The sequence below is a fragment of the Mesorhizobium sp. M0048 genome, from assembly GCF_040323405.1.
GTDB lineage: Bacteria > Pseudomonadota > Alphaproteobacteria > Rhizobiales > Rhizobiaceae > Mesorhizobium.
This window is the reverse complement of the sequence record NZ_JAMYUV010000021.1, coordinates 1-55,793: the sequence shown is the minus strand read 5'-3', so window position 1 is coordinate 55,793 and position 55,793 is coordinate 1. Positions and strand designations below refer to the sequence as shown.

Sequence of the window (55,793 nt, the reverse complement as noted above, 5' to 3'; positions counted from 1 at the left end):
GCATATTTCCACAGTACTCGCCGGCATTCGCCGCAAGCACGCCAAGCCGCCGCGGCAGAAGGAGGCCGTCCTCGGCGACGACCTCATCGCCATGATCGCAACGCTCGGTCATGATCTGCGCGGCTTGCGCGACCGCGCTATTTTGCTGCTGGGCTTCGCGGGCGGGCTGCGGCGCTCCGAAATCGTCGGCCTCGACGTAACGCGCGACGACAACAGCGACGGCGCCGGCTGGATCGAGATTTTTGCCGACAAGGGGGTGCTGGTGACGCTGCGCGGCAAGACCGGCTGGCGCGAGGTCGAGGTCGGCCGCGGCTCCAGCGACCTCTCCTGCCCGTCGTGGCGCTCGAAACCTGGATCAGGCTCAGGCGCATCGCGCGAGGCCCCTCTTCCGCCGCATCTTCAAGGACAACAAGACCGTCAACGTCGAGCGGCTCTCCGACAAGGATGTCGCCCGCCTCGTCAAGCAGACCGCACTGGCCGCCGGCATACGCGCCGATCTGCCGAAAGCGATCGTGAACTGCTGTTTGCTGGGCATTCGCTGCGCGCCGGACTCGCCTCTTCGGCGGAGATCGAGGAGCGTTACGTGCAGAAGCAGCTCGGCCATACCTCGGCCGAAATGACCCGCAAATACCAGCGGCGGCGCGATCGGTTCCGGGCCAACCTCACCAAGGCGTCCGGGCTCTAAAAGGTCCGCTCGAAGCCGGCTGCCAGCGTTGTCAGGATGATGTCGCTGGCGACAGCACCTCTTTGAGCAGGGCTGTTGCAATGGCAAGGCTATCAGCAGCCATCTCCTCGTAGTCTGGCATGATCATGAGCTGTGCGATCGTCCGTCTGACGAACTCCGGATTCAGCTCTGCAAGCCGCTCCCTTGTTCGAGCGACACGATCCGGAAATGCCCGGAGGGCGCCGACAACGCCGGCTCGATGCGATCGCGCGGCCGCTGCGATATCGAAGATGTCCCGCGGTCTGGCCTCCGCGCCTCGGTAATAAACCTTCTTGGCAATGATCTCGGGAATGGTCTCAAGCGATACCGGACGGCCTTCTACCTCTCGCTTTTCGAAAGGTGTCCCGGTCAAGGCCCCGGCCACGATGAAGTCAATCTCGCCCAAGCCCTCGAACGCGAATTTCTGAAACCTCGTCCCGTCGCCGTCATATGCGGCAGGACCCGTGCTGAAGCTCAGTTGGCTCTTGGATGGGTCAATGAAGCCGAGTAGCTGAGGGTCGTCGAGGAAGATATCGACATCGTGGCTTTCGCGATGGTTGATCTGGATCATCATCGCCGTGCCGCCGCCAAACGACCATTCGAACTCAAAACCTCCGGCCTTCTCCCGGAGCTGGTCGATCAGATCGGCAGCAATGGCGAAAAGCCGCCGCCATTCGGACGGGCGACGGCTATGGACCTCGATCATCAGGCAGCGAGTTGATAGCTCTCGCCGGACCAGGCAGAGAAATGGGCCGCGAAAGCCTTCAGATCATCAACCGCTATCTGGTGCGCGGCGGCGAACTCCATCTGCTGCTCGACCGGCACTTCTCCAAGGAAGGCACTGACCTGCCCAGGATACTGCTTCGCCAGATCTAGATCCGAAAGACAATGAGCCAGCGCCACCCCGTCGAGCTGTTCGCTGTAGGGCGCATTCACTGTCGTCAGAACCAAGGCCAGATGCTCACTCATAGTCACGCAAAATAGTCAATTCGTGGATGGGGCACAAGCTGCGGGACTCGGGCAATTGCAAATGGCTCGGGAGACTCACAATCGAGCTACAGAAGCGCGGGCTCGAACAACATTCGAGCCGACTGCGAACCTATCGTCGGAAGCATCACTCCGGCACGTCCCGCCCTTACGAAGCTGCAGGGCACGATCGGCTCCGCGTCGACCTCACCAAGGGCTCTGAAAGTCCCCTCCCCGCGCTTGAAGTCGTAAGGTGTAAACGGCGGTTCTGAATTTCAGCTTACGGCTTCAATTGAAATCGTAAACCCATGACCATCACCGTCAAGGTCGGAGAGGCCAAGACACACCTGTCCGACCTGCTGGCCAGGGTCGAAGCCGGCGAGGAGGTCATCATTTCGCGCGGCAACGATCCGATCGCCAAACTGAGCCGAATCCCCAAGACCAATGACCTCGGCGCCCTGATTGAAGAAGTCCGCGCCGCGCGGGCCAGGGCCAAGCCGGTCACCACCGAGGAGATTGTGGCCTGGAAGCATGAAGGCCATCGCTTCTGATGGTGTTCGTCCTTGACGCGTCCGTCGCCGCCGCCTGGCTGCTTCCGGAGGAGCACAGCGAGGCGGCCGAAGGGCTGATTGGCGCGGACTTGTCGGGAACTTCAACGCGCCCGGCTTGCAGAGTGCGATAAAACTGGCGGTGCGCGCCAGCGCCCGTCCCCGCGGCCGCAAGAGCAAGAAGCCGGTGACCGCCGATGTTTTGTCCGCCCTGATCAAGGCCTGCGCCGACGATCGCCTCGTCGACGTGCGCGACCGCGCCCTTCTCATGATCGCCTTCGCCTCCGGCGGCCGCCGCCGCAGCGAAATTTCTGCTCTCCGCGTCGAACAGCTGGTCGAGGAGGACCCCGTTCCGGCCGATCCAAAGAATCCCGATGGCGACAAACTGCCGTGCCTGTCGATCCAACTCGGTCGGACCAAGACGACACAGGCCGACAGCGACGCTTTCGTGCTGCTCGTCGGCCGGCCGGTGACGGTGCTGCAATCGTGGCTCGCGCGCGCCGAAATATCTGAACCCGCCGTGTTTCGCGGCATCGACCGGTGGGGCAATCTCGAAAAACGGGCGCTCACGCCGCAGGCGGTGAACCTGATCCCGAAGCGCCGCGTCGCAGAGGCCGGGCTCGATCAAAAACCTTCTCGGCCCACGGCCTGCGCTCCGGCTATCTCACCGAAACCGCCCATCGCGGCATTCCGCTGCCCGAAGCCATGCAGCAGTCGCAGCATCGCTCGGTGCAACAGGCGTCCAACTACTACAATGACGCGGAACGGACGCTCGGGCGGGCAGCGCGGGTTCTTGCCTGACCAGATTGGCAGAAGGCTGAGATGCTCTTGGTCCCAGGGCGTTCACTCCCACGGCTGCGGCACTCGGCATCTTCCCTCACCTCAACGGTCGTTCGCTCGTCTGAGTTCGTCTCTGCGAGTGCGCCGTCGCCGATAACGACCAAGACGCAACGCTCAAATCACCTCCACTCGCCGTTGGGCACCCGCAACTGGAAACGATGGTGGGCGTTTCTGTGACTGAACGGCTACTGTGGCAGCAAGCCTGATTGAGGAAAAGTCCCACCGTCATGAAGCCAATGAACGAAGAGCACCTCGCGGTCCTACGCAGGCACATGGTCGAGATGATTGCAATCCATGCCGACCTTGCAAGCGAAGAACTCGGCAAGGCGGCGCTCGATGAGCGGGTGATGGCAGCGATGCGGCGAGTGCCGCGGCATCTCTTCGTGCCAGCCTCGGTTGCACCTTATGCCTACCAGGACATGCCGCTGCCGATCGGCTTCGATAAAACCGTCTCGCAGCCTTTCATCGTCGCTCTCATGACCGATCTCCTCGCGCTGCAACCGCACGAGGCGGTGCTCGAGATTGGCACCGGCCTGGGCTATCAAACCGCGATCCTCGCGGAACTCGCCGGGCAAGTTTGGAGCGTCGAAATCATCGAGGAATTCGCAAGCCATGCCGAGGCTCTGCTGCAGGGCCTCGGCTTATCCAATGTCGGCATTCGTGTCGGAGACGGGTCGCGCGGCTGGCCTGAGCACGCCCCATTCGACAAGATCCTGGTCACCGTCGCGGCTGGACGGGCGCCGCCGACTTTGCTTGAGCAGCTCAAGCCGGGGGGCCGCCTGGTTCTGCCTGTGGGACCGGAACAAGTGCAGTTTCTGACTGTCATCGGCAAGGATGCGGCAGGGCAACTCAAGACCCGGAAACTCATCCCGGTTCGGTTCAGCCGGCTCGAAACCGCCTAATGAGAGTGCGTACAACTGGCGCGACCGCGCTTTCCGACCGTCAACCAGATGCCAGCCTTCCGCGCTTCTTCCCCTTGGCGAACGCGAAGAATCGTTCGACCGCCTCACCTCAGCGACGCGATTTGACCCGTTGCGGAAGTTGAACATCAACCGCGAACAATCGCTCTAGGTGTTGTCCATTGTATGGCTTAGACTCGCCGCATGGGACTATTGACCTTCAGCATCAACGTCACCCTGGACGGCTGCGTCGACCACCAGGAGGGAATTGCCGACGAAGAGACGCACGCCTTCTTCACCAGCCTTATGGACGAGGGCGGGGCGATACTGTGGGGTCGCGTCACCTACGAGATGATGGAAAGCTACTGGCCGGCAGTCGCCCGCGGCGACGAGGAGGCGCCGCCGGCGATACGCGACTGGGCCGTCAAACTGGACACCAAGCCGAAGTACGTAGTGTCATCGACGCGAAAGGCCTTCCCGTGGACCAACAGCCACCACATCGCCGGCGACCTGCGCACGGGCGTGCAGAGGCTCAAGGACGCGACCCCGGCCGGCGTGCTCCTCGGTAGCGGCAAGCTCGCGACCGAGCTGGACCGGCTGGATCTAATCGACGAGTACAAGCTCCTCGTGCACCCCAGGATCGCGGGCCACGGCCCGACCCTCTACCAGAGCGGGCTGCCCAGCACGCGACGGCTCGAGCTGATCTCGGCCAAGCCGCTCCGCAGCGGCGCGGTCGCCATGCATTACCGGCGCGCGCGCTGACCCAGCGCAGCCTCTTCGCGCCCAACTCGCGGGCCTGCGGGTCACATGGGAAGCCTTCTCCCCGCGCAACCGGCATACCCGCTGCTTCTGCCAAGGGAGCTCGGTTGATCAGGCCGAGGCCTTGTGGGCAATGGCGGCTTCCCACCGATTGTGTTGAAGAAGTCGACTGACGATAGCGTGTTCGTTGGTCGCCATTGAGGATGTTCGAAGGCCAGGGCCTCTCACGCCGGTTTCGGCATCGGCACCGGGATCAGCTTGGCCAGTTTCCGGAGGTTCTGGGCGGCGGCTGCCAGATGGAACTCGTCTCGGGCGCCATTCGGTCCCCGTAGTCGCAGGCGATCGAGTTTCAGGATGCGTTTGAGGTGCGCAAACAGCATCTCGACCTTCTTTCGCTCGCGGCGCGAGGTCACATAGGCGTCGGTGGTGGCGATATCACGGGCCATGTCGCGCGCACCCTCGTGGAATTCTGGTCAACGATTTCTTCAACTACGGGCTGAACAAAACGCCGCTACCTTGCCCTGCGGCGCATCGCTCGGCCGATGAATGGAGCAAGATGCTCAACGGGCGCGGACGCGTGATCTTCACCGACCGACGCGACTCGATGCCAGGCATCCTCCTCAGCCATCACCTCTGGTTGCTGAGGTCAGTCGCTGATGACGCGCGCAACCTTCGCTTAGCCAATAAGTCGCCGCGACACGGCGAGATTTAGGAGTTTTCCGGAAATGCTAAGACAAACGCAGGACGGTCCCCTCGACTGTCTGACTGAAGCGCTACGCGTCTACGATCTGGACGGCGCCGAAAACGACCCCGCCCGCTCGCTCGACCAATGGCAGTGGCAGGCGGATCGGCTGCGTGCGGCGATGCTTAACAACGCCGTGAATATCGCCGAGCCTGTCGAGGATATGGACGCCTTTTGGACTCTGGCGACCCAGACCGATGCCGGAATCACAAATCTGACTAATTGGGACACGTTCGAAAACGGCCGGCGCCTTCAGTTGGAGCGCGTCCTGGCCGAGATCTATGGCTCGGAGCAGAGCGTTCTCGTGAATTGCGGCATGTCGGCGATTGCCGTTGCGCTCGGCGCCTGCAAGGTGAAGGCTGGCACGCGCCTGCTTGTCGGCAAGTCTCGGTACTTCGAGACATCGGGATTGATCGAGCGGCATCTCCTGCCGCTTGGCGTCGAGATTCGTGCGGTCGATGTGGCGCGGCCGAACGCCTTGCGAGATGCGCTCGCGGCCTTCGGTCCTGAGGTCGTTCTACTAGAAACGATAGCCAATATGCCAAGCGTCGATCCGGTGCGCGATATCGCTGCGTGGTCAGCGTGCCCGTCGGCACCGATCTTCATTCTCGACAATTCGGTGCAGAGTGGGCTTACACGGTGGTTCGATCTGCTCGACTTTTCAGACCGTCTTCTCGTCGTGGAAAGCGGCACAAAATACATCACAAACGATGCTATGTGCGGTGTTATTTACGGTGCAGGGGATCTCATCGCATCGACACGCAATTATGCGCGCGACACTGGGCAATCCCTACAGGCCCGGGCCCTATCATATCTCGACGCTTCGCACATCCGATTGCTGCCGCTGAGAATGGCGACACACAGCCGAAACGTCAGGACTTTCGCGGCGGAGCTGTGTCGTTCCGGCATGACTGATCTTAAGCTTACAGTGCTCGACAGTTTCGCCGACGAGGGCAATGCCGAGGTCTTCGCAAAAGGGGTCGGTTCGCTCATATACCTCGTTTTCGGAGACTGCGAGGGGTCGCATTACAAACAGCTACTGACGCGGTGGCGGCAGAAGGCGCGCGCCCATGACCATGCGGTTGTGCCCGATGTCCGAGCAGGATTTGGTTGGCTGAAATCCAGCGCGCGGGTTTACCAGACGACGCGGCTGAACCGCGCTGACGGGCCCTCATATTTCCGGATTTCCCTCGGATTAGAAGACACTAAGGCGGTTGGAGCTAGCGCCAATGCTTGTCTGACGCCGCGAAGGAGATCCTAGCTGGCCGACAGCCGGCGCTGGAACCCGCAGAGTTTGGGAGGAACTAAGGTGACACTGACCAAAGGAACCACTTCGACCGCAAGGACACGTCTTGATGAGCAAGGTGCGGCCCCCCAAACCATGCAGGGGGAATTGCGCTATCTCCTCGATATGTCGCGGCCGCCGCGGGAAACCTTCGACAGGTTTCCAAACTGGCTTCAGCCGTTGGCGCATGGCTCCGATCTCGAGCATCGGAACGATCTAGGTTGGACGCCGCTCATCTCGGCGAGCGCCAATGGCAATCTTGAAGCCGTTAATGCCTTTGCGAAGCTAGGCGCCAGCCTCGAAGCCCGAGCGGTTCTCGGCTGGACTCCTCTTATCGTCGCTGCCCAAAGCGACGAGGCGGACGTTGTTTCCCGACTTCTCGAACTCGGGGCCAGACGCGATGCCGTGGACAACTTCGGGCGCACGGCGCTCTCCGCCTTACAAGGGGGCGAGGCTACAGCCATCGGCCGACACCAGGCTGGCACGAGATGCAGAATGCCCGCCGCTGCATTTGCGAAGCGACGGGCCTCCACCCCATTCCCCCATACCTGACCACGCAATTGCGGTGCCAGACGTCTTGACCCATTGCGAGGCACCTTATGGCTCAACACAGCGCCATCTTTGACGGCGAGCGGCGGCTGATTGGCGCAGGCAGCACGACATCACCCCAACATGATGCCTGCCACCTGTGCCGAGTCCCCGCCAGGACATTGCAAGCATCTACGCACTGGGCCGATTTGTCGTTAGCTTTGCATCCTAATTATTCTAGCGTACATATCTTGCTCGGCGCGGCGCTCTTGCACCTTTCCAGACCGGCATATTGCTGTCCACGCCTCGGACCCTGAGCGTGTTCTTGCAGCCGCCGAGGATGAGCTGGTAGGCGCATCCCATGGCTAAATCAAAGATAGGACGGGAACCGACGACTCCAGTTCCCGTTCCATCGAACGATTTGCAGGACATCATTACTCGAACGATCTGGCCAGTGGACCAGGTCATCCATCGCAGTCATTTGAATCTGTATGCCGGCTCGCAGTTCAATCCAGGCTTCAAAGGCAATGCCCGCTTCAGCCCGATCAAGAATGCAAATGGGGCAAGTATCCCAGCTCTGTCGGTGGCACGACCTTTCACTGTGCGGCGATGGAACCTGTCTTTCATGATGTGCCATTCGCAGCAGGCCTGAAGACCTACGACAAGGTGAAACTGGCAGGTCAAGTCTATTCGCGAGTGTTGCCCCGGCACGATTTGGTGCTGGCTGATTTGAGCGTCATGGCGCTTAGAAAACTCGGCATCAAACGCAACCAGATCATAGACACCTAGACACCGAGAAGGCCCTCTATCCCGCAACACGCCTATGGGCCGAAGCTATTCACGCCCAGTGCCAGGATATCCAAGGGCTTTTCTGGATTTCTCGGCAGGACGACCGGGCTCTCGCCGTGATGCTATTTGGCGATCGAATCCCGGCAAAGATGTTGGTACAGTCAGGCGTGTCACTCGACTTGACAGGGGATTCCGAGGTCTATTCCGATTTGATCGAGCTCGCCGATCGTATCGGCGTAAAGATCGTGGGCGTCGGCTTCTGATGCGGCAACACACGTGCCCTCAACACCGGACTGGTGATGGCCGCCGCGTCGCTTGCCCTGCTGCCATCGGTGCACATCATTCCTGAAACGCTTCTTCGTGGATTCGTTCGTTGGCTCGACTATCTAAGAGCATCGTCAGGGCGGACCTGCGGTTTTCCACTATTATGATCGGCTCGTGCCCCAATTTTCTACCAACCTCGCCGCGACTCAAGTATTAGATTTTGCTTATGGAGCGTCGGCACGCCATCCGGAGGATCAAGGACGGGCTTTGGGAGGTCTATGACATAGACAATGAAGAGGTTGTCTTCGTGGACAGCGTAGCTCTGACCAATCTGCGGGACGAAGACGCACTCGATGCATTGGAGTTGCTAATGGGTGGATTTCTTGTTCCGAGCAGGCTTCCAAGGCTCGGTTGATGGTTTCTCCGGGAACCATGTTCGCGCGCACTTCGCGCGAAGGTGACCCCAGGCTTGTCATTGTGGGTTCCATCAGAACCGCAGGACACGAGTTCCCAGCGCCGGTTGGGGGTGGCACCAAGCAGGCGGGAAGGATGATCGCAACTACGCACCGATCTACGCGGCAAATCTTGGCTCCGGAACTCCCGTTACACCGAGGCCCGTGACGGCAAAAAGGCTGCCGCGTAAAACTCCGTCGCCCGGAAAGCGCGGCAGCGGCGGCTTGGCCATCGACGTGACGTACAGGGTGTCGAGCTTCGGCCCGCCGAACATGACGCTGGTGATCTTCTTGACGGGCATGTCGATGATGCGATCAACACTGCCGTCGGGCGCGTAACGCACCAGCCTGCCGTCATAGACCAGCGCGTTCCAGAGGAATCCTTCCGCATCGACGGTCGAGCCGTCGGCCGCCCCTCCCCGGCTGGTATCGACGCGCGTGAAAGTGCGCCGGTTGGTGGCGGCACCGGTTTCGATATCATAGTCGTAGGCCCAGATCTCGCCGGTCCAGGTGTCGGCGAAATAGAAAGTGCGGTCGTCGGGGCTCCAGCACGGGCCGTTCGAGCAGATGATGCCGGAATCTATTTTGGTGACGGAGAAATCGGGATCGAGCCGGTAGAGCCCACCGGACGGCCCCTCTTCCATGGTATCCATCGAGCCGGCGAAGAAGCGGCCGCGCCGGTCGACCTTGCCGTCATTGAGTCTGTTCATCGGCCTGTCCGGCTCCGGATCATGGATCGGCGTCACCTCGCCGGTGGCGAAATCGAGCAGATGGAAACCGCGCTGCAGCGACACCACCGCGCCACCGCCGTCCTTGCGCAATGCCATCGAGCCGATCTTCATCGGCACGTCCCAGCAACGGATCTCGCGGCCGTCGGCGGTCGCTCGAAAAACGCGCCCATCGAAACTGTCGATCCAGTAGAGGCGCTCCTGCTCGACGTCCCACAGTGGTCCCTCGCCCAGCGTGGTCTTCACGTCCACTACGACTTCGATCTTCATGCGGTCCTCCTCTGTTTCGGCGCTCTCGGCAACGAGTCAGAACGCGACCTTGTCGCCGCCTTTCAATGACAGGATTTCGCGGGCCTCGTCGGGCGTCGCCACTTCCATGCCGAGACCTTCGATGATCTTGCGGGCGAGCACCACCTGCTCAGCGTTCGACTTGGCAAGCTTGCCCTTGCCGGCCCAAAGACTGTCTTCAAGCCCGACGCGGATGTTGCCGCCAAGCGCTGCCGATTGTGCCGCGATGCGCAACTGGCTGGCGCCCGCCCCCAGCACCGACCAGCGGAACTGATCACCGAACAGGCGATCGGCGGTGCGCTTCATATGGGCGACGTCTTCGGGGTGCGTACCGATGCCGCCGAGCAGGCCGAACACGGACTGCACGAAGAACGGTGGTTTCACCAGCCCGCGATCTGCGAAATGGGAGAGGTTATAGAGATGGGCAATGTCGTAGCACTCGAACTCGAAGCGCGTGCCGTTGTCGTAACAGGTCTCCAGTATGTACTCGATGTCTTTGAACGAGTTGCGGAAGACCAGGTCACGCGTCGCTTCCAGGTGCGGCCTTTCCCAGTCGAACTTGAATGTTTCGTATTTGGCTACGAGGTGATAGAGCCCGAAATTGATCGATCCCATGTTGAGCGAGGCGACTTCCGGCTTGAACTGCGCAGCGGGGCGTACACGTTCCTCGACCTTCATGTAGGGACTGCCGCCGGTGGTGATGTTGATGGCGGCATTGGTGCCTTGCTTGACGCGCGGCAGGAAACGCGCGAACGCCTCCGGCGTCTGGTCGGGCTTGCCGGTCTCAGGGTCGCGGGCATGCAGATGCAGGATCGCCGCACCGGCCTCGGCCGCCGCAATCGCCTCCGAGGCGATCTGGTCTGGCGTGATTGGCAGATAAGGCGACATGGTCGGTGTATGGATTGCCCCCGTCACCGCACAGGTGATGATGACCTTGCCCTTGGCTTGCTGGGCGCCGGGCTTGCGGCTTGTTTCCGTCATCGTCCAAACTCCTGATCCGATTTTTTCTTGTGCGCAGCCAGCGCCATCAGTCGGCGGTCGCGCCAGACCTGCCGCTCGCCGAGTTCTTCCCGCGGCAGCCGGTTGCGGCGCTCGGCCTCGACCGTCTCCATGACCTCGCCGGCCCAGTCGACCCGACGCAGCGTCTGCGGGAAGATGTTGGAATAGATCGTCTGGTAGCGCTCTACATAGTCGCGCACGCCACCAGGCGCGTTGAGGTCGATCGTTTCGAACGGACCCATGAACGACCAGCGCAGCGCCAGCCCCTCGCGCAGGCCCGTGTCGACGTCCTCGACGCTGGCATAGCCGTCGGCGACGAGCCGGAACGCCTCCTCCAACAGCGCACCCTGCAAGCGGTTCATGATGAAGCCGTCGAGTTCGCGCTTCATCACCAGCGGCGCATGGCCCGCCTCGACAAGAAAGGCGCGGGTCCTTTCCACCGTTTCGGCGGAGGTCCATGGCGCCGGCACGACTTCCGCTGCCGGGATGAGATAGGGCGGATTGATCGGGTGCACGACGAGGCAGCGATGGCGCCCCTGAAGATGATCGCTGAATTTCGACGGCAACAGCGCCGAGGTGGAACTGGCGAGCACCGCCTGCGGACCGGCAAGGGCGTCGATCCGGGAGAACACTTCCCGCTTCACCTCGAGGTTTTCCGGCGTGTTCTCCTGGACGTGGACGGCATCGGCCAAGGCCACGCCAAGCTCCGCCACGATGGTGATGCGGCCAAGCACGGCATCGACCGCCTGTCCCCGCAGCAAATCGTTGGCGGCAAGGTCGCCGAGCACGCCGGCGATATAGTCGCGCGCACCGCTGGCCGCGGCGGGCGCCTGGTCCCACATGCGCACATCATGGCCTGCACGAGCGAAGCTGATCGCCCACGCTCGCCCGATGAAGCCGCTTCCGACAATTGCTACCTTCGCCATGATCTCCCCCTCAGAGTGTCTCGACGTTGCCGTCGACGCCGAGCGACTGGCCGGAAATGTTGATGCCCGCATCGGAAAGCAGGAAGGCCACCATCGCCGCGACATCGTATGGGCTGGTCATGCGGCGCAGCGAGATGTTCTGCAGATAGCGTTGTGTCATCTCCTCGTTTGAAACGCCGAGCTGCTTTGCCCGGTCGGCAATGACCTTGTCGATGCGCGGCCCTTCGATGATGCCGGGCAAGATGGCATTGACCCTGATCCCATGCGGTCCGAGTTCCTTTGCAAGACTCTGGGTCAGGCCGACAACGCCGAACTTGGCAGCCGAGTACGGGGTTCGGAACGCGTAGCCATGGCGGCCGGCGGCCGAAGACATCGAGACTATCGAGCCGCCGCCCGCCGCCCTGATCAGCGGCACGGCACGGCGCGCGCACAGGAACTGGCCGGTCAGGCAGATATTTATGCAGCGCCGCCAGTCTGCCGGATCGATCTCATCCACGCCGCCGGTCGGCCCGGCAATACCGGCATTGTTGATCAGCGCATCGAGCCCGCCGAGCTTCTCCTTGACCGTCTCGAACAGCCCGTCGACATCGTCGTCGCGCGAAACGTCGGCCTTGACCGCGGCGGCAAGGGCAATCCTTTTCTGAGCGGACGCCAGTGCCTCGTCCGAAATATCGCAGATCACGACACGCGCGCCTAGCCGCGACAGTGTCTCTGCAATGGCAAAGCCGATGCCGCCGGCGCCCGCCGTGACCAGCACGCGCTGGCCTTTGAGCCCGGTCAGGAATTCGTCCGCCGATGCCGGTGCGCTTGAGCTCATTGTTCCATCCCTTTCACTAAATCCGCCTTTCACGCAGCGCCATGACGGCACCGAGCACCACCAGCCCGAACAGGATCGCCCGCGTCGCATATGGCAGCGTCGTGCCGGCGAGCAGCATCTGCAACGCGGTCAGGAGCAGCACCCCGCCCAGCATGCCGAGATAATGGCCGCGCCCGCCGGTGATCAGCGCACCGCCGACCACGACTACGGCGATGGAGGGCAGCAGATAATCGTCGCCCATGCCGAGGCTGGCCTGGCCGGAAAAGCCGGTCAGCATGATGCCGACCAGCGCCGCGCAGACTGCCGACAGCACATAGACGAGGATGAGCGTGCGACCGACCGCTATGCCGGAGAGCTGGGCTGCGCGCAGGCTGTTGCCGATGCCGTAGACGCGGCGGCCGAAAGCGGTGCGGCCGAGCAGCAGCACCGCAAAGACGACGAAGGCGATCATGAACAGCACCACCGGCGTAATGGCGAATACCTTGCCGGTCATGAACCAGCGCAGCATCGGCGAGGAGAAGCCGGCCGGCGTGCCTTGCGAGTAGAGCAAAGCGAAACCTTGCAGAATGCCGTTGGTGGCCAGCGTCATAACAATTGGCGAGATGCCGAGAAAAACGATACCGATGCCGTTGGCGAGACCGATCAGGCAAGCGACAGCGAGCACCGCCGGCAGCGCATAGGCAAGTGCAGCGTCGGATCCGTTGACCATACCGGCAAGCAGGATGCCCGACAGGCCGATCATCCACGGCACTGACAGGTCAAGTCCGCCGGTAAGAATCACGCTGCCTTGCCCGAGCGCCAGGATGGCAAGGAAGCTCGACAGCACGAACAGCGAATTCCAGTAGCCAAAATTGACGATGGCGCGTCCGAGCCAGATCTGGGTGACGATCACGACAATGGCAAGACAGACATAGGCCGGCAGCGCATAGCGCAGCGTCTCGGCGTTACGGGCATGGAAGGCCGGCTGCGGCGCCTGCTGCCCGCCGGCGCTGCCCCGCGCAATTCGCAGTCGCCGGTCGGTGCGATCGATCTGTGAGGGCAGCATTCCGGCCCGCCACGCGGCGAGCCGCGCCCGCAGCGCACGCAGTTGACGGGCAAGCACGGAGCCATGCGACAGCGAGCCGGCAAGCACGGCAAGGATCAGGATCGTGCCTTCGGCAATCGTCGAATAGTAGGCCGAGACGTTGAGCACGAGCAGGATATTGACGACCATCATCAGGATGTAGGCGCCGAAGACAGTGCCGACGGGCCCACCTTGACCGCCGCCCAGCCTTGTACCGCCGACGACGACCGCCGCGAACATCGACAGCAACAACGGGTTGCCGACCAGCGGATCGCCGCTGCCGGTCTGGGCGCTGATGAAAACGCCGGCAAGCCCATAGCAGCCGCCGGCAATGACATAGACCAGGAAGCGTACGAGAACGACCCGCACGCCGACCGAGGCGGCTGCGTCCGGATCGCTGCCGACGGCATAAAGCGCCGTCCCGAAGCGTGTGCCTTTGAGCCAGAACCAGCCGAGCAGGACCACGCCGATGACCACCAGCGGCATCGGTAGCCAGCCGGCGATAGCATCACCGAGATAGAAGGCGCCAAGATCGGGCGAGACGAAGCCGCCGGGCTTGTCCATGACCAGCAGCGTTACCCCCTGCAGGATGAACATGGTCGACAGCGTGACGACGATAGGCTGCATGCGCAGGACGGCAATGAAGAAGCCGTTGAAGGCGCCGACCAGCATGCCGACCCCAATTCCGGCCAAAGTCCACAGCGCAACACTGGTGCCGGTCGCCATCGGATCCATGCCGTTTGCCAGGACGACATTGACCAGCGAGATCACCGCGCCGGCGGACAGGTCGAAACCGCCGGACAGGATGACGAGGGTCTGGCCGATCGCCGCCAATGCGGAAGTGGCGCCGCCGCTCGACAGGAACGAAATGTCGAAATAGGTGAGCCGCCCGGCACTGACCAGATCGACGATCAGCAGGAGCAGGGCAAAGACGATCGCGGCGATGATGGCGCCGTGATGCCGCGCGAGGAGCCGCGCCAATGTCGCGGTCGGTGCCGCGGCGGCCGAGCTCGTCACACTCATTGCGCCGCCTCCCGGACCACGTCCCGGTGGCCAAGCGCCGGCCGCATGATCGCGCCTTCGGTGATCTCGTCGCCGGCAAGCTCAGCCACCAGATGGCCGTCATAGAGGACGAGCACCCGGTCGCATTGATGGACCAGCTCGGGAATTTCGGTTGAATGCAGAAGGATCGAGCCGCCGGCCGCCACATAGTCGCGCATCATCACGTAGAGCTCGTGCTTGGTCCCCACGTCAATGCCCCGGGTCGGATCGAAAAGCAGCAGGATCCGGCTTTCGGCGACGAGCCATTTGGCAATGGCTATCTTTTGCTGGTTGCCGCCCGAGAAGGCCCCTGCCCTCGTCCACAAGGCACTGCGGTCGACCTCCACGGTCGAGAAGGCGGACTGTACGGCCTTTGCCTCCTCGTCTGTTCTGATCAGGCCATAACGGGTGAAGCGCGCGACGACCGGCAGCGATGCATTCTGCCGGCCCGAGAGTTTCAGGAACAGGCCTTCGGTTTTGCGGTCCTCCGGCACCAGCCCGATTGCCATATTGGGCTTGAGCGCATCCGCGGGCGAGCCGAGCCACACTTGGCGCCCGTCGACTAGGATGTGGCCGCGCTCGATCTCGGCCATGCCGAAACAGGCGAGGAACAGGTCGAGCTGACCCATGCCCTGCAATCCGGCAACGCCGAGGATCTCGCCCTTGCGCAGGTCGAAATCGATGCCGTCGAGCTTCCTCCCGGCTTTGAGATCGCGCACGCCGAGCACCGGCGGACCAAAGGCGGCCTCGCTTTCTGGTTTCGGCGGGAAGGTCTGGGCGATGCTGCGGCCGATGATCTTTTCGATCACCTCACCATCCGACACGTCGGCAACCGGCGCGGTCAAGATGTGGTGGCCGTTCCTGAGAATGGTCAGCGTGTCGCAGAAAGCCCGCACCTCGCGCATGCGATGGGTGATGAATACGACCGTGGTACCGGCCGCTTTCAACCGCGCGATGATCCCGCCAAGCCACTCGACATCGCCACCCGACAGCGTCGAGGTCGGCTCGTCGAGCAGAAGGATGCGCGGCTTGCGATAGAGCGCGCGCGCGATTTCGATCTTCTGGCGGATGGCGAGATCGAGAGTCGCTACCTCGGCATCGAGATCGACCGTAAACCCCAGATCGGAGATGTGCTTGCGGACTGCCCTACGCGCGCTCAACCGCCTTATCAGGCCGACTGGGCCAACGGGCGCGTAAGGCAGCAACATGTTGTCGAGAACGCTGAGATCGCGTACCAGGGTCATTTCCTGGAAGGCTGTCTGGACGCCTTTGGCATGCGCGGCCCGCGGCGAACCGAGTGGCGCCGGTTCGCCTGACAGGGTGATTTGCCCGTCGTCGGGCCGCACCAGCCCCGACAGCAGCTTGACGAGCGTGGACTTGCCCGCACCGTTCTCGCCAAGCAAGGCATGCACGCTGCCGGAAGCGATCTCGAAGGAAACGCCATCAAGGGCGACTGTTGCGCCAAACGCCTTGCGGACGCCCTCTATGCCGACAGCTGTCGAATGCGCTGACATCATGATCCCAGTCCCGGCCTGCATGAAAGGTGCGTGGAGTGCCTCGAAAGCACTCCACGCCCACTTTCGGAGTGCCTACTCCTCGGGCTGACCTACAAGGGCGGCTGCGAGACCGATTTCAGGTGTCTGATCGGAGAAGATCGAGGCGAACCAGCCTGGGTTCGAGACCAGCGACGGTTTGAACGCGTTGCAACCAGCCTTCATCTCCGCCCAGGTGCCCTCGTCGCAAAGCTTTATCGTCTCGTTGGTGACGACCGGCAGCGGCAGGATCGTCTTCTTGGCAACGTCCTTGCCTTCAAGTGCTTCGACCGCAAGCTTGAGAGCGAGCGCCCCGGAATAAGGCGGCGAGGCGTAGGAAATGCGCGACGCGCCGAGCGGCGCATAGGGAGACGTCGCGCCCTCGACCTCCGTGCCCTCCGGCAGCATCTGGATACGCCCGCCATTGGAACCCTCGCCGGCGCAAGGCAGGAGTTCGCTGCTCTTCTTGCCGGCCTCGAGCTGCATTGAATTGGCGGTGAAGCAGCCGACCTGCATCCATAGGCCGTTGATGTCGTCCCAGCTGCGCGTCGCCAATATCTTGGAAAGTTCGGTACGCGCCACCGCCTGGCTCCACATGCCGACAGCCTCGCCGACGATCTTGATGTCGGGGTGCTTGGCAAACACCTCCTTCGCGGCCTTGGTGCGCAGATCATCGACCGAGGTGCCGGGAACGCCGGTCACCGCGATGATGTTGCCCTTGCCATTGAGCTTCTTGACCAGCCACTCCGCCGTTACGCGGCCAGCCTCCTCCTGGTCGATATGGACATTGTAGGCGCAAGGCTCCGTGATCTCGGCATCATAAGCAAACACCTTCACGCCCTTATCGCAGGCGTTCTTCACCACCTGGTTGAGGGCTGTTGGCGAAATCGGGAAGATCACGATGGCTTCGGCGCCGGCCTGAACCATGGCATTGATCTGCTGGATCTGGCGCTGTGCGTTCGGCCCCGCCACCTGGACCTGAAGGTCTACCTTGTCGACCATGCTCTTGTGCGATGCCATTGCCTTGACCATGTTGGCGGCCTCGGCCTGCCAATCATTGCCGATGAAGCTCATGCTGAGAAATATCTTGTGCTTTCCGGCCGCTTCGGCGCCGGACATCCCAAAAGCGCAAACAGCCATGCCGGCAAGCAGCGCAAGCCGCCGGGCTTTCGATCCGATACCCATTCGAAACTCCTCCCAGTTCAGACGACCGAATGCCTCCCAAGGGCACGAAACGTACGCCTTGTCATTCGATGCGGCTGACCGTATCATGATTTGATCAAAGATCAATGATGAAATGGCTGAGAGGCAAAGCTGGAGACGCGGGCGCTTGACGCGGCAATTCGAACCTTGCATTCCCAGCAAAAGCGCCGGGTATGACGAGAGCGTCGCCCGAATGGGGGAAGGTTGGCAGAAATGGCTGGGGCGGCATTCAGGAAGCCGGGCGTTGAAATCACCCCACTGTCCAGGGAAACTCTGCAGGACAGGGTCTACCGGCACGTTACCGAGTTGATCCTCGATGGCAGTATCGTTCCAGGTGAAATGGTGACGGTGCAGAGCCTTGCCGACGCTTTTGGCGTCAGCCCGATGCCGGTTCGGGAGGCACTGCGGCGTCTGAGCGCTGCCAACGCATTGATGGTGGTGTCGGGCCGTTCGATCGGTATCCCGGCATTAAGCCGCGCGCGACTCATCGATCTCAGGAACGTCAGGTTTGAGATCGAGGCGATCGCCGCCGCATGGGCCGCAGAACGCATTGACGATCACGGCGTGATGCTGCTGGGCCAGCATCTGGAGGCACTCGAGCAGGCCAATGCCGCCGGAGACGTAAAATCCTATCTCAGGGCCAATTACGCTTTTCACTTTTCCATCTACCGGGCCGCGGGCTCGGAAAACATGCTCAGCATCGTCGAGAACCTGTGGCTGCAGATCAGCCCCTATTTCAACATGCTGCACGATTCTGGAAACTATTCGACCGCCAACCAGCACCATCAGCAGATGTTTGCAGCTCTGCGAGACCGCAATGCGGAAGCGGTTCGGGCGGCGGTTCGCGCCGACATTGACGCGGCTTTCGCAGTGCTGATCAAACTGCTGAAGTAACATTCCTCGAAGTCGCGCCGGTTGCGGCGGCGAGCCGCCGCTAGGCACGAATATGTCTATCTGCATGTAGCGCCCGCCCGTCTGCTTCCCTGAGATCAGGAAGATGAAGACTCCGGCTCCATTTCAGAGGCTTCGAGCGCGGCGACCTCGTCCGCGCCGAGCTCTGCTGTCAGCTCGACCCGCCGGTCGCGCTTCAACAGCCGGACAAAATCCTCGTAGGCCAGCAGCACGGTGTGCGGGCGACCGTTCTTGGTGACCGGGTCGTGCACCGCGGCATCCTGATAGGCGCCGAAATTTTTCAAGACGGCGGCGGTGGTGACGGTGGTGGTCATCCGCGAGACTCCTTTGTTCCGGAATATACGGGCTTTCCGCTAGTGTCGGGCGCCCGCCAGAGGGAAACGAGGCAGTAACAGGGCAACCTCCAAAAACCCCAGAATGCTAAATCGTCGCTACACAGGCCCAACCCTCGACGCGCGCGATTCCGTGCTGCCCTTCGACCGCCGCCATTTTCTGGCCCTCGGACAGGGTGACGATCGTCACCCCTGCGAAACTCAGGCGCCGGAAGACACCTGCCACGTCCTGATCGCGACTGATGCGATCCAGCGCCTCCGACAGAACCAGGTCGAAACGGCCCGCCTGAGCATCGGCAAGAACCGACTGAATACCGGAGCGGATAAGGATGTTCCCGAGATGGCCCGGTCGGATTAGTTCTCTACTCGGCCCCCTCGCGCGGTGCGCTCACAACACTGGCGCAACTGGTCCTCGATGGAGGACGTCGCGCTGGTTGTCGGAGGAATAACGGGCGTAAAAGGCAATACGGGTCATGGGGCTGGCTCTCTCGTCACGGGCCGGGGGCGCGTTCGCTACAGGGTGTATGGTTCGCGTATCCCCGGATCGTCAGGTGGAAAGTCTTTGGTATTGCGGGTCACAAGCAAGCGTCCGGCGGTCTGCGATGTAGCCCAGATCACGGCGTCGGGCAGCTTGATGCGATGTGCTCGCCGCAGCGCTACTGCACGGTTGGCGATCTCGTCGTCCAGAGCGATGACTTTGAAGCCTTCGAGGAAAAGCCGGGTCGGCTCGACGAGATCGGCGTTTGCGCCCACCATCACTTCCATCCAGGTGATGATACTGACGGCACGGCTTTCGAAGCGCTCGATTTCCTCGCGGGCCTGGGGGACGGCGTTCAGATAGTCGATGAGGATATTGGTATCGAAAAGCGCGCCTACCATTCGCGGCGCACTTTCTCCTGATAAACCAGCCCATCAACCTTGCGCTTACCCCACAGGCCGAAGCCATCCTCGACCTGTTCGCGATGATGGCGGTCGAGATAATCGTCTATTGCCGCCCGGATCAGGGCCGCGCGGGATTGGCGCGCCCGTTTGGCAAGACTGTCGAGGGCTTCAACCTGGGCATCGTTCATGTCGATAAGGGCTCGCATCGCACACTCCAGTGATATGCCTTATACATATCATATGCTGCGATGCAGCGGAAGGGAAAAGATCGTCTCGAGCATGTCTCGAGGCTGTCTCTTTACTCCCTGGCGGCCTCGTCTTCCATGGTCGGGGTGTTCAGAGGTTTGTTGTCGTTCGTTGCCGTGCGCGCGGCAAAATCCTCACGCGCCATGCGGCGGCCGATGATGTGCGCAAGCTGGAGGCCACGTCGTTGACCTTTCGCAGCGCCTCGGGATCCGGGGCCGTCGCGTCGCCATGACCATTGGCCCGCTCTTTCTCTACCGGTGCGTTTCCGCTCACCGGTCACAGCCGGCTTCTCCCTCTGGCCCCACCTGACCGGATCGGCAACCCACCCGTTGATATCGGATTCCCGCCATCCTGCGCCGTTGACGCTGATCCTGAACTGGGCCGGGAACGTCCCCTCGGCGATCTTTGCGGTAGATTGTGGATCGTGACAGGCGGTGCGAGCAAGGACGGTGTTCAGGCGGCAACGCCAACCCTATCTCAGGGCCAATTAACTTCTCGATATAGGGCCGCCGGCTCGGAATACATGCTCAACATTATCGAGAACCTGTGGCTGCAGATCAGCTCCTATTCCAACAGGCTGCACGGTTCTGGAAACTATTCGAGCGCTAACCAGCACGATCAGCAGAGGTTTGCGCTCCGACACCGCGAAGCGAAGGCGGTCAGGGCTGCGGTTCGCGTTGGCATCGACACGGCTTTCACAGTTTTGATCATATTGCTGTCGGTGTTCGGGATGGACGCCCCACCTAGAACCACCAGCTCGGTGTAGGTCTGGGCCTAGCGAGCTGCTGACTACCAGGCGCGGCCGGCTCTACACGCACATGGCTGGCGCGCTCGATCTCGGCAGCCCGGATAAGACGGTTCGCGATTTCACCGATGTTCAAGGCGCGCCTTTTCCTGGCTGTTCTGTTCCTCACCACCGTCCGTGCGGTTGATTGTCACCATGCACGTGATCAGGGTATTCCGGGCCGTGTTCAATGACGTTATGAAGCTCGGAAATCTCTTCTAGAAAATGCTCGATCGCAACGGGGCCGTTCTGGTGGGCGGAGACTAGAGCCGCTTTCCAGCGCTTGTCACCATGAAGCGTTACGACGTTACTCATGCCGAGTGTCTCCTGGGTCACCAACAAATCCCGCTGGATGCCGCGGGCCAAATGCCTTGACCACCGCTCATATGGTACGCGTCGAGTGCAAACCTCAGTGGGACGACGCCGCGAAGACTCTTGGCAATCGTTCGGGCAGCCACCCCATATATCGCCGGTCGCCCGCGCTCAATTTTCGCCGAGCAAGCTCGCACCAGCCTCAGGCGGCGGATCGCGGCCGACAACGGGACGTAGAAGGAAACGCCAAGGTCAAGCCGCAGATCGCCATTGCCGCGCGATGATGCGCCCAGCTGATCTCTTCAACAATCGATCCGGTGGCAGCACGGGGGCCAACTCGTGGGACGGGCAATCGAACTCGCCTCCTGAGGATGCGTTCACTTGTTCTATGGACCCACGGGTGCATGAAGGCGAGGCGTTTGCAAAGGCGATGATCGAAACTGTGGAGCGGCTGACCCGGACTATTGACGATTGCCACCGCTATCCGGGCCAGCGCTCCCAAGATCAGCTCAGTCGTAGACCTTGATGATCTTGCGCGTGCTCGGATCCACCAGAACGGTCCGGTTGTCGACGATCACATAACGGTATTTGACGTTTGGCACTTCATGAAGCTCGACTGTATCGGGCAGAGGCGAGCCGATGTTGAGCTCCACCCCAGGAATTTTCACCGAAGCGAGCGGCTGCTTCTTGACGTATTCCTTGATGACGGTTTCCTGCTGCGGTTCGATGATCACGTCCTGGGCGGCAGCGGCACCAATGCCGGCCAACAACAGAAATCCCGCCGCTGCGGTGGAAAGATGCATTCTCATAGCCGTCTCCTTGTTGAGATTTTGCCGGGACGCAGCTTCATCGCGCCAAGCTCACCTCAACGCGAGCCAACCAACGAACGTTCCTCGAACGGGCTTAAACCACTAGACCGTAGGACTTAAGTCTGGCCTGGCCGCGCAATGGTCCGGTGCGCAGGACGCGGCGGGAACCAGCCCTCGCCATTGCCTGTTGGTAGCGTCATCTCCGGGAGGAGATTTGGCGCATAAAAAGTCCCTTCATGCGCTGACGGGGTCCGCCGGCCATTGCTGGATTTGGCAAGCGGACCCTTAGTTCCCAAGAGGCCCCGGATCATCTCTGAGCCTAGCAGCGAAACGTTTCGCCGCGAAGAAACGCGAAAAACCGCCACCTGTAGGGAACTACCCCAGAAGCATTGCAGCGCCGATTCCATAGCGAACCAGAACTGCGGCCCGCGCGACCCAAATCCCGGATCCGCCAACAACGCCATTTCACTGCGAAGCTGCTCCATCGCGTGGTTCCAAGTGGTTTCAGCCCTCAGCCGCTGCTCCCGGAGCCGAGCGGTCTTTGCGTCTCGTGCCGTGCGCTCGTCGTCGACCAGCGCCCGTGCGGCATCTGACGTACGCTCTGTCGTGTCTTTGCTTCTCGATGGCCAAGCGGCGCTCTCCTATGCGGGGCCCGATCGGGGGGATAGTGCTACTTATCGAACCATCGCCGCAGGCGGATGTTCACCAACGCAACAAAAAGTCCGCCGACCGAAGCCGACAGGCCAGGTGTGACCGACAGCCGATCACGATTGCTATGTAGCTGGAGGACAAAGTTCCAACACGCGAAAAGCCCGAAAGTCTCCGCAGATGTTAATATACAGCAGGTTCGGGGCTAGCCCGGAATTCCCGGTGGGAGGCCGAACCGTGGAACCTTTCAAAAGCGCATGGCTTTTGCTTTCTTGTGGAAGGAGATGCGAAATGAGCCTTGACATAGGAAAGGTCGCCATAGCGTTGCTGGGCCTGCTTGCCTACAAGAACAGGGACAAGATCGGCGAGTTGATCGCTGGCAGGAAATCGACCGATCCCAACGCTAGCGCTGGTCCCCCAGGCGGCCTCGGCGACATCCTGGACCGCCTCAGAAATGTGGGTGCGGGCGACGAAGTTGATTCGTGGGTAAGCAAAGGATCAAACCGGCCCGTTCAGCGCGAACAGGTTGAGAAGGCAATCGACCCGCAAACATTGGACGATCTTGCCGAGCAAACAGGATTGTCCCACGACGAGCTTATCGACCGGCTCACAAGAGAACTCCCCGACGCAGTGGACAAGCTTACGCCCGAGGGTCAGTTGCCAGCGAGCAAAGGTCCAAATCTCCTGGACGAGGTCCCAAGGACTGGTCGTACTTAGCGCCACCTCGCCACCGACAACTACGTCATCCCGGGTCGCTTTTCGATCGCAACCACGCCGTGCGGAAATTGTTGCGAATTTGGTCCTTAAATGGCGGCCCCTTGGCGAAGGAGAAAGTGGTCATCCGACCAGCCAGTCGCAGGATACCACCCCTTACCGGGCGGAAGAGGGCACCGCGACGGAAATGACAAACCCGCCGAGCGCGAGGCGCGGCGGGCGGTCACGCGTCGCACCAAGCTGGGCGGGGGGCTTGGGGTACGCCTGGTGCGAGCAGACGATAGGCTATTAGCAAGCCGACAGATCGTAGTCTACCACCGTCGATGGAGAAGTCGGTCGCCCACGTTCGATGACCGCCTTTGTCGATTATCAACGACGCGGCTCACCCATCCGCCTTTTTGGAGGGGTCTTGGTGATCTTTCCACCAGATGACGTACATTGATCCGATCCTGACCACCGGCACGCGACGCTCCCGCTCGCGGACGCGCAGCTCGCGATAGCTCTTCACCTTCAGCGTGCCCCCAGGCAGCCTGATGCGTAACGCCATGACCAATATCCTTAATGGCGGCAATCTACGCGCCTTTTGTGACGGAAGAGCAACCCAAGTTTGCTAATTGGCCGATTCTGCATTCGTGGACGCTATGATGCAGCCGCGAGATCGTGCCGTTGCTGACATTGTAGCGGCTGGCGACCTGCTCCTCACCTCCCTGTGGTGGAACGAAGGGCAGCCCTCGCGCGAGCCGAAATCCAGCCACTGCCGCGCATCAGGCTGTTCGCAACCTCGTTGCCGCACCGCCCGCCTCTGGAAATGCGGTATTTCGAGGTGTCCAAGCGATACGATGCGGTTGCCACTCAGGCGCAACCATCGAAACAGTTTCTTGAGGCTGCCTCAAAGCGAGAAACTGGTAAGATTGTAGACGCGACTGTAGGTTGCCTTCTTGGGGTTCGTCAGCCAGCCATACCCTTGCGGCGCGTTCAAGCCCATCTGCGTTTTACGATCTTCCTGACCGACGTGCGAGCAGCAAAGCTCTTCTTGAGGCTCGGCCTGCGCATTGTTCATGGGGGATGGTTGTTCGATGGTGCAATATCTGCAAGCTCTGCTCATACGCGCTCGCCGTCAGCGTCACAGCCTGTCGTCAGTGGCGGACCGCGAAGACCTTCGGGCCGATCGAGGTTGACGACACGACCTATCCAATGCGATGCGAAAAATGCCCGCGACAAGATACGGTCGTCATCAGCTGCGAACATCCTTCGGCCGAGCAACGGCAGGTAATGACGGTGCGCCGGCTGAAACGAATTTACTATGTCCGCAGCGTCGAATAGTACGCCGCCCCGCCGCCGTAGCGACCAAGCATTGAAAAAAGCTACACAATAGCGTGATGATGGATACGCTATTGGGCTACACATATGACCTTGAACATCCGAAACGATGAAGCTGACAAATTGGCGCGGGAGCTTGCCCGCCTCGACCGCACCAATATCACCGAAGCGGTGATATCCGCTCTCCGTGAGACAATCCGAAACCGGATGCAAAAGGAGCGGCCGCGCGAGACTGCACAGAAGATTCTGGCAAAACATGGCCTGTCATTCCAACCTGATCGAAAGCCGGTCCCACAAGAAGCCTATCACGACCTGGATCATGATCTGCAGGGCGACGAATAGTGTTCGTGGATGCCTGTGCCATCGTGTCGATGATAGCTGGCGAGGACACGGCCGATAGCTATGAAGCCGCCTTGCTGGGAGCGCCTCCCCCTTCACATCGACGCTCGCCGCGTGGGAGGCGATTATTGGTCTATCCCGGCCGGACCAGCTGAATTGCCCGTATAGGGCCGCCGAGGCCGTCGTGGTCGAATGGCTGGAAGCCAGAAGAATCGCGCTTCGCGAGCCAGGATCGCCGCTGCGGGTACTGTCCTATGCCGTCGCGATTGCCGAAAAACACGAAATTGGCAAACGCTACCTCAGCAATTTCGATTGCTTTGACTATCCTATGCCAAGACGATGCGTACGCCGCTGCTGACGCTCGACGGGCTCTTGCGCGAACCGACGCGAAGACCTTGCCACAAAGCACAACGGCCCTTTCCGCGGATAGCCGGAACGCGCCCCCATAGAGCGCTGTGTGTATGCCATTGCGATGAAGTCGGGCGAGCCGTTCGCCTTGGCGGCGCTCTGGGAGAATTGGCGCGACCCCGCTATCGGCGACAACATCCGCTTCACGGTGCTGACCTGCGAGCCGAATTCGCCCATGGCGACGTTCCACAACCGTGTGCCGGTCATACTGGAGCCCGAAGACTACATGATCTGGCAGACGGCCCCCAAACGGACCAGTCATGGGACTGAACGCCTTCCGATATCCGCGCCCAAAGCAGCTGCTTGCGGCGGTGGCCGAGGCGCCGGTTACCGCAGCTTTCGGTAAAAAGCGACGTTGCGCTCTCTGCTTTCGCATCCGGGTATGCCGAAAAGTCCGTCGGTCAAAAGTCGACCAGCGGCGTGTCAACGATCTGGTGCTCGAATAGCAGCCAGAACGGCGATCCCCGGGATTCGGAGAACCAGTGCTCAAAAATCGCAAGGGCCTCGCCGATATTGGTGGCGGGTTCGACGTCGGGCAACTTCCCGGCCTGGAACAACGCAAGCGCAACGGGGCCAAAATGCGTGATCGCTTCCGTGCGCGCCTCGCTGTCCGCATTCCAGCCGAGCCGCAAGCGCAGGACGGCCAAAGCGCTGGCCACGGCGATCTCCTCACTTTCGGCCGAGGCCACGGCGTCGGAGATATCCTGCATGAGGTTGAGCCGCCTGAAGGCGAAAGCGCGCTCCTGCTCCAGAACCGCGATCTGATTGGCCGCTTGTCGCCTGAAGCTTGCCTCGGTTGTCCTGGCGGTCTCAGCCGCCGTTTTCAGGTCATTCAGAAAGGAAGCCGTCGGGTTCATCTTGGCTCACTAGGATGGCGGAAGAGAGTGGGAGTCGAACCCACCAGAGACCGACTCGCGGCCCCTCCCGGATTTGAAGTCCGGACGCCCCACCGGGGACGATGCTCCTCCAGAAATTTGCGCCATCGGCGGCTCACCCTCGCCTGTCAGGCGGAACAGGTCCAGCCTGCGCCTGTTCAGACGGCGCAAGTCTCCCCGCCGCAGCGTCACGCCGTGCCGATCGAGAAATTCGAGGATATGGATGGCGACCTTGCGTCCGCTGCCCACGCGATCGCGAAATTGAGCAGCGGTGAACTGCCCTGTAGGCATCGACGCAGCAAGGTCGCGCGCGATCTCGACGATCTGCGCCAATGCCTCGAGCTGGAAGAAATGGTCATGAGCGACCTCGTGGACCTTCCCCATGCGGCCGGCAAGCTTCAGAAGCCGCCGGATTTCGGTCTCCGGCGAGCCCAGCACCTTGGCAATATCCCACACCCTCGGCGGATGGAATCGTTCGGGTCCGCCAATGAGAGGCTGGATCTGCAGCCAGAGATTTTCATCCTTTGCCGTCAGGTGCGCCTCATGACCGGGTAGTCGCACCCAAGCGCCGTCCAAGGCAACTTCTCCAGCGTGCGAAAGGCTCCGCAGAACTGCTATGAAAGAGGAGGCCGGCAGACGTGGATCAAGCCCGATACGCAGTCTCTCCATTCCTACGCCGGGCAAATCCGGATTGTCGGCATGGAAGGTCACCAGGGTCGCGGCCAAGTCGCGCTTAAATCGCAACCAGCGCTCCGGCGACAGCACGAGAAGCATTTCTCCGACGGTAAAACGGACAAGCCCGAGTTGATCGATCAGGCCTTTCGTCTCGCAGTCACTAAGCGCCCTGTCGCGCGCAAAAGCCTTCAGGTCGAAATAGTGGGGCGGCGCATCAAGGAGTGCGGCGGCGGCCAGTTCGGGCGCCAATAGCGCGTGGGCATCGAGTTGGATCAGCCGTTCCGGCGCGCGGCGTTTGCGGCTGGGCGCCCGCAGATCGAGAAAATGTCCGCCGCCGATGGTTCGCTGCGCCGAGGTGTCGCGCACCACGTAAACGTCGCCGGCAGCGGCCGCGATCGGACTATCCAGCACCAATTGAACATTGGCCGTGCCGCCAGGCCCGATCGGTTCGTCTCCGAGGAGTACGATGCGTGCCCCGACCTCCGTCGCGGCATGGTGGAGCCGCACCGGAAACCATTGGCCGATCGGCTTGCGTTCACCCGGCAGAACGCGAAGGCTTGCATCGATCCGGTCCGACGGCGCGTGAAGCTCCGGATCGACAATAACGTCGCCGCGCCGGATCGCGTCCTTGAAAACCCTTTCGCCGGTCAGATTGAGCGCGCAGCGGTCTCCCGCCCGACCACGTTCGGCCGGCCGGTTCTGGGCGTGGATCGATCGAACCCGCGCAAGCAATCCTGACGGGCTTACGACCACGTTGTCCCCAACACCGAGAGAACCCGAAAGCACGGTGCCCGTCACGACGGTGCCCACGCCGCGCAGCGTGAACGAGCGGTCCACCGCTAATCGAAAACGGCCCGAAACTGCACGCCGGGCAAGATGCGACGCCTCCTCGAACAAAAGATACCTGAGTTCATCGATACCTTCGCCGGTAACGACCGAGACGGGAATCAGGTGGGCCTCGGCAAGCATCGTCCCGGCAAGCACCGAGCGGATATCGTTCGTCACCGCAGTGCGGCGCTCGGGACCGGCCAGATCGCATTTCGTGAGCAGGACGGCGCCGCGCTTGACACCGAGCAGATCGACGATGGCGAGATGCTCCCGAGTTTGCGGCATGACGCCGTCATCGGCGGCCACCACCAGCAACACGAAGTCGATGCCGCTGGCGCCGGCGAGCATCGTGTGTACGAAACGCTCGTGCCCGGGAACATCGACGAAACCGATGCTATCCCCACCCGGCACCGGCAAATAGGCGAAGCCGAGATCGATCGTCATGCCGCGTGTCTTTTCCTCCTGCAAACGATCGGTGTCGATACCGGTCAGCGCATACACCAGCGCAGTTTTGCCATGGTCGACATGTCCCGCCGTGCCAACGATCATGATGATGCGGCCTCCGGCCACGGCGCGGCGGCGCGACGCTCGGCCTCGGCGGCATCGCCCGCGCTCAATTCGGCCCGCACCGCAGCCAGATAGCGGCCGGCAAGGGCGCTGCCGCCTGCCTGGGCACGCAGGAGCCAAACCAGCGCCTCGACCGCGTCAGCCGGCACGCCCGTGCCAAGATGGCAGGCGGCACCGAGCATTGCCTGCCCTTCCGCGTCTCCTCGCATGGCAGCACGGCGCCACCAGCGGACAGCCTCGTGGGGATCGCGCGGCACGCCGAGCGCATTGTGATAAAGCATGCCGATCCGGGTCATCGCGGATGCGATGCCTTGATCGGCCGCGGCAAGCGCCCAGCGTCGCGCCTCGCCGACATCGGGAAGCATCACTTCGCCCTCCAGCAGCATCCAGCTCAGCATATCCTGCGCCGGTCCGTCGCCAGTTTCCGCTGCGGCCCGATAGAGCTCGGCCGCCCGGCGAAAGTCCTGCTCGACGCCTTCGCCGCGGAAATAAAGCGACGCCAGATTCCTTTGCCCGACAGGATCCCCTGCCTCGACGGCAAGCGCCAGCCAGCGAAAGGCCATTTCCGCATCACGCTCGACGCCGAGCCCTTCGGCGAAGCAGGCGCCGATATTGTTCTGAGCGCGGGCAACGCCCCGGTGAGCCAGCGGCTCCCATATGGAGAGAGCCACGGCATGATCGCCTCGCCGCGCGGCTTGGAGAGCCTCGGTCATTCGTGCGGCCACAGGCGTCTCGGCTGGGCGGCGCGCAAGGCGATCAAGCCAGCGCATCGGTTCCTCCCGGATTTAAGCCGGCAAGATTGGCGATGAAGTTCGCCTCGTCTTCCAGACAGCGCAAATCGAGCACGAGCGCCTGGTTTTCGATGCGCCCGATCACGGGGACGCCCAGCCCACGCAGCGCAGCCGCAAGCGCTTCGAGCGCCCGGCCGCTCCCTGAGCGCGGCTTGAGTGCAAGCCCGGCGCTTGGCACAGTTTCGAGCGGCAGCGCGCCGGATCCGACTTGGCTCCGGCACTCCACCGTGTCGACCGCAAAGGCTTCGCCCACGGCGTCAGCAACCAGGGGAGCAAGGCGCTTTGCCTGCGCTGCAATCTCCCTCACCGAGCGCGAGAGCAGCCTTAGCGTCGGCAGGCGCTCGGCCAGGCGGTCTGGGTCGCGGTAGAGCTTCAACGTCGCTTCGAGCGCGGCCAAACGAAGCTTGTCGACCCTGAGCGCCCGCTTCATCGGGTTGCGGCGGATCGCTGCGAGCAGGTCCCTGCAGCCGACGATGAAACCCGCCTGCGGACCGCCGAGCAGCTTGTCGCCGGAGAATGTGACGAGATCGGCGCCGTCGGCGACCGCCTCGCGCACGGTCGGCTCGCGCCGAAGGCCGTAGCGGGCTAGATCGACCAGCGTGCCCGAACCGAGATCATGGACCAGCGGTATTCCATGCACCTTGGCGATTGAAGCGAGCTCGGGTGCCCGGATCTCGGCCGTGAATCCTTCGACCCGGTAGTTCGATGTGTGCACCTTGAGGATGAGCCCGGTCTCCGGGCCGATCGCCGCGACATAGTCTTTGCGATGCGTGCGGTTGGTGGTGCCGACCTCGACAAGCCTGGCGCCGGCGCGCGTCATGATCTCGGGCATCCGGAAAGAGCCGCCGATCTCGATCAACTCGCCCCGCGAAACGATCGCTTCGCGACCGAGCGCCAGCGTGTTGAGGACGAGAAGGACGGCAGCCGCGTTGTTGTTGACGACGGTTGCATCCTCGGCTCCGGTCAGCTCGCAAACGAGCGATCGAAGATGATCGTCCCGTTCGCCGCGCCCGCCGTTCTCGACATCGAATTCGAGAGCCACCGCTTCGCGCATCGCCAGCCGAACAGCCTCGACCGCCTCCTTCGCAAGGAGGGCACGGCCGAGATTGGTATGCAGCACCGTTCCGGTCAGGTTGAAAACGGGGCGCAGGGAAGGGCGTTCGCCATCCCTGAGCTGCAAGAGTGCGTCGCCGGCAAGATCGTTTGCCGCCGGCACGATCGCTCCGGCATTGCGGGAGGCCATTCGCGCATCGGCGACGGCTCGGCGAATGGCCTCCGTCGCGGCCTGCCGTCCGAAGCGCTCGATTGCGGCCGCCGCCAGCGGGGTCCTCAGCACTTGGTCGACCGACGGAAGATTGCGCAAAGGGTTTGCGGATGAAGCGGTCATCGTATCCTCAGTAGCCAACAAGGAACGGATTGAACGATCCGCGGCGATGGCCACCCTCGCGGACGAGCAGGTCGAGGCCGAGCGTCGCCACGTCGTCGGCGAGCGGATCGAGAGCCGGGTCCTTGTGCTGGGATAGGATCTTTACATAGCAGCCGCATGCATCGCAGGTCTCGGCTTTGACCGTGCCAGAGCCTCCCTCGATTTCCTGATAGCCTATCCCCTTGGTCGAGCCGCACAGCGTACATTTGATACGGACGTGGTTCCACAATGTTCCACACAGCGCGCAGGCGCAGAACCGCGCCCCGTGTGCGCCGTGCCAACCGACGATGATCGAGGATGCCGGCGGCCCACCGCAGGCCGGACAGGCGCCGTCGGCAACCGGAACCAGCTTCGAGCTGTCGAGACATGCCGCGAGGCGGGCGAAGTGAACCTGCAGCGCGGCCGCGACATAGACATGCTCGGCAAGCGCGTTCATTGGGATCGCATCGGTGAGCACATTGCGCACCATGGATTCGACCCCGAACGCATCGATATCCGCCAGCCTGTCCAAGGCGGCTGCGGCCGCCTCGGGTTTTTCGATCGTGGCTGCCACTTCGAACAGGCGGCCGAGCGTCATTCCAGCGGCGGCATCCGAAGTGAATTGGTTGCGATCGAGCGGCGGCATACCGAAGGTTCGTGCACGCTCGCGCGCCTCCGCGGTCGGCAATTCGACATCCGGCAAGCCGTCCTGGATGCGGTGCTGCGCATCCGTCAGTGCAGCGAGGAAGCGGAGATAGGGGCCGAGCTGGTGGTCATCCGCCAACACATTCAATCGCTCGGAGCGGCGAATGAACAAGGTCCGCGGATCAGGCAGGCGCGCAAAGGGTGGGGCCGAGACCTCGCCGATTACAGTCGGGTCAGGGCGTGACGGATCTTGTTGCTTTGGCATTTCAACCTCACGAACCTCACGGGCCACGTGGTCGGCTTGATACTGCTCCAGAGCAATTCCACGAAAAGTATAACACCTTTCCGTCCGGAATTGCGTAAAAATAATGCCCGCTCATTCGGCGGGATTCGATCCCGAACGTCCGTCCGGTTTGCGTGCGATCAGTTCACGCAGCCATTTGCGATGATGCCGCCAAGCCCAGCCGCCGGTCACCCGTCCGCGCGTCATGGCTGGAATGGTGCCGCGTACCCAGATGGCCGAATAGAAATGGATAATCCACACGCCGATGATCGCCACGGCAGCGATCGAATGAACAAGCAGCGCCACCCGCTGCTGACTGATCGTGGTGTAAGCGGCGAAATATTGTTGCCAGATGACAATGCCGCTCGAAATCAGGATGATGATGAGGATCGACATTGACCAGAAGACGAGCTTCTGGCCGGCATTGTACTTGCCGACTTCGGGGACGTTGTCCTCGTGATTGGACAATACGTCACGGAAACGTGCGAGCCACGTTCCGTCCTCGGGCCTCCACAAATTGGCCTTCCAGAACCTAAGGAAAAGCCCAAGGAAGCTGAAGAAGAGCAAGACGCCGATCCACGGGTGAATGAAGCGGGTGAACTGGCCGCCGCCAAACAGCCCCGACAGGAAGAACAGGCTCGGGTGAAACATGGCAAGGCCGGACAAGGCGAGCAGGATCAGGCTGGCCGCCGTGATCCAATGGTTGATCCGCGCGCCAACCGTGTAGCGGTCCACGATCACTGGCTTGCCGGGATGTACCTGCTCATTCGGCTTCACGTCATACGCGGCCATCGTAGTCGCCTTCCGTCAGCTCTTCGGCATGCTCCTCATCCGTCTCGGAGACCCTGTTCGGTCCCATGACCAGATGGTGAAGCAGGCCGACGCCGGCCGCCACGCCGAGAATGGTGAGGCCGGCATATTTGGTGACGCCCTTCCACGCCTCCACGAGCGGGCTGATCTTCGGCTCCTTCGGCAGACCAGAATAGAGTTCCGGCTGGTCGGCATGGTGCAGCACATACATCACATGCGTCCCTCCGACGCCGGGCGGATCGTAGAGGCCGGCATTCGAGTAGCCGCGCGATTTCAGGTCCTTGATGCGGCCGTCGGCGTGCTGTTTCATCTCGTCTTTCGTGCCGAACACGATCGCCTGGGTCGGGCAGGCCTTGGCGCAGGCTGGTCCCTGGCCGACAGCCACGCGGTCGGAGCAGAGCGTGCATTTGTAGGCTGTGTGATCGACTTTGGAGATGCGCGGAATGTTGAACGGGCAACCCTTGATGCAATAGCCGCAGCCGATGCAGTTCTCATGGACGAAATCGACGATGCCGTTCGAATACTGCACTATGGCGCCCGGCGCCGGACAAGCCTTGAGGCAGCCCGGGTCAGCGCAGTGCATACAGCCATCCTTGCGGATCAGCCATTCGAGTTCGTTCGTCTCGGGATTGTCCCATTCGCTGTAGCGCATCAGCGTGAACATGTCCGGCGTGAGATCGGCAGGATTCTCATAGACGCCGGCATTGAAGCCGATCTCCGGATGCGTGTCGTTCCACTCGATGCAGGCCGTCTGACACGCCTTGCAGCCGATGCATTTCGAAACATCGATGAGCTTGGCGACCTCCGTCAAGTGCTGCTCGGGCGCGGGAACCCTCGAGGCAGAGCGGCGGATGAGGTCCTTGTCGGAAAAACGCGGTGCGGTATTCGTCGTCGAAGGATTTGGAAGTGGAGGAAACATCGCTTACGCCTCTTACGCTACCGGCCCGGCGATGGGCTCGATGTTGACAAGGAACGCCTTGTATTCCGGCGTCTCGATGTTGGCGTCGCCGACAAAGGGGGTGAGCATGTTCGGGCCAAAGCCTTTCTTCGCCACTCCCGTGAAGCCCCAGTGCAGCGGTATCCCGACGATGTGGACGGTCTTGCCATCGCAGGTGAGCGGCCTGATCCGCTTGGTCACCATGGCCTTCGCCACAACGGAACCGCGCTTCGACCAGACGCGCACCCAGCCGCCTTTGGTGATGCCCTTCTCGGCTGCAAGCTGTTCCGAAATTTCCACGAAAAACTCCGGCTGCATCACCGCATTGGCGATGACGTGCTTGGTCCAGAAGTGGAAATGCTCGGTCAGTCGGTAGGAGGTCGCCGCGTAGGGGAACTCCTGCGAAGCCGATTCGGCGAACTGGGCCATATCGCCTTCGAACACCCGCGCTGCGGGGTTGCCGCGGACTTTGGGAGCTATCGGGTTTGCGATGGGCGACTCGAATGGCTCGTAATGCGCCGGGAATGGTCCGTCGCGCATCATGCCCCGGGTAAAGAGGCGCGAGACGCCTTCCGGATTCATGATGAACGGGCCTACTTGATCGGGCTTTGCCGTTGGCAAGATGTCGGGGACATCGTAGCCCGACCATTTCGTACCGTCCCATTCGATCACCTTGCGGCTTGGATCCCAAGCCTTTCCGGCGAGGTCAGCCGACGCCCTGTTGTAGAGAATGCGGCGGTTGGCGGGCCATGAGAACGCCCATTTGGAATAGGCGCCGGTTTCGTCAGGATCGGTGGTGTCCCGCCTGGCCATGTTGTTGCCGTTTTCGTTGAAGCAGCCGGAATAGATCCAGCAGCCGCAGGAGGTGGAGCCGTCGTCGCGCAGCGCGGCGAAGCCCGGCAAGAGCTTTCCGGCCTCGGCCAGCACCTTTGTCGGGTCGGCCGTATCGGTTACCCTGGCGAGCGCCCTGCCATTGATCTCCTGAGCGAGCTCCTCGGCCTTCGGATCGCCGGGATCGGCATAAGGCCAGTTGAGCTTGACGATCGGATCGGCGAAGGCACCACCTTCCTTGGTGTAGAGCTCCTTCAGGCGCAAATAGAGCTGCGCCATGATCCAGGTATCGCGTTTGGCCTCGCCGGGGGGCGTGCCGCCGGCCCAATGCCACTGCAGCCAGCGCCCCGAATTGACCAGCGACCCGTCATCCTCGGCGAAGCAGGTGGAGGGAAGCTGGTAGACTTCCGTCTGAATCTGCGACGGATCGACATCGTTGTACGGCCCGTGATTCTCCCAGAACCGGCCCGTCTCCGTGTCCAACGGATCCATGATGACGAGGTATTTGAGCTTCGAAAGGGACTCGATCACCTTCTTCTTGTTCGGAGCTGCCTGTAGTGGGTTGAAGCCCTGGCAGAAATAGCCGTTCATCTTGCCCTGGTGCATAAGCTCGAAAGCCCGCAGCAGATCGTAGCCCGGCAGGTCGAGCTTCGGCAGGAAGTCATAGGCGAAATCGTTCTCCGGTGTTGCCGCGTTGCCCCACATCGACTTTTGGAAGCTTACGAAGAACTTCCTGTAGTTCTGCCAGTAGCTCATCTGGTTCGGCCGGAGCGGCTTGAAGCCCCGGGTCGACATGTAGGCTGCCAGATCGACCTCCTTCTCAGTCGGCAGCGTCAGATAGCCGGGCAGCAGGTTCGACATCAGCCCGAGGTCGGTCAGCCCCTGGATGTTGGAGTGACCGCGAAGCGCGTTCATGCCGCCACCGCGTATACCGATGTTGCCGAGAACAAGCTGCAGCATCGCCATGGCGCGGATGTTCTGCGACCCCTTCGAGTGCTGGGTCCAGCCGAGAGCGTACATCGAGGTCATCGCCTTGGTCGGAGACGACGTCTCGGCGACCATCGCGGCCACCTTCAGGAACCGGTCCTTCGGTGTGCCGCAGATGCGCTCGACCATCTCCGGCGTGTAGACCGCGACATGCTTCTTGAGCAGATTCCAGACGCAGCGGGGATTGGCCAATGTCGCGTCGACAACGGCAAAGCCGTCCGAGCCTATGTCATAGTCCCAACTGGACTTGTCATAGTCTCGCTTTGCCTCGTTATAGCCGGAGAAGAGGCCGTCCTGATAGGTGAAGCCCTCCTTGACAACATATGTCGCGTTGGTGAAGGCCTTCAGATAGTCCCATTGCACCTTATCGTTCTGGATGCAGTAGTTGATCAGCCCGAGCAGGAAGGCGATGTCCGTTCCCTGGCGGATCGGCGCGTAAAGATCCGATACCGAAGCCGAGCGCGTGAAGCGCGGGTCGATGACGATGAGCTTGGCGCCGCGGTTGGCCTTCGCCTCCGTGACCCATTTGAAGCCGCAAGGATGCGCTTCGGCGGCATTGCCGCCCATGATGACGACGAGATCCGTGTTCCTGATGTCGGTCCAGGAATTCGTCATTGCGCCGCGGCCGAATGTTGGGGCGAGACTCGCCACCGTCGGGCCGTGTCAGACACGTGCCTGGTTGTCGAACACCAGCATGCCCGCGCTGCGGACCACCTTGTAGGTCGCGAACGCGGTTTCATTGGTCGAAGCCGAGGCGGCGAGGAAGCCGGTGGTGATCCACCGGTTGACCGTCACGCCGTCATTGTTCGTCGCGACGAAGTTCTTGTCGCGATCGTCCTTCATCAGGCGGGCGATGCGGCCGAGTGCGTCTTCCCAGCTTATCGGCTCGAACTTGTCCGAGCCCGGTTTGCGGATCATCGGATGTTGCAGACGGGTCGGCGACTTGACAAATCCGAGCAGGGCCGACCCTTTGGGGCACAAGGTGCCGCGATTGGTCGGATGATCAGTGTCACCCTCGATGTGGGTGATATCGGCTGGCTCGCCCTTTCTGAGATCGCCCTTCGAATACAAGATTATGCCGCAAGCCACCGAGCAGTATGGACAGGTATTGCGTGTTTCGGTGGTGTTCGCGAGCTTGAAGGGCCGTATGGCCGCCGCGTGTGCGGCCTCGCTATCGCCGAAGCCGAGGGCTCCGAGCGTAGTACCGGCGAGACCCGCGCCTGCTGTTTGCAGGAACGCGCGTCGAGAAAGATCGATGTTCATGGGTTCCTCCCGAAGCCGATGCCCCACAAGGCAACTCGAACCAACGGTTCAATCCGGGTAACTAGTCTCGGACCAAATAAAATCAATGCCAAAGAACGAGGTGCGTACGGTGCAGCAAAAGTGCCCTCCGAACGGCCTTCCCGCAGCAGGTTTGTGCCCGCAAATCGGCACTGTGTATTATTGTTGAATTTCTTGTCTTGTTTTCGTGACCGCGACTGCGATTGACGAAAACGAAGGTATTACCATACAGTAAGGCGTGGCGATGAAACAGCTCCCGAGGGTCGGGGCGCCTTTCGATCTATACCCAATGACGGCGGTGCCTCGCACGCCGGGTACGGTCCTTGCCTTTCCTAACTCAACGAAACCCGCTGAGAGCAAGCGTGCTCCAAACGTGCCGTGCGTCGGGCGATCGTATTTTCCATTCCGGTTGACTTTGATCCCTACTAAAGCGTGCCAGCAGAGGAGGCTCGACGACCATGGCAATCGCCCTCTCGCCTGAAGTCACGGAAGCGCCCGTTGTGCGCCTGACCAGCCTCGCCCATGGCGGCGGTTGCGGCTGCAAGCTGGCGCCGTCAGTGCTGCAGCAGCTTCTCGCCGATCCGGCGGCTGCCAGTCCCTATCATCAGCTTCTCGTCGGCACGGAGACCGGCGACGATGCGGCAGTCTGGCAGCTCGACGGCGCGACTTGCGTCATTGCAACGACCGACTTCTTCATGCCCATGGTAGATAACCCCTACGATTTCGGCCGGATTGCCGCAACCAACGCCCTGTCCGATATCTATGCGATGGGTGGCCGGCCGATCATGGCGTTGGCTATACTCGGCATGCCTCTCGACAAGATCCCGACGCTCACGGTCCGCGAAATCCTGAAAGGTGGCGAAGCTGTCTGCGCCAACGCCGGAATCCCGGTTGCCGGCGGCCATTCAATCGACTCGCCGGAGCCGATTTACGGCCTTGCAGTCATCGGCACGTGCCGACCCGAGGATATCCGACGCAATTCTGACACCAGGCCGGGTGACACCTTGATCCTGACGAAAAGCCTCGGTGTCGGCATCTATTCCGCCGCCATCAAGATGCAGGCGCTTTCCGAGAGCGGCTATCGCGAAATGATCGCCTCCACCACCCTTCTTAACCGGATCGGATCGGAGCTGGCGCAGGACGCGAGCGTCCACGCGGTCACCGACGTGACCGGATTTGGCTTGCTCGGACATGCTCTCGAGATGGCACGCGGTTCCGGGTGCACGCTGATAATTTGCAGCCGCGACGTGCCGCTGTTTTCCGAGGCTGCCTCGCTCGCGGTCGACGGCCACGTCACCGGCGCATCGTGGCGCAACTGGGCGAGTTATGGCGACGCGGTAAGCTTACCTCCCGGCATGCCCGAGTGGCGACGCCACCTTCTCACGGACCCACAGACTTCGGGCGGGTTGCTGGTTGCTTGCGAGACCGACAGCGCAGCGGCGCTCGTCGAGAGGATCGTCGCGGACGGCTACCCTTCGGCTCGCATCATCGGCCATGCCAGGCCCGGCGCGCCGACAATAGTAGTAGAGGCCTGAACGGTTCGGCGAACCTCGGGCGAACCATCCTATAAAGCATTGATAAATAATGGTAATGGTGGGTCCGGAGGACGTTTGGGGCTTCGCGGCATTCACATGAATTCCAATGTTTTTCGATGTTTTTGTCCCACCTACGGCGCTAGATTCCACCCGATCAAAGGCCTCGCTCACCGCTAACGGAAAAGAGAGGGCCATGATGTGTTTCAGTCTAAAGTTGGAAGGTCGCGTGGCGCATTGACGATACTTTGCGACGAGCAAGGAGGGTCTCGATTTGGGGCCGGAGGCGGATTGGCAGCTTCGAGGCTCGGATTATCAGAAGCGGGCCTTCAGTAATCACGTGTCTTCCTGTTATATGGAGACGAGGAGATGCCCCCCTGTGAGCGAGACTCGCAAGTTAGCCGCGATCCTGGCCGCCGACGTGGTCGGGTACAGCCGGCTGGCGAGCGCGGATGAGGACCGTACTTTGGCCAGGTTGCGGGCACTGCGCAGCGACCTGATCGACCCGACCATCGCTGTCCACAACGGACGCGTGATCAAGCGCACAGGCGATGGGGCACTGGTCGAGTTCCGCAGCGTGGTAGACGCCGTACGCTGCGCCCTCGAAGTGCAGAACGGCATGGTCGAGCGCAATGCCGGCGTGCCGGAGGACCGCCGCATCGAGTTCCGGATCGGCATTCATTTGGGCGACGTGGTCGAGGAAAGCGACGGCGATCTGATGGGCGACGGCGTCAACATCGCCTCGCGTCTGGAGGGCGTCGCTGCGCCAGGAGCGATCTGCCTGTCCGAGGACGTCTATCGTCAAGTCAAGGCGAGGCTTGACCTCTCCGTCAGCGATCTCGGCAACACGCAGCTGAAGAACATCGCCGAACCGATCCGGGTTTATTCGCTCCGAATTGGAACCACGGCTGACGCCAAGACAGTGACTACACAATTTCCAGCGGCTCTAGTTTCGACAGCGCCACCACCGAAATTATCGATAGCCGTGCTGCCTTTCGCCAACATGAGCGGTGATGCCGAGCAGGGATATTTCGCCGACGGAATTTCCGAAGACATCATCACGTCTCTCTCAAAGCTGTCGCAGCTGTTCGTGATCGCCCGCAATTCGTCCTTCACTTTCAAGGACAGGAACGTGAACGTTCGGGAGGTGGGCCGAAACCTCGGCGTGCAATACGTTCTGGAGGGCAGCGTCCGCAAATCCGGCAATAGGGTACGGATCACAGCGCAGCTTATCGACGCGACCACGGGGGGACATCTGTGGGCGGAGCGTTTCGATCGCGACCTGACCGACATCTTCGCCGTGCAGGACGACGTGACGCAGCAGATCGTCGGCGCGCTGGCGCTCAACCTGACGGAGCGCGACCAGCAGCGACTGGCGACCGAACAAACCAACAACCTGGAAGCCTATGACTGCTTTCTGCATGGCCGAGAGCGGCTGTGGCGGTTCACGAGAGGGCAAAACAGCCAGGGTCGGGACCTTTTGCAACGCGCCATCGAACTGGACCCGAAGTTCGCTCCCGCCTACGCGTTCCTCGCCTTCGCACACGGGCTCGACTACATAAACCGGTGGAGCCCCTCGCCGTCGAAGTCTCTGGAGCAGGCGGAAGAGGCGGCGACCAGGGCCGTGGCGCTCGACGACCGATATCCTCACGGGCACTGGGCGCTGGGCATTATCAGTCTGTATTTGCGACGGCACGACGTGGCCATCCGCGAAGCCGAGCGTGCGATCTCCCTCGCACCAAACCTTGCTGAGGGGCACGAAAGCCTCGGCAATGCGCTGCACTATTCGGGGAGGTCCGAGGAGGCGCTTGCGTGTTTCGATCGGGGAATTGCCTTGAACCCGTATTATCCGGATATATTCCTCCACTTCCAGGCACAAGCGACGTTCCAATTGGGCAGGTACGAACAGGCAATCAGGATCCTTAAGCGGCGACTTGTTCGTAACCCTGACACCGACATCTCACGCGTGCTCCTGGCGGCAAGCTACGGCCATCTGGGGCGCTACGACGAAGCTCGACATGAGTGGCAGGAATTATTCCGCGTCAACCCTGATTATTCTCTGGAACACCGCCGCAAAGTGTTGCCCTACAAGAACCCAGACGATTTCGAGCTAGTGGTAGACGGGCTTCACAAGGCCGGCCTGGTGTAATTACTGAAGCGGGCGAGTGTCCCGTCTCAACCTTCTGCAGCTACTCGCACAAAAGGAGAAATCAACGACGGTGTTGTGAAAACGCGACCTGCAGAAAGGCGCCAACAATGCCTGCTTTCAGGCAGTGGCAACAGTCACCTCAATGGCCGATATAGGCGCATTGGTGCGCTAGCAACCGCTCCGGATGAGGACGGACAAGCAGTGCGCTGGAAGGCGTCAGGCCTCTGTTCACTTGCCAAGCACAGCTCGCACATTCCACGGTGGTTTTAGGCTTTGTCGATAGCCTTGAGGAGCCGCGCACGCCTTATATCTCGCCGAAGCACCTGTCGCAGGCACTGGGTGTGAAGGTGGCCAACCTGGCCCAGTTGACCGGTGTCCACCGCAACACGCTCCGTAACCCGTCATCGGAGCGCCTGCAGGGTCGGATGCGCGAGATGGTGAAAGTGATCTCGGCCGCGACGGAACTCACTGGCGACGTCGACTCGCGCTAGGGAAGCTGGTTTATAATCCGTACACTTTTAGACGATTGACCGAAGTACACCGCCGTCGACGCGCAGACCGGCACCACTCGTCGCTGACGCTTGCTCCGAACAAACGTAAACAACCATGTTGGCTACTTCTTCGGTCGTCGCAAATCGATTGATCAGTGTTGTCGGGCGCATCGTCGTCAAGAACACTTGCTCCGCTTCCTCTTGGCTGATGCCTTGCGAGTGCGCCAGCTCATTCATCATATTCGACAGGATTTCGGACCTCGTTGGGCCAGGGAGGACCGCGTTAACTGTCACTCCCGTTCCGGCGACCGCTTCGGCAAGCCCCCTCGAAATAGCGAGTTGCGCCGTCTTGGTCATGCCATAGTCGATCATCTCTTTCGGGACATTGAGGGCGGATTCGCTGCTGATGAATACGACCCGTCCCCAACCCCGCGCTGTCATCTTCGGCACATAGTGGCGTGCGGCGCGAACGCCACTCATGACGTTGAGCTGGAATAGGCTTAGCCAGTCGTCATCGGCGAGATCGAAGAAAGTCTTCGGGCGCGCTGTGCCCACATTGTTGACGAGAATATCCGCATCGGGCGCCTGTGCGAACAGAGCTCCGGCCCCTTCGGCTGTCTCCAGGTCAGCCGCAACGCCCGTCAGATCAGCCTGTGGGAAAGCTCGCGAATCTCGCGAAGCGCTGTGGCGACGCGTTCCTCGCCACGGCCGTTGATCACAACCGGAGCGCCCGCGCGCGCCAGTCCTTCGGCGATGGCGCGACCGATGCCCGCCGTGGAACCCGTTACAACGGCCTTGCGGCCCTTAAGGTCGATGTTCATGAGTCTATTCCTTCACTTTCGGACTGCGACAGCGACGGCTGTTTACTTGATGGGTGAGGCAGTGCATTCGGTTGCGACCTTGGCGAGATCCTCAAGGAGCTTCTCGTGCGTGCGCCACAAAACATCGGGGGCTTTTTTGCCCAATTCGATCCAGAACGGGCCCTGCATCGTCTCCTCGGTCCAGAGGTGGCATCCATTCGCCGTGGGCGTGATAATCCATGCGTGATAGGCCTTCGAAGTCACCGCGCCTTCGGGTAGCCGCCCCACGCAATGCGCGTCATGGGCTCGAACTCCTGCACTGACGCGAAGACGTCCTGGCCGGCCAGGTTGGTTTCGAACCGTGTGCCAAGGCGAAGCGATTCGTGCCCATCAAGCAACTGAACGTGCTCGACGCCCGGGTAGAAACCAGGCCAAGCTGCGGGATCCACGAGCAACGACCAGATCGTTTCAGCAGAGGCCGCGACCTCAAGTTCGTTGGTGAAATGGATCGGGGATCGGCTGGGCGTCAGGTCTGCCGGCCATTTGATTGCCTCGAACATGTTGTTCTCCGTGTTGGGACAAAACGAAAAAAGTGCCGTACCTGCCTGCGCGAAGTGGTCGACCGATGCCGACATTAGCGGCGGCCCCTCAGCGCCATCGGCCCGGGCTCACACCTGCGCGAAGCCCCCGTCGACGGTCAGCTCGATGCCGGTCACGAACGAACTGTCGTCGGACGCGAGGTAGAGCGCGGCCCCAGCGATATCGTTGGCTTGACCGTTCCTGCCCAGCGGCGTGTCGAGGGCAGTGTGCGCGAAAAAGGCATCGCTCTGCTCCTGGGACAGCCCGGCATTTACGCCGATGGGCGTTTCGGTGTTCCCGGGGGCGAGAGCGTTTACGCGGATATGGCGGGCCTTCAGATCCGAGGTGAGGGTCCGCGCGAGGGAGCGGACCGCAGCCTTGGTGGCCGAGTAGACGCTGAAAGCCGGAGCGCCCTTCGAGCCCGACACGGACGACGCGAGAATGATTGAGGCGCCGTCGCGGAGCACCGGCAACAGCGTTTGCACGGTGAAGAATGTGCCCTTCAAATTGGTCGTGACGGTTCGATCGAACGCTTCTTCGCTCACTTCGCCGACCGGCGCGAACGTAGCGACGCCGGCATTGGCAAACAGGACGTCGGCGAAGCCGTAGGTCTTGGCGACGTGGTCGCGAAGAGCAGCGAGATCCGCCGCCGTCTTCGTGATGTTGGCGAGGACCGGATCCATGCCCCGCCCCAACGCCTGCGCGGCACGTCGAACCTTCTCGCCGTGCTGGTCCACCATCACGACTACTGCGCCCTCGGCCGCAAACCGCTTCGCGGTGGCAAGGCCGATGCCGCTTGCCGCACCGGTGACAACGGCTGTCCGACCATCAAGTCTTCCCATGTCGGCTTCTCCTTTTCGTTCGTCCAGGGCCGACGATCATCTCGCCCCCTTGCAAGCAAATGGGATCGAACGCGCTCAGGCGGGATTGACGATTTCTCGACAGCGGCTGTGCGTTGGCGCACCGCCTGTTCCCAGGGGATGGTGTTCGCACTGGCTGCGAATGCCGCAGAATAGCCGATTGCCGAGGTATGGGAGCTGCAGCGAAACTAGAATTGTGGGGTCGACGAAGAGATTCGCACCATTCATGCTATTCAATGCGTGTTTCAACACCGCAGCTTGCGGTGCAAGGTTGCACCACATGATCGGCTGGGACGACGTTCGCTACTTTCTTGTCATCTCGCGCGAAGGCTCGGTTCGGGCCGCCGCCGAGCGCCTCAAGGTAAACCACTCGACTGTGCTGCGACGCATTGCCCAACTGGAACAGCGCCTCGGCGCGTACCTGTTCGAGAAACTGCCCTCAGGCTATCGTCTCACGGATGCGGGTGAGGGAGTCCTCGAGTTCGCTGTCCCTGGCCACGGATGTCGACCTCCACTGGGACGCCGAGGCGCGATCAATCCGCGAATGGTGCGCCGATGCATAACCGCTGTCGAGAAATCGCCAATCCCGGTTGAGGCTCCACGACCTTAGCTAAGCTCCAGAACGTACCGGCAATTCGCCGATCTGGAGATATGAAATGACTTACGCAATCATAGGCGCCGGGGCCGTCGGTCAGGCGCTCGCGAAAATGTTCGGCCGCAAGGGTATCGAAGTGGCCATAGCAAGCACACGTGCGCCCAAGGCGCTCGCGCCGCTCGCAACGGTCATCGGAACCACGGTCATCCCCAGTTCCCTGAACGAAGCGATCAAGGCCGATATTATCCTGCTGGCTCCGTTCTGGGCGCACGGGGAGGTTGCGAACACTGCCAAGGACTGGCGGGGCAAGATCATTATCGATGTGACGAACGCCTACGGCGTCTCACCAAGCGATTTGGGCAGCCTCCCGTCTTCGGCCGTGGTCGCCAAGGCGTTTGGCGCTGCCGCGCTTGTCAAGGCGTTCAACCACCTGCCTGCAGGCGTCCTTGCTCAGGAGCCCTCCATCGACGGCTGGCGGCGAGTGGTTTTTCTCTCCAGCGACAAGGACAGCGCCCTTCGGGTGGTGTCCACGCTGGTCGAGCAACTCGGCTATGCACCGGTCAACCTTGGAAGGCTCGCAGAGGGTGGGCTGCTCATTCAGGCGCGAGGAAACACTTGGGCGCCTTTAATTTTCAAAGATCTCTTCAAGAAGCAGGCTTGAGCCATGTATGATCGTGTAATGTGGCCTGACCATTTCGACCCGAAGATTTCGTCGATCTACGCGCTCAATGACATTGACGTGAAAGCCCCGCCTGAAGTGGTGTGGGAGCTGCTGGTCGACGCCGAGAACTGGTCGAGCTACTTTCCTCCTGAGGATCAGGTTAAGATCCTGACCGGTGAACCTAAACTGGCGCTCGGAACCAGATTCAGTCGGGTGACGGCTGGATTTCCGATGAGCCTTGTCGTGACGGAGTGCGAGCCCGGCCACAGGCTCGCGTGGAAAACGGTGGTCGACGGCGACGAGACCCGCTCTACCGCCTATCACGGTTGGTTCATCACTCCCACGGACACGGGTTGCCATGTGCTGACGGAAGAGACGCAGCAGGGCCCTTGGTTCCTCGACGTGCTCGGACGCAAGCACCCCGGTGGGCTCTACCGCTATCATCAGCAGTGGGTCGAAGACCTTGCTCGCGCTGCCGAGGCGGAAGCGGCGAGGACGGCACGCCAATTCCGCATCTGCATCTTCTTCGCTTGCGGCTGATTTTAGGGCCTCCGCCTTAGGAACATCCCCGCGATAAGAAGCGGTCACGTGCTTGCATGACACGCTCTCTATTGGCGAATGCCCGCTTCGCCAAGGCAGGCGCGCAAGTTGTGGATGTCACGGCTTTGGCACGAACTCGAGCAACGGCGCGTAGGGCGGCCCCACAAGCGGTGGATAGCGGCGGTAGGTGTTGTAGACCGCTCCGTCCTCCATCGCGAAGACGCTCCACCCTGCGCTCACCGACACGGCCGACTGGAGGTCCGGCGCACCGACGTCGTCGCGGTAGTCCTGCAGCCATTGCGGGGCCTCGCGGAGGGGAACAGCGCCAATACACCGATCGCGACACGGAGAGTCTAAGCGACGAAGACCGGCATGGCCGAGGCAATTATCTTGCTGATGGTATCTTGCTGATGGGAGTAGACGAGGAGAGAGGGACCGCCCTCTCTCCCCGCGTTCTTACGGACGAACGCTGATGACTGTCTTTCCCGTGCGTCGCTCGGTTGAGTTGAAGGTGGCGACGGCATCATCCATGCTCGAGACCTTGCCGATGTTCGTCCGCAGTCGTCCATCCCGGATCCGCTGAACTATCTCCGAAAGCTGGGCTCGATCAGCCTCGACGACGAAGTCAACCGTCAGGCCATCTGCAGGTCGAATATCCGTTGGTCCGACGACTGTCACAAGCGTTCCTCCGGCCCGGACCAGCGTTGCGGACCGTTTCTGAATATTGCCGCCGATGACATCGAACACCAGATCGACACCGCCGACCTCTTCCAGGGTGTCATTCCCGAGATCGATGAATTCATTTGCACCGAAGTCGAGCGCCTTCTGGCGGTCGGCGGCGCGTCCGGTGCCGATGACATAAGCTCCGGCCTCCCTTGCAAGCTGCGCCACCATCGAACCGACGGCACCGGCCGCGCCATGCACGAGAACGCTCTGCCCCGCCCGAAGGCGGCCGTGCTGGAACAGTCCCTGCCACGCGGTCAGGCCGGAGATCGGCAAGCTTGCGCCAACCGTGAAGTCGACGTCGCCGGGCAGCGGTGCGAGATTGCGTGCCTCCAAGGCGACATACTCCGCGAGCGTGCCGTCGCGATGCCAGTCGGCGAGGCCGAACACCCGCTGACCGATCGAAAGCCCCGTGGTGCCGTAGCCGAGGGCCGTGACCACACCGGCCAGCTCATGGCCGAGGATCGACGGCGTCCGGTCATGGAAGGCCCGATCGGCCCAGGTCGAAGGCCACTCCAGTTCGGTGTTGACGAATCCCGCCGCATGAACTTGTACGACGACATCGTTTATTGCCGCCTGCGGTTCGGGCCGCTGCCCCAGCTTCATTCCGGCCGTTCCTGCAGCCTGGTCCGTCACTACGATCGCTTTCATGGGAATTGTCTCCTCAGTGATTTGTTGGTTCGGGGTAAATTGCTGGCGTGGAAGGTCTTTTCGATCTCTCACGCAGTTAGACTAGGTCCCCATAAAGGTATGTCATCACGCCGAGCCGCAGCACGCCCTCGTCGCCGGTCGAGTAATACCGCTACGTCAGCGCCGCCGACAGGATTCCAATGACGGTCTCATCGGTATCGGCGAGCCGCGAATCCATGCTAAGCCGCCGCCCTGTACGAAAGGACGACATCTGTGAGCGAACTGACCGTGGCCGAGGCGACCGAAAGTATCTATGCCTCGCTCCGGGCGGGCAATGCCGACATCGACGCAGGTATCGCGACGCTCAAGGCAGCGCTCACACGAGAGGGGATAAAACAGGCGGTGTTCGATCCGACCAAGTTGGCGCAGAACAATCGCTCGGGCCGCAAGTTGATGCAGGCTTATTTTCGGCAGCGCGGAGTGAGCGTGAGGTTTTCGGACCAATAAAACCGAGCGCAGGCGATCTCAGGCGCGCCGTTGGGAGTGATGGGCCGATCCGGCGATTTGCCAACTGTAGTCGTGACTGCGCCGCTTAGCAGACATGAGACCATGCGGCGCTGCACGCTCACAGATGGACCCTCGCAATCCTGAAGCCGGAGGAACCAGCAAGAGCGCCGAGCAGCAGAGGCGCTCGGCCGAAGCGTCTCTCCAGCTGCCGTGCTTCAAACTATTGCAAGACGTTCAAATTTGACCTTCCGCATTCATGCTCTGTCGAGCGTATCTCTTAGAGGCGCTTAAACCTTCTGCGCCGTAGGTTTTTGTCGGCTGAATCGCCGTCAGCGACGATGACGACGAAATAGGAGAACGCAAATGGCTCGCAATCACGTTGAACGTCTTAGAGAATTCAGGGAAATTCTGGTCGCGACTCGACGCGAAGGAGTCCGTAACGTGCACCATACTCGCGACGCAATGCGGGCAAGTGGCTTTCAAATTGGCGACAGCGACGGCTCCAGCTACGGAGTCGAGCTGAAGGTCCTCCAAGAGGAAATCGAGGCAGTCGATCGCGCCATCGAAGACGAGAAGCGGTTGGCCTTGACACTCGAGAGCGCGGCCCAATCCCGCCGGCCGATTAAGCCGAGAGTCGTGAAAGGAACATAGAATCAGGTACGAATCGCTCCTGGTCGTTCGAACCTGTCCAGCGTCTTCGCGCGCGCCGGCATGGCCCACACGCCACGTTTGGAAGGCGCGACGCCGCAGCGTATCAGGGTCTGCGCAAGACCAACTGCAGCGCCGACTCCATCCACCACGGGAATATCCTGCTTGCGCTGGAGCGGCGGATGCAAAATCAGCCATGCCCGCGCAACCCAGCGCAACCCCCTCCGCCCCCAGCCTGATGCCTTCGAGTATGAGCTCCGAAATTCGTTCGGACGCACCACTCTCGGATTTCTCCAGCTCGAGAACCGGGATGTCGGAAGAAAACACGCGGCGGCAGCGATGGGAGACTCGTACCGCCGGATGTTGTCTTCAATGAGCGGTGCGGAACGCGACAGAGTTGTCACCACACAGAAGCTGTGAGCGACAAGGCTGACGGCATGGAGCGAGGCCTCGCGGACGCGCCACGCGCAAGGCTGGGAGGCGTGGGTGGATTGGGACGGCTACGCGTTCCAGACCGCGCGGGCCGCACTCAGCAATAAACGGACAATGCCGCTCTTTCGAGCGAATCGATCCTGATAAGAGCGGTGGATCCTGACAAGAATGGCGGCGTTCGCCCGCTACCATTCTTGCTTTTCTTAGTGAATTACCTATTGTAGGTACTTCAAAAGGACGTACGGCGATGAAACAATTCACATTCTCGGACATGAACCGCGTGTCAGGCGAAATCCTCGAAACGGCATTGATTGAGCCGGTGGCCCTGACCAAGCGCGGCAAGGAAAAGCTCGTCATCCTGTCCGCTGCTCAGTACCACCAGCTCGTCGGCCAGCCGCATTCGGTCGCCTATACGCTCGAGGACGCGCCGGATGAAGTCCACAATGAACTCATGAATGGACTGGATGCAATAATTTCCGGCGACAAGCCCGATGCTTAAAGCCGGCGATCTGCTCCGATATTATTACCTATGGGCGCGGGAAGCAGACGCCGGCGAGGAATCCGGACGCAAGGCGAGGCCAGTTTGCGTCGTTGTCCGGACGCTAGCGACGCCCGCAGCCTTGTTTCTCTTTCCGCTGACGTCGCAAAAACCCGACCGGTCGCGCCCGCATCTTGCCATCAGCGAAATCGAATGCCGCCGCGGCGGCCTCGATTATCCGTCATGGCTGATCCTAGACGAATATAACCGGGTGCAGGTCGATGAAGCCTATGATCTGGTGGCGACGACGCCGATCGGCGCGTTCAGTCCCGCATTTGTCCGCAAGATTGCTGGCGCAATAAAAGAGACGGCGGCGCAGCGTCGATTGCGCGGCATCGTTCGCAAATAGCCGGACCGATTTTCTTGGCAGGCCTCGGGTCATTACCGCATCGAGCGGGCCAGTATCGGAGCGGGGGCGCCCCAGCGCGGGATGCGACCGGGTGCGAAGAGATCACAGTGCTGCGGCACGCCCTGGGCGGCGCGGACCGGAGGACTGCGCATGAGTCACGACCTTTCGGCATACGCTCGGGTTGCTCCACATCGCTCCAACACCCGCTGCTTCTGCTCGGCCTCGAACGAGGCCATGATCTGCGCTCCCTGGGCGCGTCGCCCCTGGAGGACGGCGAGCCCCGCTGGCCGAAAGCGCAAGAGTCAAGATGGAGCCACCAAGGAAATTGCTGGCACTCGCCATCATGGGGTTAGCAGAGCAAAGCGTTCACGCGCCCCACTGACGCATAGAGCAACTCGGAGGCAGGCCGCTGCCTTCCGGCACATCCTTTTGCTCCGACCGACGAGCAACTCAGCCCAATGGCACTGACGCCATCGGTAATTCCAGTCGCGCCCTGCCCGGTCGACCTTTGAGGCATTTCGGGTTCGCCTCCCGATCGGCGGCCGGCATCGGCAAGAGAGATCGGCAATCAATATCGGCAATTATGCTGATTTATTTCTCGAATGCCTTACATTGCAGGCAATTGAGAACTATTGAGATCGGCAAATAATGCTTGAAACCCCTGCCCGCATCGAGCCACTGTTTTTTGGCGACGCGGTACCGACCGTCCTGGCAGATCTCGCGATCGAGTTGCAGAAGGCCGCCGATGACCTCGGCCGAGGCCTGCATCCGGAATCGGCTGCCGAACTAGTCTAGCCGATCTCGTGCGCGTCATGAATTCTTACTATTCGAACTTGACCAAGGCCACAACACCCGACCTCGAGATATCGAGAGTGCATTGGCCGGAGCCGAGATTGATCCTGAACGCCGACCTCTCGCCTTGGAGGCCAAGGCCCATATCGAAGTTCAGAGGATGATTGATGGTCTCGGTTTGCGTGGGGAACTGCCGAGCCCGACTTCGATCGATTTCATCCGGTGGGTTCATCGTGCCTTTTACGGCGGGATGCCAGAGGAATTCCGGTTCATCGACAATCCTGACGGCACCAAGGCCGAGATCGTGCCCGGCGAGTTTCGGTTGTCCGCAGATCATGATGTCGTTGTCGGGCGCCATCAGCCGCCATCGTCTGACAGGATGGTGGTCTTTATGGAGTATTTCCAGAAACGGTTTGCGATGGCCGAAAGGCAGGCCAGCCTGCGAATCATCGCGATTGCGTCAGCTCATCATCGCCTCAATTGGCCCGTTTCCAGACGGCAACGGCCGCGTCAGTCGGCTGATGTCTCACGCCATGGCGCTCAAGGCCGGGATCGGCGGCAATGGCCTGTGGTCGATATCTCGTGGTCTCGCTCGTGGGCTGAAGGATCGGGGCGAATACAAGCGCATGATGGATCACGCCGACAGCCCAAGACAGGGCGACCGCGACGGCCGAGGAAATCTTTCGGAATCAGCACTCAAGGATTTCGTCGAATGGTTCCTGACAGTCGCGCTCGACCAGGTGCGGTTCTCGACCACGATGTTCGACCTCGGACGGCTCGAGGCTCGCTACCGCGCCCTGGTGAAGGATCTCGTCGACGACAAACGGGCAGCTGATCTGGTGGCGGCAGTATTGCGGCACGGTAGGCTGCCCCGTGGCGATGCTAACTTCGTGCTGAAGACATCCGAGCGCACGGCACGGAACACATTATCAGATCTCGTCGATCGCGGTTTCCTGAAGTCTGACACTCCGAAGACACCGGTGCGGATCGCTTTTCCTCTCGATTTCAGGGAACGGCTGTTTCCCAATCTCTTCACCGATGCCGAAGTCAATGTTCCCAAGCCGCCCTCACTGTCTTTCAGGTGAGTGGAATTGTAAGCAAGTTGGAGCATCGGGAGGGCCGCTTGCGGCGCCCCGATTATGTCGATGGATTGCGATTCTATCGACATGATTTGACGACATGTCGTTGTCGACGACATACCCCGCCCGACATGCTGACCCCGCCCGACATGCTGATCGCATGAGGATTGGCCGACCGTTTCGCCCCTCCCGCCCTTTCCTTCGCGCCAGGATGTGGAGACTAGGGCGGTGCTGAAGGCCTGCATCGCGGCGCGAGCAGCACTGGCGGAACTGTGCGTGTCCGGACAGCTCATTCCCAACCAGGCGGCCCTGATCAACTCGATGCCTCTGCTTGAAGCGCAGGCAAGCTCGGAAATCGAAAACATCGTCACCGCAGGCTGTTCGCTTCGCCAATGAGTCCGGCAACCAGGCCGATCCGGCAACGAAAGAGGCGCTGCGCTATCGCACCGCCCGGTTTCGATGTCCAAGGCGGTCGCCGTCTGCCGGACCATCACGGGCGTGGAAACGGATATTCGCACGGCGGGGCACGGCCCCCCTGATGAACGGGGCCACCGGCGCTGCCGCCGGGTCAGGCGCTCCTCGGCCAATCTCTCAGCAGAACTTCGGCCGCGCCGGAGACCGACGCAACAACTCTGTCGCGAAGACCATCTAGACCTGATGGCCTGGCCCGACTGTCATGCACTGTCAGGCCTTGGCCTTGCGCTTTGCTGGTGCTTTCTTTGGCGCGGTTTTGGCACCCGCCTTGCGGCCGAGACCGGCAGCTTTGGCAAGCGCAGACCGCTGAGCCGCATAGCTGGGCGCTACCATAGGATAGTCCCACGCCAAACCCCACTTGGCTCTGTACTCATCAGGTGTCATGCCAAGCAAGCCCAGGTGGCGCTTCATCGACTTGAACTTGCGCCCGTCCTCAAGGCTGATGATGTATTCGGGAAAGATCGACTTCTTGGGATTTACCGCGGGCGTAAGTATTGGCGAGGGTGCAGCGACCGGCATAGCCAGGCCAGACAACGCAGAATTAACGCTGGCGATCAAATTCGGCAGATCCGCCACCGGCGTTGCGTTGCTCTGGACATAGGCGGCGACGATATCTGCTGTCAGTCCTAAAAGATCAGCATTTCTCTGCCAAATTGCTTCGTCCATCAAAATCATTCCCTTGTTGATCTCTGGCGTTCCTATTTGGAAAACTCGGCTTGCGCAATTGCAAACAACGATTGTTTGACGCCAGATTACTCGAACGGCCGACTACGGTGCACTGACGCCTGCCAAGCAAGAAAGGAGATCGATCGGCCCGCTCTCGCCGATCGACCCAACTTCATCACGCACGGGCATCGTCGTGCGCTTCGAAGCGGGCGCAGTTCAACGCCGCGCAGACTTTCAAGTTTGTGAACATGGACATGGTCGCCTGCGACGGCCGGAGCTGCAAGGCGGCCGATCACGTCTCCGTACTTGCGCACCTTGGAGCCTGGCGCGAAATCGTGCAGCGCGAACTTGTCGCCTGTTTCGAGTGACGCATGGAGGTTGAGAACCAGCCCGGCCCGCGCGCAAAGCGTTCATGCCGAACTCGATAGCCATGTTGCAATGCAGCATGGCCGTTGAAGGAGGAATGTCAACCGTGCGGGAGGAACACGAATTGCGCTGTGCTGTTAGCGAACACGATGCCAATCTCCCGCTTCAGGAGCTCGTGCAGATGTCCGGCAGCACCGATGGCGAGTTACCCTCGCTTCGCCACGAACGCGATTGGCGGCTGGCTACGCCGACGATCCCGGACGGCGACTCACAGCATCAATCCAGCGCGCGCAGATAGCGGATGGGGCGCCCACCAGCGATCCGGTCGGCGGCTGTCGCTATGGAATTGGCGTCGATTCCGAAGTGGCGATAAAGATCACCGATTGTCCCCGACTGGCCAAAGTGCTCGACGCCGAGACTACGCGTGCGATGGCCGTAGACTGAGCCGAGCCAGCCAAGTGCCGCTGGGTGGCCGTCTGCGACGGTGACGATCGCACAATGAGCCGGAAGGTCGGCGAGCAGCCTTTCGACATGGCTTCTGGCATGAACAAGGCCGCGCTCACGTGCGCGGCTTGCCGCCGTCCAGCCTGCGTTCAAGCGATCGGCCGAAGTCACGGCCAGAAGACCGACGTCCCGACGGTCCTCGGCCATCATGCCGACCGCCTCGATGGCTTCCGGCGCGACGGCGCCTGTATAGGCGACGATCACCTCGGCATTCGGACCGGGACGCCGCAGCCAATAGCCGCCGTCGACAATGTCTTGCTCGAGCTCAGGCTCCATAGGACGAATGATCTGCTCGACCGGGCGCGTCGAGAGCCGTAGATAGACCGAGCCGCCGGTCTCGTCGCGCAGCCAGGTACGCTCCGACTGCACGGCGTCGCCGTCGCGCTGCATATAATCCAGCGCAAAGCGCATGATGACGCCCAACTCGTCGACGAATGCCGGCTCGTAGGCGGCAAGCCCGTCCTGCGCCATGCCGATCAACTGGGTGGCGATCGACTGATGCGCGCCACCCTCCGGCGCCAGTGTGACTCCGGATGGCGTGGCTACAAGGAGGAAGCGCGCATCCTGATAGCAGGCATAGTTGAGCGCATCGAGACCGCGCTGGATGAACGGATCGTAGAGCGTGCCGATCGGTAGCAGCCGCTTGCCGAAGATCGAATGAGACAGCCCGAGCGCCGACAGCAAGATGAATAGATTGTTCTCGGCGATACCGAGCTCGATGTGCTGGCCAGATGGGCCGAATTCCCATTTCTGCGCCGAGGCTATGCGTTCGCTACGGAACGTGTCGGCAAGCGAGCGACGCGCGAACAGGCCGCGCCGGTTGACCCAGGGGCCGAGATTGGTTGAAACGGTGACATCGGGCGACGTCGTGACGATCGCGTCGGCAAGCGGCCCGCCGGCCCGTGCAATCTCATCCAGGATCCTGCCGAAGCCGACCTGGGTGGAAACGCTGCCCTTGGCTTCCGGGCCGAGACGATCGGGGACGAGGATGCGCTGGGCGTGTCGGCGGCGTCGGCCTTTCGCGGCGAAAGGCACCGCATCGAGGAAGCGTCGGAGATCAACCTTGCCGATATCCAAACCTTCGAAGGGATCCCACTCCCGCCCCTCATCGATTGACATCGAAGCGCGAAAGGCTGCCATCTGATCCTTGGTCATCAGCCCGGCATGATTGTCTTTGTGGCCGGCCAGCGGCAGGCTGTCCTCTCGTCATTCGTGGCGAAGCTCACCCGCACATGACAATTGTCGAGGATGGAATTGTTCGGTCCGTAGGCCTTCTCGATCTGGTTGAGCGATTGTGCGATCTGGAACGACTTGATGCCATAGCCGGCCATGAAGGCCAGCGCGCTTTCGAAGAAATCGAGCCTGCCGAGCGCGGGGAACTCGTCCAGCATCATCAAAAGACGCTGTCGGTGATCCTTCGCGTGGAGATCCTCCGTCAGTCGGCGGCCGATCTGGTTAAGCACCAGTCGGATCAGCGGCTTTGTGCGACTAATGTCCGATGGCGGCACGACCAGATAGAGCGTCGTCGGCCGTGTCTCCTCGACGAGGTCTGCGATCCGCCAGTCACAGTGTGAGGTCACCTTGGCCACAACTGGATCGCGGTAGAGGCCCAGAAAACTCATGGCCGTCGAGAGCACGCCCGAGCGTTCGTTTTCGGACTTGTTAAGCAGTTCCCGTGCGGCCGACGCCACGACGGGATGCGGACCGGCGTCGCCCAAATGCCGCGTCAGCATCATGGCGCGCAGCGTTGTCTCGATTGGCCGCTGTGGATCGGAAAGGACGTTCGCCACGCCAGCGAGGGTCTTGTCTTTCTCCGCGTAGAGCACGTGCAGTATGGCGCCGACCAGCAGCGCATGGCTGGTCTTCTCCCAGTGGTTGCGACGTTCCAATGTGCCTTCTGGGTCGACCAGGACATCCGCTACGTTCTGCACATCTCGAACTTCCCACTCGCCGCGTCGCACCTCCAGCAGAGGATTGTACGCTGCGGATCCAGCATTGGTCGGATCAAACAGAAGCACCTGGCCGAAGCGGGCCCGCCATCCGGCCGTCAGTTCCCAGTTTTCGCCTTTGATGTCGTGGACGATCGCCGAACCCGGCCAGGTCAGTAGTGACGGCACGACCAGGCCGACGCCTTTGCCGCTGCGGGTCGGTGCGAAACATAGCACGTGTTCCGGACCGTTATGACGCAGATAGTGTCGGTCCAACATACCCAGCACCACTCCATCCTGACCGATCATCCCAGCGGCCTCGACTTCGTGTCGCGTCGCCCAGCGCGCCGAGCCGTAGGTCGTGGTGTCCTTTGCCTCGCGCGCCCGCCACAGCGACATCCCGATCGCTGCAGCGATCGCCATGAGGCCTCCGCTCGCCGCAATCGCCGCGCCCCCGAGGAAGACCTCCGGCGCGTAGGCGTCGTAGAAAAACCACCACCAGAAAAAGGCTGGCGGCGGATAAACGGGCTGTCCAGCCAGTTCGAACCACGGTGGACCGAGTTGGCTTTGAAAGCCGAGCCGCCCTGCCGTCCACTGTGTCGCCCCCCATGTTGTCGCGATGACGATCAGAAAGACGGTGAGGACCTGGCCCCATAAAACCTTGCTCGCGGGCATCGGTCGTTTCCCCAAATGGATGATCGGAAACAACCCAAAAGCTCGAATTCCTGAATCCGCAAGACAAAAGGAGCGGTCGAAGCAGCAGGGCGTACCCGGACGTGGAAAGACTTGCTCGCTGCGACTTCGAATGTTGAACGAGCATCGGGGGCTGCTTGCTTCCGGAGCCGTTGAGCCGCTAGTCGCCCAATGATAGTTAGTTGTCTCGGCTTCAAACGGCATCTGACGCCTCGACGGTTCTTGGAGAACACGGATTTTCCACACGACCAAATGAACAAGAGTCCTCACGCGCGCAATCGATGACTACAGGAGACGCCTGACCGAGCGAGGCATTGCGCGCTTCGAGGTGGTCGGCCGGGATCTCGATCTGGGCTGATCCGCTCCGTCAACCGCCTGGCTGAAGGCGGCGCTGACGCCGACAGGTTGCGCACGGCCATCAACCAAAATAGCGACTTCTGGAGAGCCCCTCAGAAAGGCGGTACCTCAGGGCTTGCATCCCCTGTTGTTCGTTCCGAAGTCGACCTAGCGCGGCCTCGTCAAGAACGGCGTAAGGTCGACCTGTGACGCGCTACCCGGAATCGCTCCTGGTATGGATGTCGAGCCAGCGCGACGAGGATTGTTCATCGCCTCGCTCACCGTTGCTGAAAACCGCCGCGGGAAGCCGCGGGGCAACAAGCGCGACGCACTCAAGAAATGACTCTCTGGGTCCGAAGGGCCGCAAGGCGCTGTTTGCGCGCCGTATCCTCGACGACAGGGCCGGGCTGATCTGGGTACGGCTGACGGCAGAGGGGAAAGCGGCCGGCCAGTCGCGCAGCGGACTCGACATGATCATCGCTGCCGTCGCCGATGCGAATGAGTGTGTGGTGGTAACGGATAAAGACAAGGACTTTGCCGGGACTTCAGATTGTGAATCCAATACGCGGGGCGCTCTGGTGCAATGCCGATCAAGGAATCGTCAGCTCGGCCGCGCCGGGAATGATCCGGCGTTTTCTGTCGACGCACAGCCGCCACCATGGCTTGCCGGAGAGCTTCAAAGCGCCGGCGACCGGCTAACTGCCCTTCCTCGTCTCGACGAAAGTGTTCGTTCGAATGATGCTTTTCCGTGGCCCAGCGCGCAAGTTTTGTCAGCCAGCACAGGGCCTCCTCTTACGCTCGCTGGTCGTCGAGGCCCAGCGGCCTCTAGGGTCAGGACTCATTGATCCAGAAGATGAAGGCTGCAGCGAAGGCGATCGCCGACAGGAAGGTGTGAGCACATCGGTCGTATCTGGTGTGGATGCGTCGC

Annotated in this window: 54 protein-coding genes, 1 tRNA gene and 9 pseudogenes; 27 read left to right on the top strand and 37 right to left on the bottom strand. The window is 61.5% G+C overall.

All coding sequences use genetic code 11. The annotated features are described in order from the left end of the window. Window positions 1–124: 124 nt before the first annotated feature. Window positions 125–685, top strand: coding sequence for a site-specific integrase (locus NKJ84_RS18590; protein ID WP_352507647.1), 561 nt, complete (start codon window positions 125–127; stop codon window positions 683–685). A 31-nt stretch (window positions 686–716) separates the two neighbouring features. Here NKJ84_RS18590 and NKJ84_RS18585 read toward each other — a convergent pair whose 3' ends face one another. Continuing rightward, on the bottom strand, window positions 717–1,409 hold the full coding sequence (locus NKJ84_RS18585; protein WP_352507646.1) for a nucleotidyl transferase AbiEii/AbiGii toxin family protein: 693 nt from the start codon (window positions 1,407–1,409) through the stop codon (window positions 717–719). Then, complete coding sequence (locus tag NKJ84_RS18580) at window positions 1,409–1,672, bottom strand: hypothetical protein (protein WP_084643174.1); 264 nt, start codon at window positions 1,670–1,672, stop codon at window positions 1,409–1,411. The genes NKJ84_RS18585 and NKJ84_RS18580 overlap by 1 nt, the downstream gene beginning before the upstream one ends. Before the next feature lie 305 nt (window positions 1,673–1,977). Here NKJ84_RS18580 and NKJ84_RS18575 point away from each other — a divergent pair, with 305 nt between their 5' ends. The 4 genes and pseudogenes from NKJ84_RS18575 to NKJ84_RS18560 all read left to right on the top strand — a co-directional run bounded on the left by NKJ84_RS18575 (window position 1,978) and on the right by NKJ84_RS18560 (window position 4,718). Then, window positions 1,978–2,220: a type II toxin-antitoxin system Phd/YefM family antitoxin gene (locus NKJ84_RS18575; protein ID WP_352507644.1), complete on the top strand. Its 243-nt coding sequence runs from the start codon at window positions 1,978–1,980 to the stop codon at window positions 2,218–2,220. A 79-nt stretch (window positions 2,221–2,299) separates the two neighbouring features. Beyond that, window positions 2,300–3,018 (top strand): annotated as a pseudogene (locus tag NKJ84_RS18570) (site-specific integrase); the annotation flags it as partial. Between the two features lie 266 nt (window positions 3,019–3,284). Next, the gene (locus NKJ84_RS18565; protein WP_352507643.1) at window positions 3,285–3,959 is read left to right on the top strand and encodes a protein-L-isoaspartate(D-aspartate) O-methyltransferase; all 675 of its coding nucleotides are present in this window, start codon (window positions 3,285–3,287) and stop codon (window positions 3,957–3,959) included. A gap of 201 nt (window positions 3,960–4,160) precedes the next feature. Then, window positions 4,161–4,718: a dihydrofolate reductase family protein gene (locus NKJ84_RS18560; protein WP_352507642.1), complete on the top strand. Its 558-nt coding sequence runs from the start codon at window positions 4,161–4,163 to the stop codon at window positions 4,716–4,718. Between the two features lie 221 nt (window positions 4,719–4,939). On the opposite strand, the pseudogene NKJ84_RS18555 reads toward NKJ84_RS18560, so the two are convergent. After that, window positions 4,940–5,179: pseudogene (locus NKJ84_RS18555) on the bottom strand (transposase); the annotation flags it as partial. A 399-nt stretch (window positions 5,180–5,578) separates the two neighbouring features. Between NKJ84_RS18555 and NKJ84_RS18550 the strand changes: the two are divergent. The 4 genes and pseudogenes from NKJ84_RS18550 to NKJ84_RS18535 form a co-directional block, all read left to right on the top strand. Next, on the top strand, window positions 5,579–6,718 hold the full coding sequence (locus tag NKJ84_RS18550) for a PLP-dependent transferase (protein ID WP_352507641.1): 1,140 nt from the start codon (window positions 5,579–5,581) through the stop codon (window positions 6,716–6,718). A 48-nt stretch (window positions 6,719–6,766) separates the two neighbouring features. Continuing rightward, window positions 6,767–7,294, top strand: coding sequence for an ankyrin repeat domain-containing protein (locus tag NKJ84_RS18545; protein WP_352507640.1), 528 nt, complete (start codon window positions 6,767–6,769; stop codon window positions 7,292–7,294). Window positions 7,295–7,631: 337 nt separating this feature from the next. After that, window positions 7,632–7,922 (top strand): hypothetical protein, encoded by a 291-nt coding sequence (locus NKJ84_RS18540; RefSeq protein ID WP_352507639.1) that lies wholly within the window; start codon window positions 7,632–7,634, stop codon window positions 7,920–7,922. Between the two features lie 175 nt (window positions 7,923–8,097). Then, window positions 8,098–8,148 (top strand): annotated as a pseudogene (locus NKJ84_RS18535) (hypothetical protein); the annotation flags it as partial. Window positions 8,149–8,894: 746 nt separating this feature from the next. Here the strand turns inward: NKJ84_RS18535 and NKJ84_RS18530 are convergent. The 7 genes from NKJ84_RS18530 to NKJ84_RS18500 all read right to left on the bottom strand — a co-directional run bounded on the left by NKJ84_RS18530 (window position 8,895) and on the right by NKJ84_RS18500 (window position 17,354). Next, entirely contained in the window at window positions 8,895–9,773 is an 879-nt protein-coding gene (locus NKJ84_RS18530; protein WP_352507638.1) for an SMP-30/gluconolactonase/LRE family protein, read from the bottom strand. 36 nt (window positions 9,774–9,809) lie between these two features. Then, complete coding sequence (kce, locus tag NKJ84_RS18525) at window positions 9,810–10,772, bottom strand: 3,5-dioxohexanoate:acetyl-CoA acetone transferase (RefSeq protein ID WP_352507637.1); 963 nt, start codon at window positions 10,770–10,772, stop codon at window positions 9,810–9,812. Next, window positions 10,769–11,716: a 3-hydroxyacyl-CoA dehydrogenase gene (locus NKJ84_RS18520; protein ID WP_352507636.1), complete on the bottom strand. Its 948-nt coding sequence runs from the start codon at window positions 11,714–11,716 to the stop codon at window positions 10,769–10,771. The genes kce and NKJ84_RS18520 overlap by 4 nt, the downstream gene beginning before the upstream one ends. Before the next feature lie 10 nt (window positions 11,717–11,726). Continuing rightward, on the bottom strand, window positions 11,727–12,533 hold the full coding sequence (locus NKJ84_RS18515; protein WP_352507635.1) for an SDR family oxidoreductase: 807 nt from the start codon (window positions 12,531–12,533) through the stop codon (window positions 11,727–11,729). A 16-nt stretch (window positions 12,534–12,549) separates the two neighbouring features. After that, on the bottom strand, window positions 12,550–14,619 hold the full coding sequence (locus tag NKJ84_RS18510) for an ABC transporter permease (protein ID WP_352507634.1): 2,070 nt from the start codon (window positions 14,617–14,619) through the stop codon (window positions 12,550–12,552). Further along, window positions 14,616–16,154, bottom strand: coding sequence for a sugar ABC transporter ATP-binding protein (locus NKJ84_RS18505; protein WP_502904027.1), 1,539 nt, complete (start codon window positions 16,152–16,154; stop codon window positions 14,616–14,618). Before NKJ84_RS18505 ends, NKJ84_RS18510 begins: the two co-directional genes overlap by 4 nt. 72 nt (window positions 16,155–16,226) lie before the next feature. Next, window positions 16,227–17,354: a sugar ABC transporter substrate-binding protein gene (locus NKJ84_RS18500; protein WP_352507633.1), complete on the bottom strand. Its 1,128-nt coding sequence runs from the start codon at window positions 17,352–17,354 to the stop codon at window positions 16,227–16,229. 231 nt (window positions 17,355–17,585) lie between these two features. On the opposite strand from NKJ84_RS18500, the gene NKJ84_RS18495 reads away from it, so the two are divergent. Further along, window positions 17,586–18,266 (top strand): GntR family transcriptional regulator, encoded by a 681-nt coding sequence (locus NKJ84_RS18495; protein ID WP_352507631.1) that lies wholly within the window; start codon window positions 17,586–17,588, stop codon window positions 18,264–18,266. A gap of 95 nt (window positions 18,267–18,361) precedes the next feature. On the opposite strand, the gene NKJ84_RS18490 is transcribed toward NKJ84_RS18495, so the two are convergent. From NKJ84_RS18490 to NKJ84_RS33260, 5 genes are all read right to left on the bottom strand, one after another. Then, the gene (locus tag NKJ84_RS18490; protein WP_352507630.1) at window positions 18,362–18,598 is read right to left on the bottom strand and encodes a type II toxin-antitoxin system Phd/YefM family antitoxin; all 237 of its coding nucleotides are present in this window, start codon (window positions 18,596–18,598) and stop codon (window positions 18,362–18,364) included. Window positions 18,599–18,704: 106 nt separating this feature from the next. Beyond that, window positions 18,705–18,881, bottom strand: coding sequence for a hypothetical protein (locus tag NKJ84_RS18485; RefSeq protein WP_352507677.1), 177 nt, complete (start codon window positions 18,879–18,881; stop codon window positions 18,705–18,707). 248 nt (window positions 18,882–19,129) lie between these two features. After that, entirely contained in the window at window positions 19,130–19,495 is a 366-nt protein-coding gene (locus NKJ84_RS18480) for a type II toxin-antitoxin system VapC family toxin (RefSeq protein ID WP_352507629.1), read from the bottom strand. Beyond that, a complete protein-coding gene (locus NKJ84_RS18475) occupies window positions 19,489–19,704 on the bottom strand; it encodes a ribbon-helix-helix protein, CopG family (RefSeq protein WP_352507627.1) in 216 nt (71 codons plus the stop codon). The genes NKJ84_RS18480 and NKJ84_RS18475 overlap by 7 nt, the downstream gene beginning before the upstream one ends. A gap of 92 nt (window positions 19,705–19,796) precedes the next feature. Then, window positions 19,797–20,201 carry a helix-turn-helix transcriptional regulator gene (locus NKJ84_RS33260; protein ID WP_502904029.1) on the bottom strand — a complete coding sequence of 135 codons (405 nt, stop codon included), beginning with the start codon at window positions 20,199–20,201 and terminating at the stop codon, window positions 19,797–19,799. Window positions 20,202–20,267: 66 nt separating this feature from the next. Between NKJ84_RS33260 and NKJ84_RS18465 the strand changes: the two genes are divergently transcribed. Then, complete coding sequence (locus NKJ84_RS18465) at window positions 20,268–20,510, top strand: hypothetical protein (protein WP_352507625.1); 243 nt, start codon at window positions 20,268–20,270, stop codon at window positions 20,508–20,510. A 144-nt stretch (window positions 20,511–20,654) separates the two neighbouring features. Here the strand turns inward: NKJ84_RS18465 and NKJ84_RS18460 are convergent, their stop codons facing one another. Beyond that, window positions 20,655–20,843, bottom strand: coding sequence for a hypothetical protein (locus NKJ84_RS18460; protein ID WP_352507624.1), 189 nt, complete (start codon window positions 20,841–20,843; stop codon window positions 20,655–20,657). 506 nt (window positions 20,844–21,349) lie between these two features. Continuing rightward, window positions 21,350–21,649, bottom strand: a complete 300-nt coding sequence (locus tag NKJ84_RS18455; RefSeq protein ID WP_352480134.1) for a DUF1236 domain-containing protein — start codon at window positions 21,647–21,649, stop codon at window positions 21,350–21,352. A 939-nt stretch (window positions 21,650–22,588) separates the two neighbouring features. On the opposite strand from NKJ84_RS18455, the gene NKJ84_RS18450 reads away from it, so the two are divergent. After that, complete coding sequence (locus tag NKJ84_RS18450) at window positions 22,589–23,014, top strand: YidB family protein (protein ID WP_352480135.1); 426 nt, start codon at window positions 22,589–22,591, stop codon at window positions 23,012–23,014. Between the two features lie 379 nt (window positions 23,015–23,393). Here NKJ84_RS18450 and NKJ84_RS18445 read toward each other — a convergent pair whose 3' ends face one another. Together NKJ84_RS18445 and NKJ84_RS18440 are read right to left on the bottom strand one after the other, a co-directional pair. Next, complete coding sequence (locus tag NKJ84_RS18445; protein ID WP_352507623.1) at window positions 23,394–23,558, bottom strand: hypothetical protein; 165 nt, start codon at window positions 23,556–23,558, stop codon at window positions 23,394–23,396. Between the two features lie 342 nt (window positions 23,559–23,900). Further along, the gene (locus tag NKJ84_RS18440) at window positions 23,901–24,071 is read right to left on the bottom strand and encodes a hypothetical protein (RefSeq protein WP_352507622.1); all 171 of its coding nucleotides are present in this window, start codon (window positions 24,069–24,071) and stop codon (window positions 23,901–23,903) included. Between the two features lie 347 nt (window positions 24,072–24,418). Here NKJ84_RS18440 and NKJ84_RS18435 point away from each other — a divergent pair, with 347 nt between their 5' ends. Beyond that, complete coding sequence (locus NKJ84_RS18435; RefSeq protein ID WP_352507621.1) at window positions 24,419–24,673, top strand: type II toxin-antitoxin system VapB family antitoxin; 255 nt, start codon at window positions 24,419–24,421, stop codon at window positions 24,671–24,673. A gap of 454 nt (window positions 24,674–25,127) precedes the next feature. Continuing rightward, entirely contained in the window at window positions 25,128–25,424 is a 297-nt protein-coding gene (locus NKJ84_RS18430; RefSeq protein WP_352507619.1) for an SOS response-associated peptidase family protein, read from the top strand. A gap of 55 nt (window positions 25,425–25,479) precedes the next feature. Here the strand turns inward: NKJ84_RS18430 and NKJ84_RS18425 are convergent, their stop codons facing one another. The 9 genes and pseudogenes from NKJ84_RS18425 to fdnG form a co-directional block, all read right to left on the bottom strand. Further along, window positions 25,480–25,788, bottom strand: coding sequence for a hypothetical protein (locus NKJ84_RS18425; RefSeq protein ID WP_352507617.1), 309 nt, complete (start codon window positions 25,786–25,788; stop codon window positions 25,480–25,482). Window positions 25,789–25,950: 162 nt separating this feature from the next. Next, a tRNA-Sec gene (locus NKJ84_RS18420) sits at window positions 25,951–26,046 on the bottom strand. A 123-nt stretch (window positions 26,047–26,169) separates the two neighbouring features. Next, window positions 26,170–28,005 (bottom strand): annotated as a pseudogene (selB, locus tag NKJ84_RS18415) (selenocysteine-specific translation elongation factor); the annotation flags it as partial. Further along, window positions 28,002–28,793 carry a tetratricopeptide repeat protein gene (locus NKJ84_RS18410; RefSeq protein WP_352507616.1) on the bottom strand — a complete coding sequence of 264 codons (792 nt, stop codon included), beginning with the start codon at window positions 28,791–28,793 and terminating at the stop codon, window positions 28,002–28,004. The pseudogene selB and the gene NKJ84_RS18410, both read right to left, overlap by 4 nt. After that, complete coding sequence (gene selA, locus NKJ84_RS18405; protein WP_352507614.1) at window positions 28,780–30,201, bottom strand: L-seryl-tRNA(Sec) selenium transferase; 1,422 nt, start codon at window positions 30,199–30,201, stop codon at window positions 28,780–28,782. Before selA ends, NKJ84_RS18410 begins: the two co-directional genes overlap by 14 nt. A gap of 7 nt (window positions 30,202–30,208) precedes the next feature. Beyond that, window positions 30,209–31,129: a formate dehydrogenase accessory protein FdhE gene (gene fdhE / locus NKJ84_RS18400; RefSeq protein ID WP_352507613.1), complete on the bottom strand. Its 921-nt coding sequence runs from the start codon at window positions 31,127–31,129 to the stop codon at window positions 30,209–30,211. A 111-nt stretch (window positions 31,130–31,240) separates the two neighbouring features. After that, entirely contained in the window at window positions 31,241–31,939 is a 699-nt protein-coding gene (locus NKJ84_RS18395) for a formate dehydrogenase subunit gamma (RefSeq protein ID WP_352507612.1), read from the bottom strand. Continuing rightward, complete coding sequence (fdxH, locus tag NKJ84_RS18390) at window positions 31,926–32,876, bottom strand: formate dehydrogenase subunit beta (RefSeq protein ID WP_352507611.1); 951 nt, start codon at window positions 32,874–32,876, stop codon at window positions 31,926–31,928. Before fdxH ends, NKJ84_RS18395 begins: the two co-directional genes overlap by 14 nt. A gap of 12 nt (window positions 32,877–32,888) precedes the next feature. After that, entirely contained in the window at window positions 32,889–35,975 is a 3,087-nt protein-coding gene (gene fdnG / locus NKJ84_RS18385; protein ID WP_352507610.1) for a formate dehydrogenase-N subunit alpha, read from the bottom strand. 476 nt (window positions 35,976–36,451) lie between these two features. Between fdnG and selD the strand changes: the two genes are divergently transcribed. From selD to NKJ84_RS18370, 3 genes and pseudogenes are all read left to right on the top strand, one after another. After that, on the top strand, window positions 36,452–37,528 hold the full coding sequence (gene selD, locus NKJ84_RS18380) for a selenide, water dikinase SelD (protein ID WP_352507609.1): 1,077 nt from the start codon (window positions 36,452–36,454) through the stop codon (window positions 37,526–37,528). A 376-nt stretch (window positions 37,529–37,904) separates the two neighbouring features. Continuing rightward, a complete protein-coding gene (locus NKJ84_RS18375) occupies window positions 37,905–39,674 on the top strand; it encodes an adenylate/guanylate cyclase domain-containing protein (protein WP_352507608.1) in 1,770 nt (589 codons plus the stop codon). 206 nt (window positions 39,675–39,880) lie between these two features. Continuing rightward, window positions 39,881–40,153 (top strand): annotated as a pseudogene (locus tag NKJ84_RS18370) (hypothetical protein); the annotation flags it as partial. 39 nt (window positions 40,154–40,192) lie between these two features. On the opposite strand, the pseudogene NKJ84_RS18365 reads toward NKJ84_RS18370, so the two are convergent. From NKJ84_RS18365 to NKJ84_RS18355, 3 genes and pseudogenes are all read right to left on the bottom strand, one after another. Next, a pseudogene (locus NKJ84_RS18365) lies at window positions 40,193–40,986 on the bottom strand (SDR family NAD(P)-dependent oxidoreductase). A 239-nt stretch (window positions 40,987–41,225) separates the two neighbouring features. Next, window positions 41,226–41,600, bottom strand: coding sequence for an SRPBCC family protein (locus tag NKJ84_RS18360; RefSeq protein ID WP_352507607.1), 375 nt, complete (start codon window positions 41,598–41,600; stop codon window positions 41,226–41,228). Between the two features lie 33 nt (window positions 41,601–41,633). Further along, the gene (locus NKJ84_RS18355; protein WP_352507606.1) at window positions 41,634–42,386 is read right to left on the bottom strand and encodes an SDR family oxidoreductase; all 753 of its coding nucleotides are present in this window, start codon (window positions 42,384–42,386) and stop codon (window positions 41,634–41,636) included. Between the two features lie 298 nt (window positions 42,387–42,684). On the opposite strand from NKJ84_RS18355, the pseudogene NKJ84_RS18350 reads away from it, so the two are divergent. From NKJ84_RS18350 to NKJ84_RS18340, 3 genes and pseudogenes are all read left to right on the top strand, one after another. After that, window positions 42,685–42,891: pseudogene (locus NKJ84_RS18350) on the top strand (helix-turn-helix domain-containing protein); the annotation flags it as partial. A 169-nt stretch (window positions 42,892–43,060) separates the two neighbouring features. Beyond that, window positions 43,061–43,660 (top strand): NADPH-dependent F420 reductase, encoded by a 600-nt coding sequence (locus NKJ84_RS18345; RefSeq protein ID WP_352507605.1) that lies wholly within the window; start codon window positions 43,061–43,063, stop codon window positions 43,658–43,660. Window positions 43,661–43,663: 3 nt separating this feature from the next. After that, window positions 43,664–44,200: an SRPBCC domain-containing protein gene (locus tag NKJ84_RS18340; RefSeq protein WP_352507604.1), complete on the top strand. Its 537-nt coding sequence runs from the start codon at window positions 43,664–43,666 to the stop codon at window positions 44,198–44,200. Window positions 44,201–44,656: 456 nt separating this feature from the next. Here NKJ84_RS18340 and NKJ84_RS18335 read toward each other — a convergent pair whose 3' ends face one another. Next, a complete protein-coding gene (locus NKJ84_RS18335; protein ID WP_352507603.1) occupies window positions 44,657–45,574 on the bottom strand; it encodes an NADP-dependent oxidoreductase in 918 nt (305 codons plus the stop codon). 252 nt (window positions 45,575–45,826) lie between these two features. Between NKJ84_RS18335 and NKJ84_RS18330 the strand changes: the two genes are divergently transcribed. The 5 genes from NKJ84_RS18330 to NKJ84_RS18310 all read left to right on the top strand — a co-directional run bounded on the left by NKJ84_RS18330 (window position 45,827) and on the right by NKJ84_RS18310 (window position 48,822). Then, entirely contained in the window at window positions 45,827–46,060 is a 234-nt protein-coding gene (locus NKJ84_RS18330) for a hypothetical protein (protein ID WP_352507602.1), read from the top strand. A gap of 363 nt (window positions 46,061–46,423) precedes the next feature. Beyond that, window positions 46,424–46,711, top strand: coding sequence for a hypothetical protein (locus NKJ84_RS18325; protein WP_254818635.1), 288 nt, complete (start codon window positions 46,424–46,426; stop codon window positions 46,709–46,711). A 676-nt stretch (window positions 46,712–47,387) separates the two neighbouring features. Beyond that, window positions 47,388–47,639: a type II toxin-antitoxin system Phd/YefM family antitoxin gene (locus NKJ84_RS18320; RefSeq protein ID WP_352507601.1), complete on the top strand. Its 252-nt coding sequence runs from the start codon at window positions 47,388–47,390 to the stop codon at window positions 47,637–47,639. After that, entirely contained in the window at window positions 47,632–48,027 is a 396-nt protein-coding gene (locus NKJ84_RS18315) for a hypothetical protein (RefSeq protein ID WP_352507600.1), read from the top strand. Before NKJ84_RS18320 ends, NKJ84_RS18315 begins: the two co-directional genes overlap by 8 nt. Before the next feature lie 648 nt (window positions 48,028–48,675). Beyond that, window positions 48,676–48,822, top strand: coding sequence for a hypothetical protein (locus NKJ84_RS18310; RefSeq protein WP_352507599.1), 147 nt, complete (start codon window positions 48,676–48,678; stop codon window positions 48,820–48,822). Window positions 48,823–48,850: 28 nt separating this feature from the next. On the opposite strand, the gene NKJ84_RS18305 is transcribed toward NKJ84_RS18310, so the two are convergent. After that, complete coding sequence (locus NKJ84_RS18305; protein WP_352507597.1) at window positions 48,851–49,177, bottom strand: hypothetical protein; 327 nt, start codon at window positions 49,175–49,177, stop codon at window positions 48,851–48,853. Between the two features lie 97 nt (window positions 49,178–49,274). On the opposite strand from NKJ84_RS18305, the gene NKJ84_RS18300 reads away from it, so the two are divergent. Continuing rightward, on the top strand, window positions 49,275–49,904 hold the full coding sequence (locus NKJ84_RS18300; RefSeq protein ID WP_352507596.1) for a Fic family protein: 630 nt from the start codon (window positions 49,275–49,277) through the stop codon (window positions 49,902–49,904). Window positions 49,905–50,126: 222 nt separating this feature from the next. Beyond that, entirely contained in the window at window positions 50,127–50,294 is a 168-nt protein-coding gene (locus NKJ84_RS18295) for a Fic/DOC family N-terminal domain-containing protein (RefSeq protein WP_352507595.1), read from the top strand. Window positions 50,295–50,582: 288 nt separating this feature from the next. Here NKJ84_RS18295 and NKJ84_RS18290 read toward each other — a convergent pair whose 3' ends face one another. The 4 genes and pseudogenes from NKJ84_RS18290 to traG form a co-directional block, all read right to left on the bottom strand. After that, complete coding sequence (locus NKJ84_RS18290) at window positions 50,583–51,038, bottom strand: Ros/MucR family transcriptional regulator (RefSeq protein WP_352507594.1); 456 nt, start codon at window positions 51,036–51,038, stop codon at window positions 50,583–50,585. 86 nt (window positions 51,039–51,124) lie between these two features. Next, window positions 51,125–51,427, bottom strand: coding sequence for a hypothetical protein (locus tag NKJ84_RS33255; RefSeq protein WP_502904028.1), 303 nt, complete (start codon window positions 51,425–51,427; stop codon window positions 51,125–51,127). Between the two features lie 253 nt (window positions 51,428–51,680). After that, a pseudogene (locus NKJ84_RS18285) lies at window positions 51,681–53,102 on the bottom strand (transketolase-like TK C-terminal-containing protein); the annotation flags it as partial. Beyond that, window positions 53,096–54,511, bottom strand: a pseudogene (gene traG, locus NKJ84_RS18280) (IncP-type conjugal transfer protein TraG); the annotation flags it as partial. The pseudogenes traG and NKJ84_RS18285, both read right to left, overlap by 7 nt. Window positions 54,512–55,793 lie beyond the last annotated feature (1,282 nt).

Bases quoted from the DNA above. Each gene is read 5' to 3' on its own strand.
- NKJ84_RS18500 (WP_352507633.1), bottom strand. From the start codon at position 17,354: ATGGGTATCGGATCGAAAGCCCGGCGGCTTGCGCTGCTTGCCGGCATG.
- selD (WP_352507609.1), top strand. From the start codon at position 36,452: ATGGCAATCGCCCTCTCGCCTGAAGTCACGGAAGCGCCCGTTGTGCGC.
- NKJ84_RS18575 (WP_352507644.1), top strand. From the start codon at position 1,978: ATGACCATCACCGTCAAGGTCGGAGAGGCCAAGACACACCTGTCCGAC.
- selA (WP_352507614.1), bottom strand. From the start codon at position 30,201: ATGACCGCTTCATCCGCAAACCCTTTGCGCAATCTTCCGTCGGTCGAC.
- NKJ84_RS18480 (WP_352507629.1), bottom strand. From the start codon at position 19,495: ATGGTAGGCGCGCTTTTCGATACCAATATCCTCATCGACTATCTGAAC.
- NKJ84_RS18550 (WP_352507641.1), top strand. From the start codon at position 5,579: ATGCTTAACAACGCCGTGAATATCGCCGAGCCTGTCGAGGATATGGAC.
- NKJ84_RS18580 (WP_084643174.1), bottom strand. From the start codon at position 1,672: ATGAGTGAGCATCTGGCCTTGGTTCTGACGACAGTGAATGCGCCCTAC.
- NKJ84_RS18530 (WP_352507638.1), bottom strand. From the start codon at position 9,773: ATGAAGATCGAAGTCGTAGTGGACGTGAAGACCACGCTGGGCGAGGGA.
- NKJ84_RS18565 (WP_352507643.1), top strand. From the start codon at position 3,285: ATGAAGCCAATGAACGAAGAGCACCTCGCGGTCCTACGCAGGCACATG.
- NKJ84_RS18560 (WP_352507642.1), top strand. From the start codon at position 4,161: ATGGGACTATTGACCTTCAGCATCAACGTCACCCTGGACGGCTGCGTC.
- NKJ84_RS18340 (WP_352507604.1), top strand. From the start codon at position 43,664: ATGTATGATCGTGTAATGTGGCCTGACCATTTCGACCCGAAGATTTCG.
- kce (WP_352507637.1), bottom strand. From the start codon at position 10,772: ATGACGGAAACAAGCCGCAAGCCCGGCGCCCAGCAAGCCAAGGGCAAG.
- NKJ84_RS18465 (WP_352507625.1), top strand. From the start codon at position 20,268: ATGCTCAACATTATCGAGAACCTGTGGCTGCAGATCAGCTCCTATTCC.
- NKJ84_RS18325 (WP_254818635.1), top strand. From the start codon at position 46,424: ATGGCTCGCAATCACGTTGAACGTCTTAGAGAATTCAGGGAAATTCTG.
- NKJ84_RS18455 (WP_352480134.1), bottom strand. From the start codon at position 21,649: ATGAGAATGCATCTTTCCACCGCAGCGGCGGGATTTCTGTTGTTGGCC.
- NKJ84_RS18305 (WP_352507597.1), bottom strand. From the start codon at position 49,177: ATGGCGCCCGACAACGACATCATGATCTGCGGACAACCGAAACTCGCC.
- fdhE (WP_352507613.1), bottom strand. From the start codon at position 31,129: ATGCCAAAGCAACAAGATCCGTCACGCCCTGACCCGACTGTAATCGGC.
- NKJ84_RS18290 (WP_352507594.1), bottom strand. From the start codon at position 51,038: ATGGACGAAGCAATTTGGCAGAGAAATGCTGATCTTTTAGGACTGACA.
- NKJ84_RS18585 (WP_352507646.1), bottom strand. From the start codon at position 1,409: ATGATCGAGGTCCATAGCCGTCGCCCGTCCGAATGGCGGCGGCTTTTC.
- NKJ84_RS18320 (WP_352507601.1), top strand. From the start codon at position 47,388: ATGAAACAATTCACATTCTCGGACATGAACCGCGTGTCAGGCGAAATC.
- NKJ84_RS18510 (WP_352507634.1), bottom strand. From the start codon at position 14,619: ATGAGTGTGACGAGCTCGGCCGCCGCGGCACCGACCGCGACATTGGCG.
- NKJ84_RS18540 (WP_352507639.1), top strand. From the start codon at position 7,632: ATGGCTAAATCAAAGATAGGACGGGAACCGACGACTCCAGTTCCCGTT.
- NKJ84_RS18490 (WP_352507630.1), bottom strand. From the start codon at position 18,598: ATGACCACCACCGTCACCACCGCCGCCGTCTTGAAAAATTTCGGCGCC.
- NKJ84_RS18505 (WP_502904027.1), bottom strand. From the start codon at position 16,154: ATGATGTCAGCGCATTCGACAGCTGTCGGCATAGAGGGCGTCCGCAAG.
- NKJ84_RS18410 (WP_352507616.1), bottom strand. From the start codon at position 28,793: ATGCGCTGGCTTGATCGCCTTGCGCGCCGCCCAGCCGAGACGCCTGTG.
- NKJ84_RS18475 (WP_352507627.1), bottom strand. From the start codon at position 19,704: ATGCGAGCCCTTATCGACATGAACGATGCCCAGGTTGAAGCCCTCGAC.
- NKJ84_RS18515 (WP_352507635.1), bottom strand. From the start codon at position 12,533: ATGAGCTCAAGCGCACCGGCATCGGCGGACGAATTCCTGACCGGGCTC.
- NKJ84_RS18445 (WP_352507623.1), bottom strand. From the start codon at position 23,558: ATGGCGTTACGCATCAGGCTGCCTGGGGGCACGCTGAAGGTGAAGAGC.
- NKJ84_RS18360 (WP_352507607.1), bottom strand. From the start codon at position 41,600: ATGTCGGCATCGGTCGACCACTTCGCGCAGGCAGGTACGGCACTTTTT.
- NKJ84_RS18520 (WP_352507636.1), bottom strand. From the start codon at position 11,716: ATGGCGAAGGTAGCAATTGTCGGAAGCGGCTTCATCGGGCGAGCGTGG.
- NKJ84_RS18440 (WP_352507622.1), bottom strand. From the start codon at position 24,071: ATGAACAATGCGCAGGCCGAGCCTCAAGAAGAGCTTTGCTGCTCGCAC.
- NKJ84_RS18315 (WP_352507600.1), top strand. From the start codon at position 47,632: ATGCTTAAAGCCGGCGATCTGCTCCGATATTATTACCTATGGGCGCGG.
- NKJ84_RS18355 (WP_352507606.1), bottom strand. From the start codon at position 42,386: ATGGGAAGACTTGATGGTCGGACAGCCGTTGTCACCGGTGCGGCAAGC.
- NKJ84_RS18425 (WP_352507617.1), bottom strand. From the start codon at position 25,788: ATGCAGGATATCTCCGACGCCGTGGCCTCGGCCGAAAGTGAGGAGATC.
- NKJ84_RS18450 (WP_352480135.1), top strand. From the start codon at position 22,589: ATGAGCCTTGACATAGGAAAGGTCGCCATAGCGTTGCTGGGCCTGCTT.
- NKJ84_RS18345 (WP_352507605.1), top strand. From the start codon at position 43,061: ATGACTTACGCAATCATAGGCGCCGGGGCCGTCGGTCAGGCGCTCGCG.
- fdxH (WP_352507611.1), bottom strand. From the start codon at position 32,876: ATGTTTCCTCCACTTCCAAATCCTTCGACGACGAATACCGCACCGCGT.
- NKJ84_RS18435 (WP_352507621.1), top strand. From the start codon at position 24,419: ATGACCTTGAACATCCGAAACGATGAAGCTGACAAATTGGCGCGGGAG.
- NKJ84_RS18395 (WP_352507612.1), bottom strand. From the start codon at position 31,939: ATGGCCGCGTATGACGTGAAGCCGAATGAGCAGGTACATCCCGGCAAG.
- NKJ84_RS18460 (WP_352507624.1), bottom strand. From the start codon at position 20,843: ATGAGTAACGTCGTAACGCTTCATGGTGACAAGCGCTGGAAAGCGGCT.
- NKJ84_RS18310 (WP_352507599.1), top strand. From the start codon at position 48,676: ATGCTTGAAACCCCTGCCCGCATCGAGCCACTGTTTTTTGGCGACGCG.
- NKJ84_RS18335 (WP_352507603.1), bottom strand. From the start codon at position 45,574: ATGAAAGCGATCGTAGTGACGGACCAGGCTGCAGGAACGGCCGGAATG.
- NKJ84_RS18495 (WP_352507631.1), top strand. From the start codon at position 17,586: ATGGCTGGGGCGGCATTCAGGAAGCCGGGCGTTGAAATCACCCCACTG.